Origin of the sequence: Nonomuraea sp. MTCD27 (assembly GCF_041950495.1) — a bacterium.
Lineage (GTDB): Bacteria > Actinomycetota > Actinomycetes > Streptosporangiales > Streptosporangiaceae > Nonomuraea.
The window spans coordinates 1-55279 of sequence record NZ_JBGNUW010000002.1 but is presented as its reverse complement, the minus strand read 5'-3'; the positions used below and the strand labels follow the sequence as shown (position 1 = coordinate 55279).

Annotated in this window: 59 protein-coding genes and 2 pseudogenes (1 of these 61 cut by a window edge); 43 read left to right on the top strand and 18 right to left on the bottom strand. The window is 68.1% G+C overall.

The window, feature by feature from the left end:
- Both ACBJ59_RS04650 and ACBJ59_RS04645 read left to right on the top strand, forming a co-directional pair.
- Nucleotides 1–792, top strand: partial view of a tyrosine-type recombinase/integrase gene (locus ACBJ59_RS04650; protein ID WP_375108923.1) — the 3' portion only. It extends 3 nt beyond the left edge of the window; 792 of the gene's 795 nt are visible here — the last part of the coding sequence; its start codon lies beyond the left edge, outside the window; the stop codon is at nucleotides 790–792.
- Nucleotides 793–954: 162 nt separating this feature from the next.
- On the top strand, nucleotides 955–1191 hold the full coding sequence (locus tag ACBJ59_RS04645; protein ID WP_375108922.1) for a hypothetical protein: 237 nt from the start codon (nucleotides 955–957) through the stop codon (nucleotides 1189–1191).
- On the opposite strand, the gene ACBJ59_RS04640 is transcribed toward ACBJ59_RS04645, so the two are convergent.
- Together ACBJ59_RS04640 and ACBJ59_RS04635 are read right to left on the bottom strand one after the other, a co-directional pair.
- Entirely contained in the window at nucleotides 1188–1625 is a 438-nt protein-coding gene (locus ACBJ59_RS04640) for an ATP-binding protein (RefSeq protein ID WP_375108921.1), read from the bottom strand. The two genes, ACBJ59_RS04645 and ACBJ59_RS04640, sit on opposite strands and share 4 nt — an antisense overlap.
- A gap of 1 nt (nucleotide 1626) precedes the next feature.
- A complete protein-coding gene (locus tag ACBJ59_RS04635; RefSeq protein ID WP_375108920.1) occupies nucleotides 1627–1824 on the bottom strand; it encodes a tyrosine-type recombinase/integrase in 198 nt (65 codons plus the stop codon).
- Between the two features lie 404 nt (nucleotides 1825–2228).
- Here ACBJ59_RS04635 and ACBJ59_RS04630 point away from each other — a divergent pair, with 404 nt between their 5' ends.
- The 6 genes from ACBJ59_RS04630 to ACBJ59_RS04605 all read left to right on the top strand — a co-directional run bounded on the left by ACBJ59_RS04630 (nucleotide 2229) and on the right by ACBJ59_RS04605 (nucleotide 5473).
- Entirely contained in the window at nucleotides 2229–2513 is a 285-nt protein-coding gene (locus ACBJ59_RS04630) for an ATP-binding protein (protein WP_375108919.1), read from the top strand.
- A gap of 350 nt (nucleotides 2514–2863) precedes the next feature.
- Nucleotides 2864–3325 carry an STAS domain-containing protein gene (locus tag ACBJ59_RS04625; protein ID WP_375108918.1) on the top strand — a complete coding sequence of 154 codons (462 nt, stop codon included), beginning with the start codon at nucleotides 2864–2866 and terminating at the stop codon, nucleotides 3323–3325.
- Nucleotides 3326–3400: 75 nt separating this feature from the next.
- On the top strand, nucleotides 3401–3949 hold the full coding sequence (locus ACBJ59_RS04620) for a hypothetical protein (RefSeq protein WP_375108917.1): 549 nt from the start codon (nucleotides 3401–3403) through the stop codon (nucleotides 3947–3949).
- A gap of 170 nt (nucleotides 3950–4119) precedes the next feature.
- Nucleotides 4120–4503, top strand: coding sequence for an STAS domain-containing protein (locus ACBJ59_RS04615; protein ID WP_375108916.1), 384 nt, complete (start codon nucleotides 4120–4122; stop codon nucleotides 4501–4503).
- A gap of 104 nt (nucleotides 4504–4607) precedes the next feature.
- Nucleotides 4608–4898, top strand: coding sequence for a hypothetical protein (locus ACBJ59_RS04610; RefSeq protein ID WP_375108915.1), 291 nt, complete (start codon nucleotides 4608–4610; stop codon nucleotides 4896–4898).
- Nucleotides 4826–5473, top strand: a complete 648-nt coding sequence (locus ACBJ59_RS04605; protein WP_375109515.1) for a hypothetical protein — start codon at nucleotides 4826–4828, stop codon at nucleotides 5471–5473. Before ACBJ59_RS04610 ends, ACBJ59_RS04605 begins: the two co-directional genes overlap by 73 nt.
- Here ACBJ59_RS04605 and ACBJ59_RS04600 read toward each other — a convergent pair whose 3' ends face one another.
- The 3 genes from ACBJ59_RS04600 to ACBJ59_RS04590 all read right to left on the bottom strand — a co-directional run bounded on the left by ACBJ59_RS04600 (nucleotide 5474) and on the right by ACBJ59_RS04590 (nucleotide 9041).
- Complete coding sequence (locus ACBJ59_RS04600; RefSeq protein ID WP_375108914.1) at nucleotides 5474–6940, bottom strand: IS66 family transposase; 1467 nt, start codon at nucleotides 6938–6940, stop codon at nucleotides 5474–5476.
- A gap of 542 nt (nucleotides 6941–7482) precedes the next feature.
- Complete coding sequence (locus ACBJ59_RS04595; protein ID WP_375108913.1) at nucleotides 7483–8268, bottom strand: GAF and ANTAR domain-containing protein; 786 nt, start codon at nucleotides 8266–8268, stop codon at nucleotides 7483–7485.
- Between the two features lie 62 nt (nucleotides 8269–8330).
- Nucleotides 8331–9041 (bottom strand): GAF and ANTAR domain-containing protein, encoded by a 711-nt coding sequence (locus ACBJ59_RS04590; protein ID WP_375108912.1) that lies wholly within the window; start codon nucleotides 9039–9041, stop codon nucleotides 8331–8333.
- Nucleotides 9042–9738: 697 nt separating this feature from the next.
- Between ACBJ59_RS04590 and ACBJ59_RS04585 the strand changes: the two genes are divergently transcribed.
- Together ACBJ59_RS04585 and ACBJ59_RS04580 are read left to right on the top strand one after the other, a co-directional pair.
- Nucleotides 9739–10488, top strand: a complete 750-nt coding sequence (locus tag ACBJ59_RS04585) for an NAD(P)-dependent oxidoreductase (protein WP_375108911.1) — start codon at nucleotides 9739–9741, stop codon at nucleotides 10486–10488.
- Between the two features lie 111 nt (nucleotides 10489–10599).
- A complete protein-coding gene (locus ACBJ59_RS04580; protein ID WP_375108910.1) occupies nucleotides 10600–11076 on the top strand; it encodes an STAS domain-containing protein in 477 nt (158 codons plus the stop codon).
- A 716-nt stretch (nucleotides 11077–11792) separates the two neighbouring features.
- Here ACBJ59_RS04580 and ACBJ59_RS04575 read toward each other — a convergent pair.
- Nucleotides 11793–12878, bottom strand: coding sequence for an AI-2E family transporter (locus tag ACBJ59_RS04575; protein ID WP_375108909.1), 1086 nt, complete (start codon nucleotides 12876–12878; stop codon nucleotides 11793–11795).
- 486 nt (nucleotides 12879–13364) lie between these two features.
- Here ACBJ59_RS04575 and ACBJ59_RS04570 point away from each other — a divergent pair, with 486 nt between their 5' ends.
- The 8 genes and pseudogenes from ACBJ59_RS04570 to ACBJ59_RS04535 all read left to right on the top strand — a co-directional run bounded on the left by ACBJ59_RS04570 (nucleotide 13365) and on the right by ACBJ59_RS04535 (nucleotide 17643).
- Nucleotides 13365–13676, top strand: coding sequence for a hypothetical protein (locus tag ACBJ59_RS04570; RefSeq protein ID WP_375108908.1), 312 nt, complete (start codon nucleotides 13365–13367; stop codon nucleotides 13674–13676).
- Complete coding sequence (locus tag ACBJ59_RS04565; protein ID WP_375108907.1) at nucleotides 13646–14623, top strand: LysR family transcriptional regulator; 978 nt, start codon at nucleotides 13646–13648, stop codon at nucleotides 14621–14623. Before ACBJ59_RS04570 ends, ACBJ59_RS04565 begins: the two co-directional genes overlap by 31 nt.
- Before the next feature lie 237 nt (nucleotides 14624–14860).
- Entirely contained in the window at nucleotides 14861–15157 is a 297-nt protein-coding gene (locus ACBJ59_RS04560; protein ID WP_375108906.1) for a GlsB/YeaQ/YmgE family stress response membrane protein, read from the top strand.
- A gap of 67 nt (nucleotides 15158–15224) precedes the next feature.
- A complete protein-coding gene (locus ACBJ59_RS04555; RefSeq protein ID WP_375108905.1) occupies nucleotides 15225–15533 on the top strand; it encodes a DUF6458 family protein in 309 nt (102 codons plus the stop codon).
- A gap of 373 nt (nucleotides 15534–15906) precedes the next feature.
- Nucleotides 15907–16326 carry an IS5 family transposase gene (locus tag ACBJ59_RS04550; protein WP_375108904.1) on the top strand — a complete coding sequence of 140 codons (420 nt, stop codon included), beginning with the start codon at nucleotides 15907–15909 and terminating at the stop codon, nucleotides 16324–16326.
- 108 nt (nucleotides 16327–16434) lie between these two features.
- A pseudogene (locus ACBJ59_RS04545) lies at nucleotides 16435–16803 on the top strand (transposase); the annotation flags it as partial.
- 103 nt (nucleotides 16804–16906) lie between these two features.
- The gene (locus tag ACBJ59_RS04540) at nucleotides 16907–17206 is read left to right on the top strand and encodes a DUF4386 family protein (RefSeq protein ID WP_375108903.1); all 300 of its coding nucleotides are present in this window, start codon (nucleotides 16907–16909) and stop codon (nucleotides 17204–17206) included.
- Nucleotides 17203–17643, top strand: a complete 441-nt coding sequence (locus tag ACBJ59_RS04535; protein WP_375108902.1) for a DUF4386 family protein — start codon at nucleotides 17203–17205, stop codon at nucleotides 17641–17643. The genes ACBJ59_RS04540 and ACBJ59_RS04535 overlap by 4 nt, the downstream gene beginning before the upstream one ends.
- Here the strand turns inward: ACBJ59_RS04535 and ACBJ59_RS04530 are convergent.
- From ACBJ59_RS04530 to ACBJ59_RS04485, 10 genes are all read right to left on the bottom strand, one after another.
- On the bottom strand, nucleotides 17606–18412 hold the full coding sequence (locus tag ACBJ59_RS04530; protein WP_375108901.1) for an SDR family NAD(P)-dependent oxidoreductase: 807 nt from the start codon (nucleotides 18410–18412) through the stop codon (nucleotides 17606–17608). The two genes, ACBJ59_RS04535 and ACBJ59_RS04530, sit on opposite strands and share 38 nt — an antisense overlap.
- A gap of 236 nt (nucleotides 18413–18648) precedes the next feature.
- Nucleotides 18649–20454 (bottom strand): alpha/beta hydrolase family esterase, encoded by a 1806-nt coding sequence (locus tag ACBJ59_RS04525; RefSeq protein ID WP_375108900.1) that lies wholly within the window; start codon nucleotides 20452–20454, stop codon nucleotides 18649–18651.
- Between the two features lie 149 nt (nucleotides 20455–20603).
- Nucleotides 20604–21809 carry an exo-alpha-sialidase gene (locus tag ACBJ59_RS04520; RefSeq protein ID WP_375108899.1) on the bottom strand — a complete coding sequence of 402 codons (1206 nt, stop codon included), beginning with the start codon at nucleotides 21807–21809 and terminating at the stop codon, nucleotides 20604–20606.
- Nucleotides 21810–21832: 23 nt separating this feature from the next.
- Complete coding sequence (locus ACBJ59_RS04515) at nucleotides 21833–22609, bottom strand: HpcH/HpaI aldolase/citrate lyase family protein (RefSeq protein WP_375108898.1); 777 nt, start codon at nucleotides 22607–22609, stop codon at nucleotides 21833–21835.
- A 14-nt stretch (nucleotides 22610–22623) separates the two neighbouring features.
- Complete coding sequence (locus ACBJ59_RS04510; protein WP_375108897.1) at nucleotides 22624–23604, bottom strand: aldo/keto reductase; 981 nt, start codon at nucleotides 23602–23604, stop codon at nucleotides 22624–22626.
- On the bottom strand, nucleotides 23601–24485 hold the full coding sequence (locus ACBJ59_RS04505; protein ID WP_375108896.1) for an ATP-binding cassette domain-containing protein: 885 nt from the start codon (nucleotides 24483–24485) through the stop codon (nucleotides 23601–23603). Before ACBJ59_RS04505 ends, ACBJ59_RS04510 begins: the two co-directional genes overlap by 4 nt.
- A complete protein-coding gene (locus ACBJ59_RS04500) occupies nucleotides 24482–25402 on the bottom strand; it encodes an ABC transporter ATP-binding protein (RefSeq protein WP_375108895.1) in 921 nt (306 codons plus the stop codon). The genes ACBJ59_RS04505 and ACBJ59_RS04500 overlap by 4 nt, the downstream gene beginning before the upstream one ends.
- Nucleotides 25403–25447: 45 nt before the next feature.
- Nucleotides 25448–26371 carry an ABC transporter permease gene (locus ACBJ59_RS04495; RefSeq protein ID WP_375108894.1) on the bottom strand — a complete coding sequence of 308 codons (924 nt, stop codon included), beginning with the start codon at nucleotides 26369–26371 and terminating at the stop codon, nucleotides 25448–25450.
- Entirely contained in the window at nucleotides 26368–27303 is a 936-nt protein-coding gene (locus tag ACBJ59_RS04490; protein ID WP_375108893.1) for an ABC transporter permease, read from the bottom strand. The genes ACBJ59_RS04495 and ACBJ59_RS04490 overlap by 4 nt, the downstream gene beginning before the upstream one ends.
- Nucleotides 27304–27306: 3 nt before the next feature.
- Nucleotides 27307–28899, bottom strand: coding sequence for an ABC transporter substrate-binding protein (locus ACBJ59_RS04485; RefSeq protein WP_375108892.1), 1593 nt, complete (start codon nucleotides 28897–28899; stop codon nucleotides 27307–27309).
- Between the two features lie 245 nt (nucleotides 28900–29144).
- On the opposite strand from ACBJ59_RS04485, the gene ACBJ59_RS04480 reads away from it, so the two are divergent.
- From ACBJ59_RS04480 to ACBJ59_RS04385, 20 genes are all read left to right on the top strand, one after another.
- The gene (locus ACBJ59_RS04480; protein WP_375108891.1) at nucleotides 29145–30440 is read left to right on the top strand and encodes a four-carbon acid sugar kinase family protein; all 1296 of its coding nucleotides are present in this window, start codon (nucleotides 29145–29147) and stop codon (nucleotides 30438–30440) included.
- The gene (gene pdxA, locus ACBJ59_RS04475) at nucleotides 30437–31489 is read left to right on the top strand and encodes a 4-hydroxythreonine-4-phosphate dehydrogenase PdxA (protein WP_375108890.1); all 1053 of its coding nucleotides are present in this window, start codon (nucleotides 30437–30439) and stop codon (nucleotides 31487–31489) included. Before ACBJ59_RS04480 ends, pdxA begins: the two co-directional genes overlap by 4 nt.
- Before the next feature lie 30 nt (nucleotides 31490–31519).
- A complete protein-coding gene (locus tag ACBJ59_RS04470; protein ID WP_375108889.1) occupies nucleotides 31520–32317 on the top strand; it encodes a DeoR/GlpR family DNA-binding transcription regulator in 798 nt (265 codons plus the stop codon).
- 736 nt (nucleotides 32318–33053) lie between these two features.
- Nucleotides 33054–33242, top strand: a complete 189-nt coding sequence (locus ACBJ59_RS04465) for a hypothetical protein (protein WP_375108888.1) — start codon at nucleotides 33054–33056, stop codon at nucleotides 33240–33242.
- Between the two features lie 90 nt (nucleotides 33243–33332).
- Nucleotides 33333–34484 carry an ABC transporter substrate-binding protein gene (locus ACBJ59_RS04460; protein WP_375108887.1) on the top strand — a complete coding sequence of 384 codons (1152 nt, stop codon included), beginning with the start codon at nucleotides 33333–33335 and terminating at the stop codon, nucleotides 34482–34484.
- Between the two features lies 1 nt (nucleotide 34485).
- The gene (locus ACBJ59_RS04455) at nucleotides 34486–35343 is read left to right on the top strand and encodes a branched-chain amino acid ABC transporter permease (RefSeq protein ID WP_375108886.1); all 858 of its coding nucleotides are present in this window, start codon (nucleotides 34486–34488) and stop codon (nucleotides 35341–35343) included.
- Nucleotides 35330–37096, top strand: a complete 1767-nt coding sequence (locus ACBJ59_RS04450; RefSeq protein ID WP_375108885.1) for an ATP-binding cassette domain-containing protein — start codon at nucleotides 35330–35332, stop codon at nucleotides 37094–37096. Before ACBJ59_RS04455 ends, ACBJ59_RS04450 begins: the two co-directional genes overlap by 14 nt.
- Nucleotides 37093–37836, top strand: a complete 744-nt coding sequence (locus ACBJ59_RS04445; RefSeq protein ID WP_375108884.1) for an ABC transporter ATP-binding protein — start codon at nucleotides 37093–37095, stop codon at nucleotides 37834–37836. The genes ACBJ59_RS04450 and ACBJ59_RS04445 overlap by 4 nt, the downstream gene beginning before the upstream one ends.
- Complete coding sequence (locus ACBJ59_RS04440) at nucleotides 37833–38645, top strand: SDR family NAD(P)-dependent oxidoreductase (RefSeq protein ID WP_305923756.1); 813 nt, start codon at nucleotides 37833–37835, stop codon at nucleotides 38643–38645. Before ACBJ59_RS04445 ends, ACBJ59_RS04440 begins: the two co-directional genes overlap by 4 nt.
- 28 nt (nucleotides 38646–38673) lie before the next feature.
- Nucleotides 38674–40413 carry a PEP-utilizing enzyme gene (locus ACBJ59_RS04435; protein ID WP_375108883.1) on the top strand — a complete coding sequence of 580 codons (1740 nt, stop codon included), beginning with the start codon at nucleotides 38674–38676 and terminating at the stop codon, nucleotides 40411–40413.
- The gene (locus ACBJ59_RS04430; protein ID WP_375108882.1) at nucleotides 40410–41459 is read left to right on the top strand and encodes a PEP/pyruvate-binding domain-containing protein; all 1050 of its coding nucleotides are present in this window, start codon (nucleotides 40410–40412) and stop codon (nucleotides 41457–41459) included. The genes ACBJ59_RS04435 and ACBJ59_RS04430 overlap by 4 nt, the downstream gene beginning before the upstream one ends.
- Nucleotides 41456–42895 (top strand): aldehyde dehydrogenase family protein, encoded by a 1440-nt coding sequence (locus ACBJ59_RS04425; RefSeq protein ID WP_375108881.1) that lies wholly within the window; start codon nucleotides 41456–41458, stop codon nucleotides 42893–42895. The genes ACBJ59_RS04430 and ACBJ59_RS04425 overlap by 4 nt, the downstream gene beginning before the upstream one ends.
- Nucleotides 42896–43690 carry an HAD-IIA family hydrolase gene (locus ACBJ59_RS04420; RefSeq protein WP_375108880.1) on the top strand — a complete coding sequence of 265 codons (795 nt, stop codon included), beginning with the start codon at nucleotides 42896–42898 and terminating at the stop codon, nucleotides 43688–43690. It begins immediately after the preceding gene.
- Nucleotides 43687–44340, top strand: a complete 654-nt coding sequence (locus ACBJ59_RS04415) for a helix-turn-helix domain-containing protein (RefSeq protein ID WP_375108879.1) — start codon at nucleotides 43687–43689, stop codon at nucleotides 44338–44340. Before ACBJ59_RS04420 ends, ACBJ59_RS04415 begins: the two co-directional genes overlap by 4 nt.
- Nucleotides 44341–44422: 82 nt before the next feature.
- Nucleotides 44423–45898 (top strand): alpha/beta hydrolase domain-containing protein, encoded by a 1476-nt coding sequence (locus tag ACBJ59_RS04410; protein WP_375108878.1) that lies wholly within the window; start codon nucleotides 44423–44425, stop codon nucleotides 45896–45898.
- A gap of 39 nt (nucleotides 45899–45937) precedes the next feature.
- A complete protein-coding gene (locus tag ACBJ59_RS04405) occupies nucleotides 45938–46243 on the top strand; it encodes a helix-turn-helix transcriptional regulator (protein WP_375109514.1) in 306 nt (101 codons plus the stop codon).
- Nucleotides 46244–46407: 164 nt separating this feature from the next.
- Nucleotides 46408–47016 (top strand): helix-turn-helix domain-containing protein, encoded by a 609-nt coding sequence (locus tag ACBJ59_RS04400; protein ID WP_375108877.1) that lies wholly within the window; start codon nucleotides 46408–46410, stop codon nucleotides 47014–47016.
- Between the two features lie 154 nt (nucleotides 47017–47170).
- Complete coding sequence (locus ACBJ59_RS04395; RefSeq protein ID WP_305923767.1) at nucleotides 47171–47704, top strand: 2,4'-dihydroxyacetophenone dioxygenase family protein; 534 nt, start codon at nucleotides 47171–47173, stop codon at nucleotides 47702–47704.
- A gap of 13 nt (nucleotides 47705–47717) precedes the next feature.
- Complete coding sequence (locus tag ACBJ59_RS04390) at nucleotides 47718–48800, top strand: 2,3-butanediol dehydrogenase (RefSeq protein WP_375108876.1); 1083 nt, start codon at nucleotides 47718–47720, stop codon at nucleotides 48798–48800.
- Entirely contained in the window at nucleotides 48784–49530 is a 747-nt protein-coding gene (locus ACBJ59_RS04385) for an SDR family NAD(P)-dependent oxidoreductase (protein ID WP_375108875.1), read from the top strand. The genes ACBJ59_RS04390 and ACBJ59_RS04385 overlap by 17 nt, the downstream gene beginning before the upstream one ends.
- A gap of 20 nt (nucleotides 49531–49550) precedes the next feature.
- On the opposite strand, the gene ACBJ59_RS04380 is transcribed toward ACBJ59_RS04385, so the two are convergent.
- A complete protein-coding gene (locus ACBJ59_RS04380) occupies nucleotides 49551–50087 on the bottom strand; it encodes a MarR family winged helix-turn-helix transcriptional regulator (protein ID WP_375108874.1) in 537 nt (178 codons plus the stop codon).
- 104 nt (nucleotides 50088–50191) lie between these two features.
- Between ACBJ59_RS04380 and ACBJ59_RS04375 the strand changes: the two genes are divergently transcribed.
- The 5 genes and pseudogenes from ACBJ59_RS04375 (at nucleotide 50192) to ACBJ59_RS04355 (ending at nucleotide 54007) form a co-directional block, all read left to right on the top strand.
- Nucleotides 50192–51154 (top strand): MBL fold metallo-hydrolase, encoded by a 963-nt coding sequence (locus ACBJ59_RS04375; RefSeq protein ID WP_375108873.1) that lies wholly within the window; start codon nucleotides 50192–50194, stop codon nucleotides 51152–51154.
- Nucleotides 51154–52806: an FAD-dependent monooxygenase gene (locus tag ACBJ59_RS04370; RefSeq protein WP_375108872.1), complete on the top strand. Its 1653-nt coding sequence runs from the start codon at nucleotides 51154–51156 to the stop codon at nucleotides 52804–52806. The genes ACBJ59_RS04375 and ACBJ59_RS04370 overlap by 1 nt, the downstream gene beginning before the upstream one ends.
- Nucleotides 52781–52957 (top strand): annotated as a pseudogene (locus ACBJ59_RS04365) (homogentisate 1,2-dioxygenase); the annotation flags it as partial. The gene ACBJ59_RS04370 and the pseudogene ACBJ59_RS04365, both read left to right, overlap by 26 nt.
- Before the next feature lie 238 nt (nucleotides 52958–53195).
- Entirely contained in the window at nucleotides 53196–53528 is a 333-nt protein-coding gene (locus tag ACBJ59_RS04360) for a hypothetical protein (RefSeq protein ID WP_375108871.1), read from the top strand.
- Complete coding sequence (locus tag ACBJ59_RS04355; protein ID WP_375108870.1) at nucleotides 53525–54007, top strand: DUF5060 domain-containing protein; 483 nt, start codon at nucleotides 53525–53527, stop codon at nucleotides 54005–54007. The genes ACBJ59_RS04360 and ACBJ59_RS04355 overlap by 4 nt, the downstream gene beginning before the upstream one ends.
- Here the strand turns inward: ACBJ59_RS04355 and ACBJ59_RS04350 are convergent.
- A partial coding sequence (locus tag ACBJ59_RS04350; RefSeq protein ID WP_375108869.1) for a tyrosine-type recombinase/integrase occupies nucleotides 53985–55279 on the bottom strand: 1295 nt, incomplete at its 5' end. The genes ACBJ59_RS04355 and ACBJ59_RS04350 overlap by 23 nt on opposite strands.

Here is a 55279-nt window from a genome sequence, read left to right as displayed (position 1 = left end):
CCCGGCCCATATGCGGCGATCCTCACCGACTACGCCAGCGCATTGGAGCGCTCGCCGCTGGCCGACTCCAGCAAGACCAAGTACCACTCCAGGCTGCGCGGCTACCTGGCCTGGCTCGCCAACCAGGCCGACGCCGGCGCGCTGGACGGCGACCCGCTCGCCGACCCCATCGCCGCCACCGGCGCGGTACACGACTTCCGCCGCCACCTGAAAAACGGCCGCCGCGCCCCCAACACCATCGACACCTACCTGTCGGCCATCGACGACTTCTACGCCCGCCGCGGCCTCGGCAAACCCCAGGCCCGGCGTGAACGCGACGCCCGCCGCACCGCACCCCGCGCCCTCGACGAGCGGCGGACCCGCCGCTACATCCGCCACGTCCAGCTCACCGCCGGCCCCCGCGACAAGGCTCTGGCCCTGCTGCCCTACTACGCCGGCCTGTGCATCTCCGAAGTCGTCGGCCTCGACCTGGCCGACGTCCGCCTCTCAGCCCGCAAGGGCGAACTGCGCATCCACGGCAAAGGCCGCTACGGCGGCAAGATCCGCCTGCTACCCATCCACGCAGACCTGCGCCAAGCCCTCACCGACTGGCTGCAGGCCCGCGCCGACTGGAAGGGCGCCGACAGCACCGCGGTGTTCCTCAACCACCGCGGCGGCCGCCTCAGCGACCGCGCCGCCCGCGACATCATCACCGGCCTCGGCGACGCCATCGGCCTCAATGACGACCCCACCGAACCCTTCAGCCCACACGTCCTGCGCCACACCTTCGCCACCCAGCTCAGTCGCCGGTGACCGGCACGTAAACCCGAGCCAGGCCAAAGATCACGACAGGCGCGGCAAAGTCCCGCCCCTCCCCGGAGCGGGCTACAGATCAAGGGTGAGGTGCCAATCTAGACTCCGACCAGTGAACCCATCGAAAACACCCCTGGCCGGCCGGCGCTCGGAGCTGCTCGGATGATCACGGTCATCGTCTTCGGCATCGCGATCGTCGCGGCTCTGGAAGTCACCCTAACCCTGGTGCTGTTCGGCATGGCCGCCACCGAGCTGGGCTCCTTCTTGCGTCATCACCCGCACGGCGTCGGCGGCGGCCTGCGGCAGCTGGCCGCGAGCGCGCGAGAGATCTGCCTGGCCGCCAAGAACGCCACCTACGGCGCAGTCACGGATGCCGCGGATCGCTGGGCGGCGCGTTAGCCAGAGCCGTTCGGACTGGTGGGTTCGTCCGGCCGGACCGGCCCCGGCCGGGAGCGCATGTGCAGCCGCAACCGCGAGCGCCCGCCAGGATGGTCGAGCAGGACCTGGTCGCACAACCGCCTGACCAGCCACAGGCCGTACCCGCGGCGCCCGAGCGGGTTGGGCCGCCTGTGCAGGTGCTCAGCGGTCAGTGTCCCGGCGGTGTCGACCACCTCCACCCACACGCCCTCGGCATCACGGCGGGCCAGTACGCCGCCCGCGCCGCCGCCGTGCTCGAGCACGTTGGCGGCCGCCTCGTTGACCGCCACGATGAGGTCGTCCAGCCGGGTACCGGACAGCCCGGCGTCGGCGGCGTAGTCGCGCACCCGCGTGCGCAGCGCGCCCAGGTCGCGAGTGATCTCGCAGTGCAACGGTAAGAGCTCGCCGGTGCTCATGTCACAGGTCCTCGATGTAGCCGGCCGCGATGTCGTCCGGCGGGTTGGTGTACAGGCGCAGGTAGCGGTCGTTGGCGTGGCCCAGGCGGCGCTCGAGCTCGGCGCGGTTGTGGCCGGAGGCCTGCGGCAGCTCGAAGGCGAAGGTGTGCCGGGCGTCGTGCGGGCGCAGCGTGCCGAGCCCTGCCGGCCGCCGACGCAAGGTGCGCCGGCTGGTCCCCTTCAGTAGACCCGCCCAGCCTGCCAGCGGAAACGAGCAATCGCAGCAAGCCCCAACACTAGCCGCGATCGCCACTTTGAGCACGCCTCGACGGCCGAGATGGCACGGACAGCAGGGAAGGGTGACGATGATGCCGGACCCCGCGAGTCCGGCCATGCCCTGGATCTGATGCCGGCTGGTCAAGGCAATCACCGATATGGATGGGCCTGACCTGGGCATCAGGGGTAGGCGGTTCGGCCACCCCCCGCCGAGAGGGAGCGATTCATCATGATCTCCGGCGTCCGGTTACAGTGGCCGATCATCCGCGACTTGGCGGCACTGCGCGAGTCAGTGCACGCCTTCGGTAGCGGAGCCGATCCGGGCAGCGCCTGGAGGCCCCGGTGTGCGTGGCCGACGCAGCCGCTACCAATGTGCTGCAGCACGGCGGCGCGGGCGGCGCCCTCATCGCGTGGAGCGACAACACAGGGGTGAGCCTGGAGGTCGTCGACGCTGCCGGCGCCTTGACCGAGGCCCATCTGAGCATCGAACCCGGCCACAGCGTCAGCAACGATGTCAGCGACGGCGTCGGCCTGTGGCTGATCCAGCGCTTGTGCGACGAGGTCAGCCTCGAAGACGCTGCGGGCAGCGCCCGGCTGCGCCTGCGCCGCCCGACACAGGCCACGGCCTCCTGACCCCGGCCTGACCTCTCCCGGGGCGAATCGCCCATCGGTGGCGGATCAGCGGCTTGCCCGGTCCGATCCCGCGGTTCACCGTGAGGCGTGGCGGCCCGGGCTCAGGAGATCGGCATTGCTCGGAGCGAGATCTCGCCACCCGCCCCCCCGCCAGCAACCGTCGTCGCCTGGCCGGTGATCGTCGGTGGTGATAAGCCCGGCTCAAATCGGTGATTTCCGCTCCGGCGAGTCTCCTAGATGATCAGAGCACTGCACGCACGACACCGCTCACGCTGGCACCCTCGCAACGTGTTCATGCCGCCTCAAGCCCGCGGCCCTCTTGTCTCCCGTACTCCCCCGAGGAGCCCGGCATGAACACCACGGACAGCACCCCGGCCCCCACACCCGTGATCGCGCCAGTGATCGCAGCCGTCGTCGAACCACCAGTGATCGCACCCACCCCGATCACATCCGCCGACCGGCTCCTGCGCATCACCCCGCTCACCGACCGTGCTGGCCTGCGGATCGAGGGCGAGCTCGACCGCTCCACCCTGCCCGCCCTGGCTCGGGCGCTGGCCTCGATGACGAACGGCGGCGCCGACTTCTGCGTCGATCTAAGCGGCCTGACATTCATCGACACCGGCTGCCTGCGCGCCCTGGTCGCCGCCGCCACACTTCACGACGGCGGCGATCACCAGGTCCTGATCCTGCGGTCGGTTCCCCCACACGTGCGACGCCTGCTCGAGCTCACCGGCTGGCACCGAACGCCCGGTCTCCTCCTCCAGGCATCGGCGCGGCCCGGCTGGCCCACGCCTGGCCCAGCTCACTCATGAGTCCACCGGGCCCCCGGGGGTGGATGCCCCAGCGCCCTACGGACACCCTTCGGATGGCACTGAAAGGGACAGACGATGGCCACCACCAAGGACCAGCAGCCCACTCCCGTCATGAACGCCGCGCCCGCTGGGTCGGCGCACCGGCCCGCCGACTACGTGTGGGCCGCCGCGAGGATCAGCATCGGCTGGACCTTCCTGTGGGCCTTCCTCGACAAGACCTTCGGCTGGGGACTGGCCACACCGGCCGGTAAGGCCTGGATCTTCGGCGGCAGCCCGACCACCGGCTTCCTCAACGGGACCGGCGAGAACGCGCTCGGCGCCTTCTTCTCCAGCCTGGCCGGACAGCCCTGGGTCGACTGGCTGTTCATGCTCGGCCTGCTCGGCATCGGCGCGGCTCTGATCCTCGGCGCGGGCATGCGGATCGCCGCGATCACCGGTGCCGCGCTGCTGGTCTTCATGTGGGCCGCCGAACTGCCGCTGGCCAACAACCCGTTCATGGATGAGCACCTCATCTACGCCATCGTCCTGGCCGGCCTGGCCCTGGCAGGTGCGGGCGACACCTTCGGCATCGGCAGGATGTGGGGTCGTACCGCACTGGTGCGCTCCTATCCGGTGCTGAAGTAGCCGCCGCCGGCGACGTTCACCTTCGCAGGTGCGACGCCTGCTCAAGCTCACCGGCCGGCACGAGACGGCCGGCCTTGGTCTGCAGGGAGCATCGATGCGCTGCCTGACTGACCCGTGGCTCAGCTCATCAGATCAAACAGATCAAGACGAGTGCCTGATCGGAGCACTTCATGACGACCCTCTACTCCCGCGCCGGGGCAGGTCTGTGGCTCATCCCCGCCGCCGCCACCGTCGTGCGCCTGCGCGGCGAACTCGACCTCGCCACCCGCGAGACGGTGCGCGAACGCCTGCTGCGCGCCTTGCGGCACAGCACCGGCCTGCTCATCCTCGACCTGTCCGGGGTGTCGTTCTGCGATGCCGCCGGGCTGGGCGTCGTGGTCGGCGTCCAGCATCAGGCCCGGTCCCTGGGTATCACCCTCGCCCTGGCCGCTCCCCGCCTCCATGTGGCCAAGGTGCTGCACCTCACCGGCCTGAATCGCAGCTTCCCGATGTACGGCATCATCCCCGGTACGGGTACGGACAGCGTCGGGTCCGGCCCCGTGGCAAGGCACTGAGACGTCGTGCGCCCATGTCTGTTCTCCCAGCCGGCAGAGCAACGACCGCGATGGCTCTGCGTCGATCATGGTGCTCAACGACCGCTGGCGTTTCTACTCCCCTTTTGAACGCTGGCGCCAGCGCCGTGGCCAGCCTGTACAAGGGCGACGAGCTCGCCGACCCCGCCACCATGGTTGTGGCCAAGGTGTTCCACCAGGCCACCAATGACCCTCAGCGGTTTCGTACCTTCCTGCGCGAAGTACGTGGCATGCGCCTGCGTCACCCGCACATCGGGCAGATCATCGACTCCGGTCAGATCGCAGATCGGCGGCGGTCTACCTCATCTCGCCTCTGTATCAGCCGGGCAGCCTCCACCTCCATCTCCAGCAGCGGGCAGGCGCCGGCGTCTCGCTGACGTGGAGCCTGCAGGTCCTGGATCACGTTTTGGCGGGGCTGCAGGCCGCCGCCGCGAGCGGCATCATCCACCTGGACATCAAGCCGCAGAACATCGTGCTGACGGCCCCGTCACCATCAGGATCACCGACTGGGGAATGTCCCAGCTGCACCAGGCGGGCAAGAGCGTTTGCCAGCCCCGAGCAGCTCGGCGCCATCGACGCCGCCCCCGGCGGTCTGTCCGACCTGTACGGCGTCGGCGCCCTGGCCTACTGGCTGCTGGCCGGCCAGGCGCCGCTGCGGCGCGAGTTCGAAACCGCCGCCGTCGGCGCCGACGCCGACCTGTTGCAGGTCCGCCACCTGATGCAAGTCGGCACCCGCCCCGAACGCGCCGATCGCCTCACCCCGGACGTGTCCGAACAGCTGGGCCGGCTTATCGACCAGTGGCTCAGCTCCCCCTGCCGACCGCATCCCGCCGAGAATGGATCCCACCACCGCGCTCGGCTGGGCGCGCACCCTCTTGGGCTCCTTGAGCGTGCAGAGACCTCAGGGTTAGGAGGCGGAGCGGCGCAGGTATCCATTCACGCCTGTGAGTGATCAGGCGTTTTGTGGTGGCATCCAGGGGTTTCCGGCCAGAGCATCGCGGAGGGCATCGAGTGGGTGGATGCCGTGGTTGCGGGCCGTGCCGAGGTAGGAGCGGATCAGGCAGTCGCGGGCGGCGGTGCGCACACTGCGCCAGCATCCGCCGATCTTCATCTGCAGTTTGACCATGCGCTGAGGCTGTTCGGCGGGGTTGTTGGTGAAGGGCACGGCGAAGTCGACGGTGAAACGCCAGACCTGCGCGGCCCGGGTCTGCAACCGTCGTGCCAGGGTGTAGCCAGGATGTCGCCCGGTGGGCCAGTCGCGATGGGCGTTGGTGGCGATGCCCCAGGCCACCGCCTCGTCATAGCGGGTGCGCAGCCTGTCCAGAGCCTCCGCCTCCACGGCAGTGGCCCCCTCGGCGCGGGCCTTGGCGACTGCGGCCTTGGCGTCGGTCAGTGCGCTCATGACCGGCTCGGTCCAGCAGCGCTGTACCCGGCTGCCTTCGGCATCCAACTCGCCGATGCCGCGCAGGGACCGGAGCAGATGCGCGCAGCAAAGTTGTACTCCGGCCAGGTCTTTGTCGTACTTGGCGTAGCCGGCATAGTCATCGCGGACCAGGGTGCCCCGGTAGCCGGGCAGAATGCCGAATCCGTCCAGGGCGTCATGGCCGCGGCCCGCGGCGGCGCCGAACCAGACCAGCCGGCCGGCGCGGGCGGTATAGACATACAGCAGCCGATCTGCGTCGTCGGCAGCGACGCGGGCGGGGGTCTCGTCGTGGTGCAGCACCGGCGCAGCCCGCAACGCCTTCTTCAACGCGGTCTCGAAGTCGGTCAGATGGCCGGCGACGCGCTTGACCAGCCCTCCGGTGAACCCGGTGGAGACCGGGGCGTCCAGCAGCACGCCCATCAGATCGGTTGCCCGCTCGATGCTCATATGCCCTGCGCACGCCAGTAACGCGGTCGCGGCGCGCACGTTCGGGCCGTAACAGCAGGGCCCGGCCAGATGCGCCGGGGTGGCCGCCCGGGTCGTCGCCCGGCAGGCCGGGCAGGTCACCTTGACCATCCGGTACTCGGTGACCTGGAGCTTCACCGGCGGGGTGTCGAACATCTGCACCCGAGCGACGACCTTCCCCGCCAGATCGGCCAGCGTGGAGCCGCACCCGGCGCATGCGTCGGGGACGATGATGGTGATCTGATCCGGATCGCTCCGCCAGGCCAGCGCATGCCCCTCGTGCCCGGCTTGCCCACCGCGCGGCCGGGGCGAGCGCTTCTTCGGTTTCTTGGCGCGTTTGGCCCGAGACGCCGGACCGTCCGAACCCGGCGGCATCGAGGAGTTGGACGAATCCATCCCCGCACGCCGCTTCAGCTGCTCGACCTCAGCCAGCAACGCGGCGATCACGGCATCCCGCTCCGCGACCGCGGCCCGCAGCTCGTCCACAGCAGCCAACAACTCCTCACGGCTGAGCTCCTGGGGGCCGGACACGAGCTCAAACTACGACGACCCATCCCAAGATCCCTGCATTCAGCAGAAACTGGAGCGTCTACCCCAAACCAGACCCCAGCTCAACGGCAGGCGTGAATGGATACCGGCGCAGGTCTTGGCCTCAGTGTAGTCCGGAGGAAATTCCCGGTCGGATTTTCCTGACCTGCGACGATGTACGGTTCTGTGACTACGGCGCCGATTCGCTTACGGTGCTCGTGGGCGACGACAAGCCGGAATTCGGGTACGGCGCGGGTGGGCGGCCGTTGTGGGCGGTGCGAGGTCGGGACGCTGAAGTCGTCCGGACGGTACTGCGCAAGGCGGGACGGCGGGAGTTCGGCGAAGGTTCCCGGTGACCAGAATGCCGACCTGTCTCATGATCAACGGGACTGCTCGACCTGATCGGAATCCCAACCTTTGTGAGGCACCCAGGTCAGAGGCGCGTCATGCCTCGATTGAACGAGACGGGCCAGCTGCCCCGCACCCGAACACACCCAGGCTTCGCGCCCTTTGGCGTAGACCGGGCCCAAAGGTCCGCGCGGGCATCAGGATTCGGGCGGATGCTCCTCGGGTGGGGCCGGCGGCCCTTGGCCGGAGCCCGGTGGCGGCAGGTCGGTGGTGCGCGTCACCACTGATTGGGCCAGGTCGGTGAGGTTCTGATGGCTGCTGCGGGCGTAGCTGCGCAGCACCGTGAACGCCTCATCCATGGGCAGGGCGTGTCGTTCGCTGAGCATGCCCTTGGCCTGTTCGATGACCACCCGGCTGTTCAGGGCGTGCTGCAGTTGCTCTGACAGCACCTGGCTCTCGCGGATGGCCCGTTCTTGCAGCAGGCCTATGGTGGCGATGTCGGCCAGGGCCTGGGCCAGCGCGGCGGTGTCCGCGTCCAGCCCGCCAGGCTGTATCCGGAACAGGTTCATCGCGCCGATGATCTGCTCGCGCAGGCGCATCGGCAGCGCGCTGACCGCGCCGAAGCCCGCCAGGTGGGCCTGCTCGGCGAACCGTGGCCAGGCGCCGGCCTGGGGGCCGGTCAGGTCGGCGCAGTGCACCGGCCTGCCGGAGCGGAAGCAGACCAGGCACGGGCCTTGGTCGTTTTGCAGCTGGAACAGCTCCAGCAGCCGGGTCTGCTCGCTGGAGGCGCCCATCAGCTGCAGCCGGCCGCGCTGGTCGGTGACCAGCAGGCCGACGGCGTCCACGCCGAGCAGGTCCATACATCGCTCGGCCAGCCCGTGCATGAAGTCGATGATGTCGAACCCGGTCACCAGCGTGTCCGCCAGCGCGATGAACGCCTCCGCCACCCGCCGTTCCGGGCCGCGGGGCGGGGAAGTCTCCATTTTCGGCAGACTACGCCCGCCCACCCCGGCCGGGACAGAGGAGAACTGGCTGACCCGGGAGATCAGGTCTCATGGCCGGACAAGTGCAGCGTGTGCTCCACCACCCGCCGGGCCACCTGCGACAGTGGTTCGTCGGCGGCCAGCGCGTACGCGCGCAGCCGCAGCAACGCCTCCTCCACCGAACAGTCGGCCTGTACCGCCACGATCCCGCTGGCCTGGTGGATCTGCGGCCCCAGCGCAAGCGCCCCGACCGGTATCGCCTCGCCGTCGCCATCGACCATGTTCAGCAGCAGCAACACGGCCGCGTCGGCGAAATGCCGCGCTTGTGCCTCCTCTGCCCCGCTCAACACCCGCCGATGATCATGGCACAGTGCCAGCACTCCGACGCTGACAGGACCGGCCAGCAGCGGGAAGGCGAACACCGCCCGCACCCGGGCCGCCTGCGACAGCGCGGTGAACAACGGCCAGCGCGCCTGCGACGCACGTCCGCGCAGATCCCCGACCAGCACCGGCTCGTGACCGTTGACCGTGTCCACGCACGGCCCGTCCCCGCTGGTCAGCTCCGCCTCCAGCAGATCACGACCCAACGCGCCGACCACGTGCAACGGCATCAGCCGCATCCCGGGAACGCCGCTGATCACCGACAACCCGGCCCCGCTCAGCCGCAGCGCGTCCACGCACGCCGTGCACGCGTCCTGAGCCCCGACCGGACCGCGCCGGACCGCCGCGGCCGCGCCGATCAGCTCCCAGACACGCAGCGATTCATCGTCCACCCGCCATGACCGCCCGCCCCGCATCCGAAGGACACGTAACCTTCACCGTACGCTCACCGACTGGCGAAGGAGCCAGACGACCGAGCTCCGCTCCACGGCGAAACCGAGGGTGTGCCGTCGCTGGGGGACGGGACGATTGCCGGTGGCCTCGTTGGCCCGATCAGGCTGACGATCCCTGATCATTATCAGTGCCAGTGGCTGTTCCTGGACCAGTACCCCGCACTAGCCGCCATCGACCGTTCGGCCGTTATCGGTTTTGCAGATGGATCGTTCGCATATCGCCCGTTTCCTCCCGGTGCGGGTGGGCGTTGGGTCAAAAGGCAGGCGGTCCACCATCGCCGGCTGACGATTCAGCGTGGCCGAGGCTCTGCCCGCGCCAAACGGCGGTCGTTGGGACGCCTGCAGAGTGAGTGAAATCGCCTGCCTGTCGTCACCACCTCTGGACAGGCACTGATCCCGCCTCAAGGACGCGCCCCGATTCGATGAGACCGTCTGGCTGACGGGCCGGCCAAGAAGAAGGGGCATCGACATGGCGATCAACATGCGAACCCAGGCGGTGAAACGAGGGACATCAAGATCACTAACAGGCGCGGAGGGAGAGCGGCTGCCTTGATGAGGCGCTCGCCGAAGCTCTCGACGCCTAACGTAATGCCACCGCCCCGGCTGCTGCTGGCTGCGGCGATTCAAGAGAGAAGATGTGAAGGAAGACATGGAAACTGGACGCGACCAAGGCGGCAGCGGCCCTGCCCGGCAGAAGGTCTGCATCGTCGGGGCCTCTGGGAAGCTCGGGCAGTACATGGTGCAGCATGCGCTGGATCGGGGTTATGAGGTGGTCGGTGTGTGCCGGCAGGCGAGCGTGTCCAAACTCGACGCGTTCAAGGGACGCATCACCCTCTTTCCAGGGGCGACCAACGATCGCGGCGTCATCAAAGAGGCAGTCGACGGCTGCGATGGTGTGCTGACCGTGCTGGTCCCGCGCGGAGTCCACGGGTACGCGTCGGGGACGGCCCAGGCGGTGCTCGACCACGCACGGCCTGGAGCACGCCTGGTGTTCTCCTGCGGCTGGCACATCACGCTCGACGGCCGGGATGTGTACTCATGGAAGATCAAGGCACTGGTCAGAGTCGCCGGCCCCCTCGCGCGGCTGGTTCGCTTCGCCGACCTCGACGACCAGGTGGAAGCCTGCCGACGGGTGTTCGCCAGCGACACGCGATGGACCGTCGTTCGCGGCAGCGACCTGGAGGAAGGCGACAGCCAGGGCCTGCCCGTCTGGAGCCGGCACGTCGGCGACCCCATCCTCACGAGCAACCGCACCCGCCGCATCGACTTCGCCTTGTTCATGGTCGAGGCCATCAACAACGACGAACTCGTTCATCGGGCACCGGCGATAGTCGGCTGCCAGACGCCCTCAGCACTCGCCTACGCCTCCGCAACCCCGGCACCGTGATCCCCTCACCCTCACACCGCCGCACAGTACAGACGTCAGGCAACGCCGCGCCAGTGCGCACCCGGGCTCTTGCCACCGCCCGCCCGGGGTCTCGCCCCGCCCCTTGAAAGGATGGAGAAGGCGCGTGACCGACGCAAACGGCGCGGAAGCGGTTCCAGCGAGTGCTTCGCCGTCTCGATCGCCGTGCAGGAGGACGCCATCGTGGCGCGCGCGTCCGGCGACCTCGACTACCAGTTCGCCCACCTGCTGCACCAGCAGATCAAGGACACCTGGCAGGCGACACCCTCGGCAGCACTGGTGGTCGACCTGAGCCAGGTGACCTTCTGCGACTCCATGGGCGTCGGTGTGCTGGTCCTGCTGCTCAACCAGAGCCGCGAACAACAGGCCGCCCTGGCGCTGTCCGGCATCCCGGCCCGGCTGGAACGCATCCTGATCATCACCGGACTGCGCACCACGTTCCAGGTGACGCCCTCCGTCGAGGAGGCCAACCAGACGGTGACTCCAGCGCCACCGGCTCCAGCGCCGCCTCCAGTGTCGGCCGCCGTCGTCCAGCTCGTGCCGCCACCGGTACCCGCATCGTCCGAGTAGGCCGACTCTGCCTGAACCTTCCGGTCAGCGCCGCCCGGCACGTTCTCCGCGCGGCAACCGCGAATGTCCAGCGCGAGTGCAGAGACGCCGGGGAACAACGCGCGCGCCGGCCCCGGCGTCTTCCTGCCGCACGAGGCTGACTCCTCCTCCAGCAGCCAGCCCGTACCGCACTCAGTGCAGTGGCGCGTTACTGAAAGTTGTCATTCAGGTTTGGTCACTGGTTTCGACAGTGTGCGGTGGGACCGATTGTCGGTCTGTTTGGGGACCCCTACGCGATTACACGAGCATGATCAATGTGAGGCTTGGGACCACATCGAAGCAGGTGGCGGCGCCGTCCTGCTTACTGAGCGTGATCATGAGCGCCACGGAGGGGTAGGGCGAACCGGCCGGGGCATGCGGGTCTCTGCCGCTCAGCACGTGCGGTTGTCGAGTGGTCGCATGCCCCGGCTAAATTCGCAGGAGGGATGGCAGGGCCGTCTCATCCATGATATGTGCTGTCCCACGCCGAGGGGCGGACGGTTCAGTCGGTGGAGGTTGCCGCCAGATGCGATTACTGCACTGCACCCGCACTCCGATCGTCTTGGAGCTGTCGACGGCCAGGTCGAAGTAGCGGCGGTAGAGATCTATCTCGTAGGCGCGCACGCCCGTTGGCGTCGCGGGTCGTACGGTCTTGATCTCGTCGAGTTCGAGCGCGCCTGCGCTCGCCGCCGAGCCCATCAGTCCTTCTGCCCGGGTTCTCTCGCAGGAGGTATGGCCTGCGCCGGTGGTTCTGGGGCCGGTCCCGCCGGGAGGGGGATCGGATCGTCCTTGAAGAGCTCGGGCACGGCCCGGTAGAGGACGGCGGTGATCGGCACGGCCACGACCGCGCCCGCGATCCCTGCCAGGATGCCACCGACGGCCAGCACCATGATGATCGCCAGCGGGTGGAAGTGCAGCACCCGGCCGACGATCAGCGGCTGGAGCACGTGGTTCTCTAGTTGCTGCTCGACGATCAGAATGCCGATGAAGATCAGCGCGTAGATTGGGCCCTTCGCGCCGAGCGTGACCAGCGTCGCCACCGCGCCGGCGAACAGGATGCCGACGATGGGGATGAAGCTGGCCAGGAAGATCAGTACGGCGAGTGCCGCCCAGAGCGGCACGCCCATGATGGCCAGCACCAGGCCCATGAGCACGCCGTGCACCGCGGCCACGGCCACCGTGCCCTGCACGTAGTGCGACAGCGTGGCCCAGGCGGTTCGCCCGGCCCGGTCGACCCGGGGCGCCCTCCGGCCGAACCCCTTGAGAGCCCAGGACCAGATCCGGTCACCGTCCTTGAGCAGGAAGAACGTCACGAATAGCAGGAGCACGATCGAGGCCAGGACCTCCACCACCACCACGGTGCCCGCGAGAACCGTTGAGGTGATCTGCTGTTGCCGCTCGGTGACGAACTGGGCGATCTCGTCCACCCAGTTGCTGAGCTGGATGGGCTCCAGGTGCAGAGGGCCGGTGTAGAGCCAGCTCTCCACCGTCTTGGCCGTCTGCCTGACCTGTGCCACCAGGCCGGGGAACTCCGCGTTGGCCCGCACGCCGATGATCAAGCCCGTCCCGCTCAGCACGGCGAGGGCGACGAGCATGGTGACCCAGGTGGCGTAGATGGCCCGCAGGCCGAACGCGCGCAGGCGTCGGGTGAGCGGGAACAGCAGCGCGGTCAGCAGCAGGGCGACCGCGACCGGCAGGGCGACGATGCGCATCGTGGCCACGAAGCCGAGCACGTAGTTGGCCACGATGCCGATGACGATCAGACACGCGCACCACGCGGCCATCCTCGCCAAGGTCGCAGGCACTAACCGCAACAGGCGTTCTTGAGGTGGATCCATGCACGGGAACCTTCCCCACCGATCGGAGATAGGCACGCTCTCAGGCTTCACGTCACAGGAAATGTTTCGAGAAATAGAGTGTGTGTCCCGGTTTGGGAATTTCGCCCTTACCGGCTTTTCATGACGGCGCGGTGAGCCATCTTCTGTGAAGCGACCGCGGCGCGCGATCACGGCCGCTTTCCGCCGACCTTCCGGGACCGGCCATGAGGGCCGCCCGGCGCTGGGTCGGCCGGATGGCGGAAGGCTGGACGAACGCGAGGAGCCGGCACGGCTGGCTGGATCACACGGTGCGGGCCCTGATCCGCTACGACAAGGCTGACGCCGGCCGGCTGGCGGCCGCCGACAGCCCTCACCTACTACGCCTTCTTCGCCACTTTCGCCCTGGCCCTGCTGGGGTTCGCCGTCCTCAGCCGCGTCCTGGACCATCCGGCGGTGCTGGCCGAGATGCAGCGCTATCTGAGCGACACCTTCCCGCGCCTGGACGTCAAGGCGCTTCGCGACGCCGGAGGAACGGCCGGGCTGGTGGCGTGGGAAATCAGCAACAAGGTCCAGATCCTCAAGAGCTGGGCCAGGCAGCGCTTCGGCCGCGTCACCCGCAACCGACGCCAGCAGATCGCGGGCAAGAGCGATCGGGTCGCCGGCAACACTATGGACCTAGAGTGGGAGACGACAGCCCGCATCGGCGCCGCCCGGGCAGGAAAGGGGTGGCGGGCATGGAATTACGTCAGCTGCGCTACTTCGTGACGCTGGCCGAAGAGCTCAATTTCGGCCGCGCGGCCGCCCGCGAGCACATCGTGCAGTCGGCGCTGAGCCAGCAGATCCAGCGGCTGGAACGCGAGCTGGACGTGCGGCTGCTGGACCGCAGCACCCACCACGTCGACCTGACCCCCGCCGGCGCCGCCTTCCTCATCGAAGCGCGCCAGATCCTCGACCACGTCAGCAGGGCCGTGCAGGCCGCCCGTAACGCTGCCGCGTCGGTGCCCACGCTGCGCGTCGGCATCATCGACGCGGGCTACGACACCATGCCGCAGATCCTGCGCGAACTCCAGGACAACCATCCCGGCATCACCATCCACCAGGTCGAAGCGGGCACCCCCGAGCAGTACCGGCAACTGGCCGACGGCCGCCTGGACATCGCCATCGGACACGCCTCCCAGACCCCGGCCGAGGTGACCTCCAAGCTGATCAGGCTCGATCCGCTCGGCGTGCTGGTGCCCGACGACCACCGCTTCGCCGAGCTCGACGGCGTGCCCGTCGCCGCCCTCGCCGACGAACTGCTCTTGCTGGGCGAGGAATCGCAGACGCCGGAACTCAACGAGTTCATTCTCGCGCTGTGCCGTTCAGCCGGGTTCACGCCCGCCCTCTACGAGGGCACCGTCGAGAGCTCCCGGGCCGCCGCCGACCTCGTCCTCCAGCATCGCTGCGTGTACTGTGTCCCGTCCTCCTTCCGCTCCTCCAACCGGCCGGGCACCACCTGGCGGCCCCTGGCCGACCCCACGACGCACTACCCCTGGTCACTGCTGTGGCACGACGCCAACCCCTCTCCGCACATCGCCACCGTCATCGACAGTGCCCGGCGGCTGGCCGAGCGGCTCGATTGGCTGCAACCCGTCGTGCCGGCCACCAAGCCGGCCACCGAGCCGGCGCCCGCCGAAGGCGCGCCGAGTGCCATCGGCCCCGGTGGTGTGTGACGCGCCGGGCGCACTGCTGGTCGCGCCACACCACCCTTTCTCTCTCTGGTGATCGGTCCTGGAGATGACCCCTTCACAGATCGCCGGTTTCGGCCCCTTACGCGAGGGTGTTGGCTCGAAGTAAACAAGTTCGACTGTCGGCGCCGCCCCATCATGCGGTAGCCGGCCTCCTGCTTCGACCGGTCCGGAAGACCGATCCCGCGCAGGCATCGATGCACCGCCACAGGGAGTTCGGTCATGGGCATCATCGCTTGGATCATCCTCGGACTGGTCGCCGGACTGCTGGCCAGAATGCTGGTCCCCGGCAAAGACCAGCAAGGCTTGATCATCACCCTCGTACTCGGCGTCGCCGGCGCGCTGTTCGGCGGCTTCGTGGCCACCGAGGTGCTCCACGTCTCAGGCATCCAGGGCTTCTTCAACCTGTCCACCTGGGTCTGCGCCATCGCCGGCGCGGCAGTCCTGCTGCTCGCCTACAACCTGATCACCGGCCGGCGCACCGGCCGCCGTTCAGGCCGCTGGGCCAGCCGGCGATGACCGCGCCCAGCACGCCCCGTAACCCACCCCGCGGCTCTCGCGCCTGCCGCGGCGGGGGTGCGGCCTGATGCCCATCGCCGCGGCCATCGCGGTCATCGTCGTCGGCGCCATTCTCGCCTTCGCCCTGGCCGACGGCTCGGTGGGCGGCCTCGATCTGCGCATCGTGGGCGTCATCCTGATGCTCGGCGGCACCGCCGGGCTGCTGCTGCCCCTGCTGCTGCGCACGACGTCACGTCGGAGACGGCCGACCGTCCGCAACCGCCAGGACGTCATCGACGACCACATCAATGATCGGCCGCCCCCCACCCTGATCGATCCACCCGGCGGCGACAGCAGGCAGGGGAGTATCCGCCGGGCCCTGGACGATCGTCTCTGAAATAGGCAGCGCCGAGGCCGCCCGGAGATCGCGTCCCGGGTCCGAAACCGGGCGGTACGCCGCGCCCGTCGTGGCCGGTGGCCGGGCCGCCCGTGGCCGCCCTGGCTGGGCGGCCAGGATCGGTCGCCGGTATCGGCGTGCAGCGGCCGGCCGTCAACGGTCTCTACCCGCAGGTCTCCGTGCTGTCGGGTATGTCGGCCGTTCCGATATTCCTGTGGGAGGGATCGCTCGGCCTCTGGCTGGTCATCAAAGGCTTCACCCCCTCCCCCCTCACCGCTGCCACGGTCGCGCCCGGCACGCGATGATCCGCAAACCGCAGCAGCCCTAGGGAGTGTCTGACAAATGATCAACGTGCACGCTTGAATGGTCGATCGTGGTGCGACGTGGTGAGTTGACCGACAAGGCGTGGGCGCGGATCGAGCCGCTGCTGCCGATGGCCGATGGCCGGGGCCGTCCCTGGCGTGATCACCGGCAGGTGATCGACGGCATCCTGTGGCGGCTGCGAGCCGGGACGCCGTGGCGGGACATCCCCGAGCGGTACGGGCCCTGGCAGACCGGCTACGAGCGGTTCAAACGCTGGGACGATGACGGCACCTGGGCCCGGCTGCTGGAGGAGATGCAGATCAAGGACGGCTCCCTCGGCCAGGTCGAGTTCACCGTGAGCATCGACTCCACCATCGCCCGCGCCCACCAGCACGCCGCCGGGGCCCGTAAAAGGGGGACGACGGCGGGACGATCGATACGAAGCAATCGCAAAACCGGCAGGCGCTCGGACGGTCCCGCGGCGGGCTGAGCACCAAACTGCACCTGCTGGTGGAGGCCCGGGGTCTACCGCTGGTCCTGCACCTGACCGGCGCCAACATCGTGGACTGCACCCAGTTCGAGGCCGTGCTGGCCAAGCTCCGGCTGCGCCGCCCGAACGGCGGCCGCCCACGCACCCGCCCCGGACAAGCTGATCGGCGACAAGGGCTACTCCACCCGCAAGATCCGCCTCGACCTGCGCCGGCGCGGCATCAAGGCGGTCATCCCCGAACGCCGCGACCAGATCGCCAACCGCAAACGCAAGGGCAGTCGCGGTGGCCGCCCGCACGCCTTCAACGCCCGCACCTACAAGCAGCGCAACCTGGTCGAGCGCTGCATCGGCAAACTCAAGCAATGGCGTGCCACCGCCACCCGCTTCGACAAGCTGGCCAGCCGCTACCTGACAGGCGCCACCATCGCCTCACTCATGCTCTGGCTCCGCAACGCCGAATTGTCAGACACTCCCTAGCGCCCCCGAGGCGGGCAGTGGGAATGACCGCTCGGATCGCCGAGATATTCGACCTCCTGGCCCGAGGTCGTGCTCCAGATCCTGATGACCAGGGAGAGACCAGTTGAAGACCATCTTTCATGCCAGACCCGGGGCCGATGTGAGCCACGCCGGCTGGTCCATGCATGCGGCCAGTCTGATCGCGGGCATCGCCCTGCTGCTGATGACCGTACTGGCCGTCTTCGCCAACTTCGCCGCCATCGAGGCCCTCATCACGCCAGGGGACGCGGCCAGGACGGCCCGGGACATCACCGGCTCCGAAACGCTGTTCCGTCAGGGCGTCGCCGTCTTCGTCCTGGTGGCCGTCCTCGACATCGTCGTGGCCGGCGCGCTGCGTCCCCGAGAAAGGGCGGCCCAATCATGACACCCCGGACAATCGCGGTCACGGTAGGAGCCCTGTTCATCTTCCAGATGATCTCCGCCATCATCGGCACCACCCTCACCCAGGCCTTCACCGACGGCAACCCCGACAAAACAGCGCTGACGACCGGCGTCGCGCTCATGATCTGCTCGGGCCTGGCCGTGGTAGGCATCGGCCTGCTCATGTACCGAATCCTGAAGGGCTTCAACCAGAAACTGGCCCTGTGGTACCCCGTCATGAGGGTCATCGAGCTCGCGGTCTCCGCCACCTGCAGCATACCGGCGGATACGCTGTGTCACCTGCAATGCCAGCACCGCACCGCTCACCTGCCGCAGGGCACATTGGAGCGTCTACTTCGACCAGCGAACAACAGCGAGCACGGGAACCGCTCGGACACGGTCCCTAGGGCAGGGCCAGCGAGGCCCCGCCACACATCATGAGGTGTTGGCCTGTGATCGCACCGGCGTCGGGACCGAGGAGGAACGAGACTAGGCCGGCCACCTCGTCCGGGCGGATGAGCCGGCCCAGTGGAGGCGTCTTGGGCGGTATATCGGACCGGGCCGGGTCTTTCAGCATGGGGGTATCGGTCGGGCCTGGCGCGACGACGTTCACGGTGATCGCGCGGGGTAGCAATTCGATGGCCCACGACCGGCAGAGCCCAAGCAGGGCGGCCTTTGTGGCGGCGTAGTGGCTCTTGCCGGCGGCTCCCTGCATTGTCCGGCTGCCGAGCAGAACGATTCGGCCGCCAGCCACGAGTTGTCCGCTTAACGTGTCGACGACGTAGCTAGCCGCGGCGACGTTCACCTGCCACATCGCTGCGCCGTCTGCCATGTTCAGCGCACCAAGCTTCCCGGTGCGCTGAAGTCCTGCGGAGTGGATGATGGCGTCGATGTCGCCAGTGACCGTCGCGAGGGCCTGACCGACGGCTTCCACATCACTGAGGTCCACGCACAGCCAGGACAGTCTGGAGCTGGCGGATCCGCCGGTTTGGGCGGGCGGGTGGATGGTGCTCGGTGACGGGCCTCGAGATACTCCCGTCACATGCCAGCCCTCGTTGAGCAACCGATGTGCCACAGCGAGGCCAATACCTGAGCTCGCTCCCGTTATGACGGCGTGCTTGGCGGCGACGGTCGTGGATCTGGCGTTCGGCGTGGCAGCAGGGCCCTCGGCCGGGTCCGGAGTGCTGGAGTCGGTAACGGCGTTCGGCATCCTGTCGCTCCGTGGTCGCATGTGGATCGCTCGCGCGTGAGGCCTGTGCGCGTCCTCAGCGGATCGCGGTTGGCAGGCTGGCTCGTTGTGAGGTTCAGATGGTGGGAGCCCGGCCACGGCCGGGTCGTCGAGGGACCCGCCGCCGATGCGCGCTACGGGCCGGCCGGCGACCCCGGGGCACGACCGCGCTTCGGGGTCGCCGGCACGTTGGCACCTGGACGGCGCCGGGCCGGCTCCTACCGCCCTACGTAGGCGCTACTCCCGTCCGGAGCCTTCTTCCAAAGCTCATACCAGTTCCAGAGCAGTCGCATCTCCTCTGGGATGATGCTGTGGCCGCGGCCCTTCGTCACGCCGTAGCGCACCACGTTCACGCCGTCGGCGTTGTTCCACTTGTAGATGAGGTAGCGGCCGTTCGTCTCTTCCGACGCGGGGGTCGTCGCCGTCCCGAGCGCATCGTTTCGGTTGATCCAGTAGGTCATGCTGTTACCGACCGTCGGGGTGGAGAGCTGGTAGGGCCAGAAGTCGAACTCGCCGAACAGGAGGAAGAACGGAAGTACCTCTCCGGAGTAGTCGGTCGAGGTGCCGCCGCCTGATGTGGAACCGAGAGCGGCGAAGTTCTTGGACAGGGCGAGGTTCCTGCCGATCGCCTGGGTCATCATGCTGCCGTTGGACTGCCCGCCGAGGTAGATCCGACTCGCGTCGACGTTGTACTCCGCTTTCACCTCATCCAGTAGCAGCTGGATGTAGCTCATGTCGATGCTGGTGTCACTGGTGTTCCATCCGGTCCGGTTGGTCGTGTTGAGTCCGGTGGGGACCACGAGGATGAACCCTTCGTCGTCCGCCACCTCCCACCAGCGCGAGTAGTCGAACATCGCGTACATCGTCATACCGGAACCGTGTAGCGAGAACACGGCCGGGACGTCCTCACCCCGCCTTGCGGCTTCCTTTGCCTTCCGCGGCACGTAGACCATGTATTCACGCAGGCGGCCGTCGAGCACCAGAGTCTTGAACTGGACGCCGAGCTTCTGGTAGTCGGGGCGGCTGCCGACGGTGTTGCCGCCGACATTGCCACCGTATCGGGTGTAAAGCGAGAGGAAGTCTTCGTAGATTTTCTCGCTCGAGACAGTGTCATTGCGGAGGTTCTTCTTCTCGCGGACCGCTACTGCGGTGCGTGAACTGTCCGCGACGTAGCCGTGCAGGGTGCCATGCTTCTGGTAGTAGATCTTTCCGCCCTGGAACCCGGTAGATCGGTTGCCGGTCTGATTGGCCTCCTTCCAATAGTCGATGACGTGGGATGTGTTTTGCGACAAATCCTTGGAAATAATCCACACGGGAAGGGGGACGTTGCTGCTCGCGACGAGGTTGCCGTTCCGGTCGGGCGTGGGGTAGTAGTTGCTGTCCAGGCTGGCGAGAAAGTCGCCGCCGATGTCGCTGGCGTTGACGAAAGCCGCCGCGGCGACCAGTGTGGGGTCTTTCATGACCATCTTTTGCAGTACCGACCCGGCGGTGTCGTAGCCGACCACGTAGTAGCTTTCCGGCGGCAGGTACCACGTACCTCGGCCCTCAGAGCTGTTGAGGCTGATGTTGCCGTACGCGGTTTCGATGTATACCTGCTCCTGCTCGGCGGTACCCCACGAACCGGACAAGCCCGGTTCGAATACGTACAGCAGGAACTTCTCCCTGTCGGCGAGCTTGATCCAGCCGCTGTCGGCGAGCCACCTGACGGTCTCTTCGCCGTCCGGCACGTTCGTCACGACCATGTATGCGCCCAGGTGCGCGCCTTGGGGAACATACAGCTTTGCGGTGCGGTCCGTTCCGGCGATGGTCCGCTCGAACAGCCCGCTGATTCCCATGCTGATTCCTGCCATGGGGTCGTAGACCGGAACGGTCGTGCTGAGCGGCTGGACCACAGGCAGCTTGGACGGCCAGGTGAATCCCGCAGTGGACATTAGCAGTACGGCGGCTAACAGCAGCGACCCGATTCTCGTTTTCACTTTCTTCCTCCGGTACTGATTCGTTGGAGCGAAGCGGAAGACGTCCACGCCGACACGTCCATTGATGGGCCACATCAATCTGCATATGAGCCGCATTTGTGGCAGCCTTATCCTGTTTCCGGGCAGGCTAAGTTATGCGGGACGGCGCCCCGATGGAGGCGTCGTTGGCGTGGACCGCGGAGGCAGGTAGGTCAAAACTATGCGGGCCGGAGCCGGATGTACTTGATGGCCTGCCGGAAATAGGTGAAAGCGATGTGTAGCGTGCCATCCGCGGTCTGGATGATGCTCGGATAGGACAGTTCGCGGTTAAGACCGTCGCGGGAGTTGTTCGTCAAGCAGTAGCCGTCGCCGATTTCCAGGTCTCGGCGAACTGGCCAGGTGGTCCCGCCGTCGCTGGACAGCGCGAGGGACAACGGCGCACGGGGGGCTCCCCAAAAGGCACTACGGTCTTCCTGCGCCGGTCGCGGATCGGCGGCAGGAGGGTGCGCGTCCTGGTGGACGAGGCCGTCGTCGTCGATCTCGTCGTAGAGGGAGATTCGCCGGTCGGTGGCATCGGCGGCGTTGCTGTGGTTGTAGACCAGAACCAGCCGGCCATCGACGGTGGGGGTGTACTGGATCGATGAGTTGTTGTTCGGCAGCTCCGTGGGGACTGGTTTGGCCCAGGTGTCACCGTCGTCGTAGGACCGGCTCTGGTACACGAAGTCCGCCCAACGGCTACGAAACAGGGCCAGCAGGGAACCGTCGCCCACCCGATGGATGTTCATGTGGACGCATCCGGTGCTGTCGGGTACTGGGACTTCCCGCCAGGTGCGTCCCTGGTCGTCGGAGATCATCACCGCGCTGGTGTCATGGTCACCGACCCACCTGCGGCCGGGGGTATGGACACAGTGGAAAACCGGCAGCAGCCATCGTCCGGAGTCCAGGATCTCGACCGGTTGGCGAACGAAGACGCCCCCTGCGGCGGTGACCGGGAGCAGCGTTTGGGTTGGTGACCACGACTCGCCGTCATCAAGGGAGACTCGGTAGCGGACCTCGGAGGTGTCTTGGTTGCCCGCGTGCTGTGCGGTGTGCAGCAGCCAGAGCTCACCGGCCGGTGTGGGGAACAGGACGGGGTTCTGCTCGGAGCGGGTCGGGTCTTCAGAGAGGCGGATCGGCGTGGACCAGGTGTCGGAGCCGGCTCGCAGCCGGGACATCCAGATCGAGATGTCGGCCACGCCTTCCTGGGTGCCGCCGAACCAGACACAACCGATGTCCCCGCTGGCCAGTTGCATGAGGTTGGCTGAGTGGTTTTGCGCGGCTGGGGCGGGCAGGTAGGCGTCCGCCCGGCCGGCCTGGTCGGTCCGGTCTCGGATCACACCATCGGTGGGCAGGCGCCCGTTGGTGGCGGCAACCGGTACGTTCACGACGTCCTCCTGAGCTGGCGTGGTCACTGTTGCTGGCTGCGGGAGCGGACGGCGCCGAGATGGCCGCGCGCGACCTGTTCCAGGTGGACCAGATCGGAGGCGATGCTGGCGAAGGCGTACCCTTCGGCGAGCCGCTTGGCAGCGGTCTCCCCGTCCGGGGTGTGGATGCCTGCTGCAACACCCGCTGCGGCGGCGGCCTGCCGGATGCGCCGCAGTGCGTCCTCGAAGACGTCGGCCACGCCAGGATCGTTGGGGTAGGCGCCCCCCAACGCGAGGCAGAGGTCGGACGGGCCGACGTAGACGCCGTCCAGGCCAGGGGTACGGCAGATCCTCTCGACGTTCTCCAGGCCGTCAGCTGTTTCGATCATCGCGAAGACAAGGGTGGTGGCGTCGGCATCGGCCGGCTTCGGCCCGATCCTCAGGCTCGAGCGCATCGGGCCGTAGGATCGCCGTCCGGCGGGTGGATAGCGCGTGGCGGCCACCGCTTCAGCCGCCTGTGCGGCGGTGTCGATGAGTGGAACGATCACCCCGGTGGCGCCGGCGTCGAGCGCCCGGCCGATCTGGGCCGGGTCGTTTGCCTGGACCCTGACCAAGCCGACGGAGACGCCCCCGGCGTCGATCGCGGTCAGTCCGGCGAGCAGTCCGGCGTAGTCGAGGAGCCCGTGCTGGCCATCCAGGCACACGTAGTCGTAGCCGAGGCGGGCGAGCCGCTCGGTGGCGGCAGGCGAGTCGAGGGTCACCCAGTAGCCGACGGTCTTTTCCCGTGCCCGGATGCGGGCGGCGAATTCGTGGGGGGTCATGAGAGGCTCCATGTTCACCGGTTGTAGGGGGGCATCGGGCCGCGCAGGCGCGCACCGACGGCGTCGCAGGCGTCGAGCACGTCGCTGGGGAGCGAGCCGGCCTGGGCGGCTGCGAGGTTGGCGCGTAGGTGCTCTTCTCGGGAGGCGCCGAGTAGCAGCGCGTCCACTTCTTCGCGTCCGAGCAGCCAGCGCAGGGACAACTGCACCAGGTCGATGCCGGATGCGTCGGCGAGTTCGGCGAGTTCGGCGGTCGCCTCGAAGAGCTCGGGGGCCCAGTACCGCTGCCGGTACATGCCAGCGAGCTTGGAGTCACCGAACCGCCCGGTGCTCGGGGTTTCGCTGAGCCGATGCCGGCCGGTGAGCAGGCCACCGGCGAGCGGGTTGTAAACCATCGTTACCAGCCCGCTGGTACGGGCAAACTCGCAGTACTCTTCTTCCAGCCGGCGAGCGAGGAGGTTGTACAGCTGCTGGGCGATGACGGGTCGCGGCGCCCCTACCTCCTCAGCCACGTGGTTGATCTCCACGATCTGCCAGGCGGCGAAGTTGGACACGCCAAAGGCTCGGATCTTTCCTTCGGTGGTCAGGTCCGCCACGGTGGCCAGGGTTTCGCGCAGCGGTGTGCGCCGGTCCGGCTGGTGCAGGTAGAACAGGTCGACGTGCTCCACCTTCAGCCGCCTGAGGCTGCCCTCGAGACCGGCCCGCAGACCCGCCGCGGAAAGCGGGGCGTGGTCGCCATGGTCGGGATGTGGCATACCCGCCTTCGTCGCCAGAACGATCCGGTCGCGCCGGCCGGCGAGCAGGCCACCGACGATCTCCTCAGTGACGCCATCGGCGTACGCGTTTGCGGTGTCCACGCCGGTCACCCCGGCCTCCAGGGCCAGATCGAGTAGGTGGGCCGCACCCGATGCGTCCACGGTGTCGCCGAAGGTCATCGTGCCCAGGACGAGCCGGGACAACGGAACATCGATGCCCGCCAGGCAGAGAGAATTCATCATGTCGCTCCCGTGACGGTCTGCGGATCGACACCGTCGACACCGCCGGCGGCGATCGCCGGCGATGGGCTGGTGTCGGCCCGATCCATGGTGCGGGGTTTCCGGCCGCGCATCCTCGTCGGATCGAGCGCGGCCCGCCGCAACGCGCGGGTAACCGATGTACGCGGCGAGGCAAGGACGTCGCTGGTCGGACCACTCTCGACGATCTTTCCTTCGCTCATCACCACAATCGTCTGGCTGAGCTGCCGGACCACTCCGAGGTTGTGCGAGATGATCAGGTAGGTCAGTCGCGTCTCGGCCTGGATCTGGCGGAGCAGCTCCAACACCTGCGCCTGCACCGAGACGTCCAGGGCGCTGGTCGCCTCGTCGCACACCAGTACTTCAGGCCGGCTGGCAAGGGCGCGGGCGATGCCGATCCGCTGCCGCTGCCCGCCGGAGAATTCGGCCGGGCGGCGGGACAGGGCGCTTCGCGGCAGGCCGACCAAATCGATCAGCCGGGCGGCCTCCGTCTCCCGTTCCTTCCGTGAGCTCACGCCGCGCAGCCGAAGCGGCTCGGCGACGATGTCCTGTGCGGACAGATGCGGGTCAAGCGAGCCGTACGGATCCTGGAAGACCATCTGCACCTTCGAGCGAAGCGGCCGCAGCCGCCGCTCCTTCAACCGGGCGATGTCCGTACCGTCGAGCAGGATCCGCCCGGCGGTGGGTGTGAGCAGCCGCACGATGGAACGGGCGACAGTGGACTTGCCGCAACCGGACTCACCGACGATTCCGAGCGTTTCCCCGCGTGCGACGGCGAAGCTGACGTTGTCGACGGCGCGGAACGTGCCATGAGGGACGGGATAGTCGACCGTGAGTCCGTCGACCTCGAGGAAGGGCGCGTTCATCGAGGTTCTCCCGTCTGCATCCCTGTCGGGGTCGCATGGGGATCCGGCGGCGGGTCGGGCGCGGTGCCCGGATCTTCGTCCCAAGCCCCCAGAACGGGCACCGCTGCCAGCAGGGCACGCGTGTAGTCGTCTCGGGGATGCTCGACGACCTGCTCAACCTCGCCCGACTCGACGAACCGGCCGTCCCGCATGACGTACACCCGATCAGAGACGAGCCGGGCCACCCCCAGGTCGTGGGTGATCATCAGGATGCCCACGCCGGTGGTCTGCTGCAGATCGAGCAACAGGTCCAGGATTCCGCCCTGGACGGTGACGTCCAGGGCGGAGGTAGGTTCGTCCGCCACCAGGAGTACAGGCTCGCCGGCGAGCGCCATGGCGATGATCACTCGTTGTAGCATGCCACCGGACAATTGGTGCGGGTAACGAGACAGCTGCCGCGCAGGGTCGGGTATCCGGACCTGTTCCAGCAGATAGACGGCACGGTCCGCCGCTGCGGCCCGAGACAGCTCGGGACGCCGGAGCCGGACCGCCTCCGCGATCTGGCGGCCGATCTTGTGTACGGGGCTGAGCGCGGTCATCGGATCCTGCGGAATGAGCGAGACGCGACGGCCACGGATCTTCTCGATGGCCTCGGGCTGGGCGACCACGTCGACGCCCTCGAACCGGACACTGCCGGAGAGTACGGCCAGGCCGGCCGGGAGCAGCCGCAGGATGCCCATCGCCGTGGTTGACTTACCCGAGCCGGACTCGCCGATGATCGTCACCGTCTCGCCCTGGTGGATGGCGAAGCTGATGCCGTCGACGGTGCGGATCACACCCGCCTCGGTGATGAGTTCGATCTGTAGGTCCTCGACCAACAGCAATGGCGCACCGGGCTCGCCGGCGGCGCTGGGCTTCCCCATGTCTTCGATCGTCACACTCGTGTCCTTTGAGGTCACCGCGGAGTTGATGGCCACCACGCCTCACGCCCCCTTCCGGCGACGTACCCGGTCCCGAAGCCCGTCGCCGAAGAGGTTCACTCCGACGACAAGCAACGCGATCACCAGGCCGGGCATGGTCACCAGCCACCAGGAGGTGGTGATGTAGTCCTGGCCGTCGGCGATGATTCGGCCCCAGGTCGCGAACGGCCGCTGGGGACCGGCTCCCAGATAGCTCAACGCGCTCTCCAGCAGTACGGCCTGGGCCAGCAGGAGCAGGACGACCACCGTTGCCTGCTTGATGATGTTCGGCATGAGGTGCCGGACAAGAATGCCGACCCGGTGCAGCCCGAGTACCCGCGCCGCGGCGATGTAGGGCTTCTCCCGCTCCACCAGCACCAGCGATCGGGTCAGCCGGGCCACCTCGGGCCACTGGGCGACCGCGATGACGAAGGTGATCACCGGAACCGACGAGCCGAAGAGGGCGACCACGAGCAGCAGCATCATCAGCAGCGGGAGCGAAAGTTGGGCCTCAAGCACGCGGGAGACGGCCGAGTCGACCCAGCCGCCGAAATAGCCGGCTGCCGATCCGGCGATGATCCCGATAATCCCGGAGACGACGACGGCGAGCACGCCGACCGTCAGGGAGACCTGGCCGCCGTGCAGGATCCGGGAGAGCAGGTCCCTGCCAACTTGGTCAGTGCCGAGCAGATGCCCATCGGTGAACGGCGGCAGCAGCCGCGCGGTGAGCTGCTGGGCGTCCGGTCCGGGAAGCGGGAGGACGTTGGCCAGCGCCACCGGCAGGATGACCAGCAGAGCGCAGGTGGCACCGATCCACATCTTGGCGTGCGCGCTGCGGCGTTGGCGGATCGCGGTTGCCCTTTTGAGCTGCTTCGCGGTCACCATGCTTGGCCGCTCGGCGGCCAGCCGTGGTTCGGGCTCCGCAGCGGAGCTTACAGGGGTGCTCACGACGTGGCTCCCTTCCCCAGGCGGACCCGCGGATCGAGCAACGGGTAGGTCAGGTCGACGAGAAGTTGGACGAGGATGGCCAGGGCGGCGGTGACCATGACCGTCGCGGTGATCAGCGGATAGTCACGGGTCTCCAACGCCCGTACCACGAGTGAGCCGACCCCGGGCCAGGCGAAGACGACCTCCACGACGACGACCCCGTTGAGCATGGCGGCGAACCGGGTACCCAACGCGGTCAGAACCGGGATGGCTGAGTTGCGCATCGCGTACCGCCAGGTGAGTGCGGGTGTAGACAGCCCGCGTGCCAGTGCGACGACCAGATACGGGGCATTCAAGTTCGCTACCATCTCGCGGCGCACCATGCGAGAGATGAGCGCGATCTGCAGAATCGCCACCGTGACCGTGGGCAGGACCAGGCCATCCCAGCCGGCGAAACCGGCGGCCGGCAGCACGGGTATCAGGACGGCGAAGACCGTCAGAAGCATGATGCCGGTCCAGAAGTCCGGCATGGATTGCGCGGCGATGGTGGCGACGTTGGCGCCGAACTCGCGGGCGGTTCCCGCGTTGCGCGCCATCCAGACGCCGAGCGGGATGGCGATGATCGTGGTGAGCAGGATCGACGCGACCGCCAGGGTGATCGTATGCGGCAGGCGGCTCAGGACGACGTCCAGCGCCGGACTTTGGAACGAGTACGAGGTTCCTAGGTTCCCGTCGGCCAGCCCTTTGACGAAGATCCAGTACTGTGCGGGCAGCGACTGGTCCAAGCCGAAATGGGCGCGAACCTCGGCCAGTTCCGCCGACGTGGCCATCGGGCTGGACAGCGCGGCGGCCGGGTCGCCAGGCGCCAGGCGAATCAGGAAGAAGACCCCGGAGACCGTCACGAACACGGTCAGGGCGCTCTGCACGATCCGCCTGGCGAGATACCCGAGCACGGTTCAGGCCCCCAACCGAACGTTCGAGATGTCGTAGTTGTTGGCTGGTGTCAGGGTGATCCCCTCGACCCGCGTGCGGCGGGCGATGACCGCCTTCGGAACGAACGCCCACAGGCAGGGCCAGGTGTCCCAGATGGCCTTCTGCGTGTCGGCCAGCAGCTTCTCCCGAGCGGTCTTGTCGACCTCTGCCTGCGCTTTCACCAGACCATCGGTGATCTCCGGGATGACATAGCCGTGGTAGCTGTCCCGGGTGGCCTCTTTGGCGGCGGTGCCCGCGTACATGCCCTGCAGCATGGTGGACGCCAGGCCCGTTGTCCCGGGGTAGCCGTTGCCCAGGATGTCCCAGTCGCCGGCCCGCCCCTGCCGCCATTTCAGGATGTCGCCGCCGGGTTCGAACTGCTGAAGGGTGGCCTTGACGCCGACGTCACCGAGCATCTGAGCGACCGCTTCCATGACCGAGGCGTCGTTGGCGAACTCACCGCTCTCCCAGATGATCTTCACGGCGAGGTTCCTCACCCCGAGGCTGTCGAGCATCTGCCTGGCCTTGGCTGGGTCGTGTACGTACGCGCCGGTCTTCACGGCACCCGACAGGGTCAGCGGGACCGGACCTTCTGCGGCCGTGACCACCCCACCCAGGATGTTGTTGATCAGCGCTTGGCCATCGATGGCATAGGACAAGGCCTGTCGCACCTGCGGATTGGCGAGCGGGTGGGACTTCGGCTTACGGAAGTTGTAGAAAAGCTGGCTGAGCCGGGTGCCCTCGACGGTCTCCACCTTGATGTCGGGCAGGCCGCTGAGCTGCTTCACCGCGTCCGGGGAGATGGAGTCGATGACGTCGACCTGACCGCTGCGCAGCGCGGTGACCCGGCTGGCTTCCTCCGGCATGAACTTGACCTCGATGGTGTCCACGTGCCCGGCGGTACCCCAGTACTTCGGGTTCTTCTTCAGGGTGTACTCGCCGGTCCCCCGATTCGCGGTGGTGACGACGTAGGGGCCGGTGCCGACCCCGCCCTGCAGCTCCTCGGCCTTGTTCGCGGCGGACGGCGTGATAAGGATGTTCGCCATCAGATAGTCCAGCGCGACGATCGGTCGCGTTGTCTGCAAGGTGAAGGTGGTGTCGTCTACCGGCACCACCTTCGGCCACTCGGGGAAGAACGTGGCCAGGAAAGAGCCATTGACCTTCTGGTACATCTGCAGCGCGGTGGCCACGTCCTCGACCTTCACAGGCGTGGCGTCGGAGTAGGTGACGCCCGCGCGTAGCTTGACGGTCCACGTGGTGGGCGCCGTCATCTCGAACTTCTCAGCCAGCACAAGCTGCGGGTGGAGGTTCTCGTCGATGCGGGTCAGGGCCTGCCGCACAGCCCGCTGCACGGTCACGGCGGCGTCGAATTGGTTGAGTTTGTTGTCCAGACTCACCAAGGAGCGATTCAGGGCCAGGGTGAGGGTTCCGCCGCCAGGGGCGCCGGTACCACCGGTACCGGTCGGACTCGAGCAGGCCGTCAGCGTGCCACCGAAGGCAGTCAGGCCGCCCGCCAAGCCGAGCCCGCGGAGCAGGGCACGACGCGACAGCTCAGGCGAGGATGGTTGATCGTTCATCGTAAGCCCTCGATTTCTATGCGTGTCCGCATCACGGGGGGTGGGGGCTGGCTCAGATGTGTCAGTCGCATTAACGGGCTGTTAGACCGATCACTCTGGCACGCCTGCGCGTTACGCGCAATAGCGCTAGCGCGACTCGTGCAGGTGTGCGACCCTGGTGGCGGCAACCACGCCCGGCAGCCTTCTCTACGCCCGCCCCATCCGAGGCCGGGTTCTTGGCTCTGAACGTCGAACATGGAGGTGCTATGGAGGGGGCGGACAGCGATGGGCTGTTGGCTCTTGCAGATGATCTGACCGGCGCGGGCGAGGTGGCCGCCGCCCTCATGTTGCTCGAAACACGCATCATCCTTCGCCTGCTGCCAAGCACCGCGACGGTTACGCCGCCATTGCTGATTGATGACGACCGCGACTCGTCGCCCGGAGCATTGGTGGTCGACCTGGACTGCCGGCACCGAGCCGCCGAACAGGTGGCCGACCGCGTTCGCTCGGCGATCGTCCGGCACCGTCCCTCCCGCGTGCTGGCGAAGATCGACTCGCTGCTTCGCGGCAGTCCACAAGCGATCGTCCACGCGCTGCGCGCGGACCGCGCTCCCGTTGTTGTCGCCACCGCGCTCCCGGGCGCCGCTCGTGTCGTCGTCGACGGTGTCGTTCGGCTGGCCGGAATACCGCTGAGCCACACCGACGCCTGGCGGATGGAACCCGGCGATCCACCGGAGTCATTGACCGCGGCCCTAGCCCCGATGCCGACCCAACTGGTCAGCCTCGACACTGTCCGGGCGCCTGGGCTCCCGGCCGTACTGCACTCGATCGTCGCCGCGGACGTGGTGGCCGTCTGCGATGCCGAGACCGACAGCGACCTCGACCTCGTCGCCGCAGCGGCCCTGACCCTTCCGTCAGTTCGCGTCGTCGGCTCTGGTGGACTCGCCGCCGCGGTGGCCCGCTCACTCGCCCCGGTCACCCGCACCGGCCCACCCGCCAGAGAGGCTCCCAAGCACGGGCCGCGCCCAGTCCTGGTCGTCGTCGGAACGGCCGAGCCCGTGGCCGTCGAGCAATCACGCCGGCTGGTCGCCGCTGGACTACATCAGGTAGGACTCGTCGCCGAAACCCTCCAGCACAGAGGCCACCGGTCAGCCGCCGCGGACCGGGTCCGCACTGCGATCGACAACGGTCCTTGCGTGGTTACGCTCGACCCGCCCGGCGACCGCCGCGCCGCACCCGATGCCGTCGCGCGACACCTGGCGGACGTCGTCGCCGAAGCACTCCGCATCAGCCCGCAGACTGGCCCGCCGGTGGCCCTCGTCCTGACCGGCGGCGAGACCGCTCGCCGGGTCCTCGACGCAATCGGCGTCGACACGTTAACCCCGATCGGGCAAATTCAGCCGGGCGCCGTCCACTGCCTCACCCCGGACGGCCGCGCCGTCGTCACCAGGGCCGGCAGCTTTGGCAACGCCGACTCCCTGCTCGACATCGTGCACGCCCTGAACAGCACCCCCTGCCCTAAGCCGGATCTGATGCCGGCCCAACGAGAGGTTCTTCCATGAGCAGCGTCGCATCCGCGCACCAGCGTGCCCTGGCCAACAAGGCGGGCGCGCTGCCGGCACCAGTCATCGCCGTGACCATGGGCGACGGCGCGGGCATCGGCCCCGAAGTGGTCGTCGGCGCGCTAGTGTCACCGGAACTGGCGGGCGTGTGCCGTCCCGTTGTCATTGGCGACGCAGCGCGCCTACGGGTGGCCGCTGAGATCCTCGGCCTCCAAGTGGATGTCGAGCCAGTTGAAACCGTCGCCGCGGCGAGGTTCGAGCCTGGGCGTATCAACGTCATCGATCTCGAACTGCTACCGGCCGACCTGCCGTGGGGTCAGCTGTCGGCAGCCGCCGGCGAAGCGGCGTACCAGTACGTTCGGGTGGCAAGCGAGCTGGCGATGAGGGGCGAGGCGCAGGGCATCTGCACGGCCCCCCTGAACAAGGAGGCGCTGCACGCCGCAGGGCACATCTACCCCGGACATACAGAACTCCTGGCACACCTGACCGGCACCGAGGAAGTCTCGATGATGCTCACCACCCCCAAGGTCAGCGTCATCCACGTAACGACTCATATTGGCTTGATCGATGCCGTCAAGATGATCGAGCCCGGTCTGGTGGAACGCACGATCCGCCGCGGACACGAGGCAATGACCCGATCCGGCATCCCCAACCCCCGGATCGGGGTGTGCGGGATCAACCCGCATGCGGGCGAGAACGGGCTGTTCGGATATGGCGAGGAGGAAGAAAAGATCGCCCCGGCGATCGCCGTCCTGCGCGCGGACGGCATCGACGCCATCGGCCCGATCCCGGCCGACACCGCATTCTTCGTCGCGGGCCGGGGTGACTACGATCTGATCGTGGCCATGTACCACGACCAGGGACATGGGCCAGTCAAGATTCTGGGTATCGAAACGGGCGTGAATATCACCGTGGGGCTGCCTGTGATCCGGACCTCGGTTGATCATGGCACCGCGTTCGACATCGCCGGTACGGGGGTCGCCGAGGCGGGCAGCATGATCGAAGCCCTCCGGCAGGCAGCCCGGTTGGCGCCGACCCCCACGGCGTGACATGGTCCAGGCGGCGCGAGAGGAATCGGGATGGCAATGACATCGTTTAACTCGCGAACTCGACGTGAGGAGATCGTCCGGCGGGCCACCACGACAGGGCTCACCACCGTAGAGGAGTTGGCCGAAACGTTCCAGGTGACGGCCTCGACCATCCGTCGTGACCTCGCCATGTTGACATCCGAAGGCCGACTCACCCGTACATTCGGCGGTGCCATCGCACCCAACGCGCATCCGGAGGCGTCACTACGTCAACGGATCGGTGAGGCGTTCGAGGCAAAGCGAGGCATCGCCCGTTGGACCGCATCACAGATCCGCCCCGGCGAAACAGTCTTGCTAGACGCCGGGTCAACGGTGGGAGCGCTCGCCCACGAACTGCGGTCAGCGCGCTCGCTGACCGTTGCGACCACCGGACTGACCGCTCTCAACGAACTCGCCGACGTGGACGCCGTGCACGTGGAGTGCCTCGGCGGCAGCCTGCGGCACCTCAGCCAAGGACTGGTCGGACCACTGGCCGAAGCGGCGCTGGAAAAGATGACTTTCGACCGCGTCTTCCTCGGCGCCGACGGCGTCTCCCCCGACGGCGGGATCTGTGAGGCAGACCTACAGCAGACCCGCCTCAAAGAACTGATGGCACGTCGCACCGAACACGTCTACGTCCTGGCGCACGCCGCCAAGCTGATCCGCCAACCTTTCCACGCCTGGGCACGACTACCACGCAAATGGACCCTCGTCACCGATCACGAAGCCGACTCCTCCGTCATCACGGCATTCACTGCCAACGGCATCGAGGTAGTCGCCGTCAACCATGAGGGACAACGTGTCGGCTAAGGCCGCATCTTGGCTGGTGAGCTTGAGCTTCGTGGCCTGCGGCGGTGACGTTCAGGCTCGCGGCACGGCACAGCGCTGCTAGGCGGCGGGCACCTTCGCGCCGCGATGCGCGACGCGTCCTGGTTCAAGCAACCCGACACCACAAGGACAAGTACGCCCACGTCATCGTGGTCTCCCACGAAATGAAGACCAATCACCCCGGGACAACCAGCGGAGCCACAAACTTCACGCGAGTGGGAGCTATGGCTCGCGGCCACCAGGACAGCGATCAGCAAGAACGCGATCACTACCTCGATGGCACCCGGGACACCTGACGTTCCCACACCGCGCCATCTCATACACCGAAAGTGCCGCACTCAGCTCAACGCGGCTGGAGCGCGCCGCTTCTGAACACCTGCTGGTCGCCCGTCGCGACCACCTCATCTACGGGGAAAGCGACGCCGTCCTTCCATCAGCACGCCCGTGTCGTGCACCGGCAAACCCTTGTGCTCAGCGAGCGCACATTGCAGTGTGATCGTAAGTCAACGAGATCATGCACCGGCAACGACTGCGGCCCAGCCCCTGGCGACGGGTCTCGTGGTGCACGCGCCCAGGCGGGCACCAGCCTTCCGCTCGGCTGTACAGCCCACGCTGAGTTGTCCTACACCCTCAAGGGGAGCGCCATGAAGCAGTCCAGCGCGATCAGCTTCGAACGGCTGCCCCCAAGATCCGGAAGATCACCTTCGCGAATCCTCCCATGAATCTGATGCTGCCGGAGACCGCCGCCAGGTTACGTGACCTCGTGGTGGAGATGGGCGAGGACCCGGAGGTCCAGGTCGCCATCTTCACCAGCAGTACATCCGACTACTTCTTCAACCACTTCGACCTGGACCTCAACTGTTCGGCCATTATGAAGTATCATGAAAGTTTCTCTTGCATGTCGTGAAGGTTGCGCCCTACCTTGTGACTCAGGCCACAGCCGGCCTTGAAGGAAGGGAAACCCATGATCAGTAGTCCTAGGCCCGCGGCGGCAGCAGTGGTTTCCGGCGTCCTGCTGATCGCGATCCCCGGCTGCAGCGATAAGACGGAAAGCTCCAGCACCGCGCCGATCAAGGTCGGGGCCATCAGCTCCATCTCCGGTCCCGTCGTCTTCCCGGAGGCGTCGCAGGCGGTCAAAGCCGTCTTCGACAAGGTCAACGCGGAGGGCGGCATCGGCGGCCGCAGGCTGGAGTACCTGGTCGAGGACGACAAGGTCGACCCGCAGCAGGCCCAGCAGGCGGCCCGCAAGCTCGTCGACTCCGAGCAAGTTGTGGCGATGGTCGGCTCGTCCAGCGCACTGGAGTGCAGCGTCAACGGAGCGCTGTACAAGCAGAAGAAGATCCTCTCGGTGCAGGGCACCGGGGTGGACCCGGCCTGCTTCAGCTCCAGCAACATCTCACCGGTCAACACCGGTCCATTTCAGGGCATCACGGTGTCGCTGCAGTTCGCGTCCGAGACACTGAAGCGGGACAAAGTCTGCGCCGTACTGGTCGACTACGCCGGCTGGGGTGATGCCTACGCCGCCGCGATCGGGCAGTGGGAGAAGTCGACCGGCAAGAAGTTGGCGCTGCTTGATGCCACGTACAAGCCCGGGCCGGAGGATCCCACGCCGTTCGTGTTGAAGGTCCGCCAGGCTGGTTGCCAGGCCGTCGTGTTCGACGGGGTGGATGTCGCGGGCGTGGCCTGGATGCAGGCGGTCCAGGCGCAGAAGGTGACCGGCATCGATTGGGTCTTTCTCACCTCGAACTACACCGACAAGGTGGCAAAGACGCTCGGCCCCGTCGGCGAGGGACTGTACGCGAACTCGGAGTTCGAGCCCTACGGCGGATCCGCGCCCGCACTGGCCGACTGGAAGCAGACCATGACGGCGGCCAAGATACCGCTGAACTCGTTCGCTCAGGGCGGGTACCTCTCCGCGACCTACTTCGTCCAGGCACTGAAAAGCATTCAAGGTGAGATCAACCGCGAGTCGGTGACCGCGGCGCTGCAGGGGCTGACCTCGGTGTCCAACCCCTTGGTCGGCACGCCGTACTCGTTCGCCCCGGCCGAGAAACACAACTCGAACCGGGCCAGCAAGTTCGTCCAGCTCAAGGGCGGCACGTGGGTCACGGTCACGCCGGAGTGGATTACCCTGCCGGCCGGGTCCTGACATGTTGCAGGCATCGGTCGCGGGCCTGCTCGCCGGGGGCGCCTACGCGATGGTGGGCGTCTGCGTCGTCCTGCTGTTCCAGATGACCGGTGTGCTCAACGTGGCGCAGGCGGCCATCGGGTCCTTCGGCACCATGGTCATGCTCCAGTTGCTGGAGCGCGGGTGGGGGTTCGGCGTCGCGTTGCCGGCGGGCGTGCTCACTGCGGCAGCGCTTGCGGCCCTGGTCGGCTGGGCGATCGCGCGTTTCTACGCCGACAGCTCGGCGCAGGTGCGCACGATTGTCACCGTGGCGGTACTCGTGGGCCTGCTCGCCATCGGCTTCCGGCTGTTCGGCAACGATCCGCGCACCGTTCCCTCACTGGTGCCCGGTGCTGGGTTCCGGCTCGCCGACGTCGTGGTTTCGGGGAACGCGTTGATCGCCCTCGTGCTGGCGGCGGCCATCGCGGTGGGTGCTGGCCTGCTGCTCAACCGCTCGCGGCTCGGCGTGCGGTTGCGGGCGATCAGCGAACGACCGGTGACCGCCGAGATGCTCGGCGTGCCCGTCACTGCTCTGGCGGTCGGCGTGTGGGCGGTCATGGGGGCGGTGACCGCGGTGGCGGTCACCGCGGTCGCGCCCACGCGGCCGAGCAACTTCCTGAGCCTCAGCCTGCTCGTGATGCCGGCGATGGCCGCCGCCTTGTTGGGTGGCCTGCGCAACCTGGCCGGCGCTGCCCTGGGTGGCGTGCTGATCGGCGTCATCGAGGGGGCCGGGACGTCGGTACGGCAGCTCTCGGAGTACCGGCAGGTGCTTCCGTTCCTGGTGGTGGTTGTGGCGCTGGTGTGGTTGCAGCGGCGGGAGGTATGGGATGCGACGCGTTGACCTGATGCGCAGGCCCGCATCGCTGCTGGGCATCGCGGCCGCCGTTCTGGTCCCACTGGTCGTCACGACGGGCATGTCGAGCTATTGGATCTACCTGACCACGAGCGCGACGGTGACCGCGATGCTCTGCCTGTCGGTCGGTGTGGTGTTCGGCCGGGCCGGCATGGCCGCACTGTGTCCCATGGCCTTCGCCGCCATCGGGGCGCTCACGACGGCCTTGGCGAACCATTGGGGAATCGCCCTGCCGTTCCCGGTGCTGCTTGTCGTCTCCGGGCTGGTCGCCCTGCCGGTCGGCATCGCCATCGGCCTGCCGGCGCTGCGCCTGCGCGGGCTGAACCTGGCGATCGTGACGCTCGGCTTCGCCGTCGCGGTCGACGTGGTGACCAACAGCGTCGGGTTCCCCGGAGCGCAGACGCTCGACGTTGTCCCGCGCCCGGACTGGGCCACCGAGGACGCCGACTACTTCCTGTTGTGCTGGGTCGTGTTCGTCGGCGCGTCGGCGGCATTGTCGTGGTACGGCACCCGGCGCGGCGGCGCGGCCTGGCTTGCCGTGCGGTCGAGCGAACGCGCCACCGCAGCGACCGGCCTCGCGGTCCCACGAGTGAAGCTGACCGCGTTCGCCGTGAGCGCCTTTCTCGCCGGTGTCGCCGGTTCGTTGCTGGCCGGTCAGCTGGGCCAACTCAACGCCACCGGATTCGGGTCCCTGCAGTCGTTGACGATCTTCACGCTAGCCGTCATGGTCGGCGCGCGCCATCCGGAGGGAGCGGCGCTGGGTGGCATGCTCGCCGCGTTTCTGCCCGAGGTCCTGCGCCAGGTCGGTCTCCCGCAGGATCTGGCCGCCGTCGTCTTTGCGGTCGGCGCAGTGATCGGGTTGCGCACCGGAGCCGGCGGGGCGGCCGCGGACCTGCGGGCGGCCGGCCGGCGGCTCCTCGGCCAGCGGGCCCGGCCGGCCGGAGCAACCGGGGCGAAGGCACCCGGCCCGGCCCTCGGGACGGTGACGCCTGGACCGAAGCCAGCCGGAAGCGACATACCCGCAGCGCTGGACGCGCGGAATCTCCGCGTGGGTTACGGCGCGGTCACCGCGCTGGACGACGTGTCCATCGAGGTTCGCCGCGGCGAACTGCACGCTTTGATCGGACCCAACGGGGCCGGCAAGTCCACCTTCGTCGACGTCGTCTCGGGATTCGTGCGGTCGGCCACCGGCACCGTGACGGTGGCCGGCCGCGTGTCCATCGACGGCCAGGACCACACCTCCGCGCCGGTGCACGTCCGGGCCCGAGCCGGGCTGCGCCGCACCTTCCAGCACGAGCGGACGATCGGCGACCTCACCGTCGCCGGCTACCTCCGACTCGTCGCGCCCACCGCGACACCCGCCGAGGCTGACACCCTGCTCGATCAGTTCGGCTGCCCGGCCGGTGACGTGCTGCTGTCCACGGTCGACGTCGGCCGACGACGGCTCGTCGAGGTGGCCGGCGCCGTGCTGTCGCGGCCGAGCATCCTGCTGCTCGACGAGCCGGCAGCGGGCCTGGACGCCGCGGAGTCGCAGCGACTGGGCCGGCTGCTCGCGGCGCTTCCCGCCGCGTACGGCTTCGGTGTGCTTCTCATCGAGCATGACGTGGAGATGGTCGCCACCATCAGCGACCGGGTGACCGTGCTCGACTTCGGCCGGGTGATCGCGTCCGGGCCGGCGGCGCAGGTGCTGCGCGACCCCGTCGTGCTCGCCGCGTACGTCGGCGAGGAGGTTCCGGCATGAGTGGTCTCGACGTGCGGGGTCTCGAGGTCCAAAGGGCGGGCTTCCCGATCGTCACGGGTGTCGACCTGACCGTCGCGCCGGGCCGGATAACGGTGCTCCTGGGACCCAACGGCGCCGGTAAGACGACGTTGCTGGAAGCACTGAGCGGACGGATCCCGGCGACCGCAGGGGCCGCGCTGCTCGACGGCGTGGATGTACTGCCGCTGTCCCGCCGGGCCCGCGCCAGAAGCGGCCTGGCCCATGTCGAGCAGGGTCGCACGGTCTTCGGTGACCTGACCGTCACGGAAAACCTCCTCGTCGCGGTAGGGAATGACGAGATCGGGCCGGCGTTCGAGATGTTTCCCGAGCTGCGGCGGCGCACCGATGTGCCGGCCCGCGCGCTCAGCGGCGGTGAACAGCAGATGCTCGTGCTCGCCCGCGCGATGCTCGCCCGGCCCCGCGTGCTGCTCATCGACGAGATGAGCCTCGGCCTGGCGCCGGTGATCGTCCGCCGGCTGTTCCCTGCGGTACGCGCGCTCGCCGAGGAAGGCATGGCGGTTCTGCTGGTCGAGCAGTACGCGGCCCTCGCGCTGTCCGTGGGTTCCGAGGCGATGGTGCTGTTCCGCGGCCGGATCGTCCTGCGTGACAGCGCCGCTGAACTCAGCCGGCACAGCGACCGGCTGCACCGTGCCTATCTCGGCGCGAACGAGCGGCAACCGTCCGCGGACGAGTTGCCCATCCACCTGAAGGAGCCGATGTGACAACACGACTACAGGGCCGCCGGGCTCTCCTGACCGGCGGCGCCTCCGGCATCGGCGCCGCGACCGCGGAACTGTTCGCCGCCGAGGGTGCCGCGGTGGTCATCGCCGACCTACCCTCGCATCGCGCCGCCGCCGACGCCGTAGTCGCGCGTATCGAGAAGGACGGCGGCCGTGCGGTCTTCGCGCCCACCGACGTCACTGACCCGGCCGCGGTGGACGCCGCGGTGGCGTTGTGCGTCGACCGGTTCGGCGGCATCGATGCAGTGGTCGCCTCGGCGGGCGTGAGCGCCCATCCGGACCGCACCGGATCGTTCAACTCGTTGCTCGACCTCGATCCGGCACATTTCCGTTTCGTGCTCGACGTCAACGTGACCGGTGTCTTCCTCACCGCCAGCGCCGCGGCGTCCGCGATGCCGGAGTCGGGCGGCTCGATCGTGGTGCTGGCCAGCATTGCCGCCAAGCGGCCGTCCGCGGGCGCGTACTCGGTGTCCAAGGCCGGCGCGTGGATGCTTACCCGCTGCCTCGCGCACGAATTGGCGCCACGCCATATCCGGGTCAACGCGATCGGGCCGGGTTACGTGGAGACAGGCCTGCTCGACGGCATGGCCCGGCGATCGGGCGGCGACGACCTCGATGCCCAGAGGATGTGGCGGGAAACGCGCGAGAAGCAGGTGCCGTTGCAGCGGCTCGGGCTGCCGGCGGAGATCGCCCGCACCGCACTTTTCCTCACCAGCGACGAGGGTTCGTACTTCACCGGTTCGCTGTTGCATCCCGACGGCGGTTTCGCGTCCGAGTACGCCGGCGGCTGACCCCCTCCAGACGAGAGAGAGATCCCCGATGAGCACCGTGGTTCCGGTTGACGAGTTCATCTCCGACGAGTGGTATCCGGGCTTCAGGCCCGGGCGCACTGACGCCGGGGTCTACACCGAGGCGCTGTCCACCTTCCGGAAGGAGGACGAGGGCCGCTTCTGGTTGCTGGACTTCCACTATCCGCGCGGCATGGTGCCGCTCGGGTACGTCTTTCCCGAGGATGGCATATGCTTCTGCACCCAGCAGGCGGCCGAGGGTCTGCCGCTGCCCACGAGCGGCGGGCTCGGTGTCCGGATGGCCGGACCGCACATCTACACCAGCGAGGTGCCGGTCACCTCGCGGTGGGCTGTCGGCGAGCGGGTCGAGCGCATCCAGCGCGCCCTCCCGGCGACCCTCGAGCGGTTCCAGGCGACCTGGGACGACCGAGTGACGGAGCTGAACCGCGGACTGGCCTACTTCGAAGGGCAGTCCTTCGACGGTCGAGACCTCGCCGACCTGGCCCGCCTCTACGAGGAGGCGGTCGTCTTCCACCGCCGCGCCTGGACGATCCACTTTGAGATCATGTACCCGCTGCTGGCCACCTATGTGGGCTTCCACGGCACGTGCTTGGAACTGGGCATCGACGCGGCCGAGATCTCGAAGTTCCTGCAAGGCTACGACTCCAAGATCATGGAGACGGATCGCGGCTTGTGGGAGCTCACCAGCAAGGCACGCGCGGCCGGGCTCGCCGACGTTTTCGCCGTCACCGACGCGACAGACCTCAATACGACGCTCCGGGCCGACCCGGCGGCGAAAGGCTGGGTCGCCGACTTCGACGCGTTCCTGCAGACGTACGGGCACCGCACCGAGGGCATCGCGGACGTCGTGCTGACGCCCTGGATCGACGACCCGGTCAGCCCACTGGGCACGGTCCGGACGTACCTGTCGAAGGGCTCCGATCACGACTTCGCCGGCGCACGGGCCGCCGCCGTGGCCGAACGGGAACAGGCGATCGACGCCGCCCGCGGCCGGCTCACGGTCGAGGAGCGGCACGTCTTCGACGCCGGGCTGGCCGCGTGCACGTCGGCCAACTTCGCGTGGTGGAACGAGGACCATAACTACTACATCGACCTGCGCGCACACATCCCGATGCGGCGGGCCGGCCTGGCGATCGCCCGTGCGCTGGGCGCCGAGCGGCCCGATGACGGACTGTTCGTGTTCCGTCCCGAGCTGCGCCGACTCGCCGAAGGGCACCGCGACTGGGGCAGCATGCGCAAGTTGGTCGACGAACGGCGGGCCTACTACGAGCATTGGCTCGCCCGCCGGCCGAGAATGCCGAAGGTGCTCGGCACCGTACCCGAGGACATGAGTGACCCGGTGATGCGGGAGATCTTCGGGACCAATGCCGGGTTCTTCGCGGCCATGAAACAGCTCGGCGGTGACACGTCGCAGGTCACCTCGTTGTCCGGCGTCGCGGCGTCGTCGGGTGTGGCCCGCGGCGTCGCGCGGGTGCTGCACGGTGCCGAGGAACTGCACCGGATCGAACCCGGCGAGATCCTGGTGTGCGAGGCGACCTCACCCAACTGGACGCCGGCCTTTGCGAAGATCGCCGCCTGCGTCTGCGACAGCGGTGGCACGCTGACGCACGCGTCGATCGTCAGCCGCGAGTACCGCATCCCCTGCGTGTGCGGGGTGGGCATCGCGACGTCGACGATCCGCACCGGCGACGAGATCGAGGTGGACGGCACCCGGGGTACCGTGCGCATCCTGAAGCGGGCCGAGCGATGACCTACATCCGCCACCTCCCGGACATCGCGACCGATGATCCGGCGGCCGGAGGCAAGATGACCCGGCTGGCTGATCTGGCCCGGGCCGGTCTCACCGTGCCGCACGCGTTCGTCGTCACCACCGACGCGTTTCAAGCGGTGGCGGCGGCGTGCGATCTGCCCTCCGCGCTCGATCGGGAACTGGCCGGTCTTGGTGCCGACGACTCGGCCGGACTGGCCCGCGCCGAGCAGCGACTACGGGAACGCCTGGCCGGCGCACCGCTGCCGCCGGATCTCACCGAAGCCGTTGCCGGCGCCTACGAGCAACTGTGCGCGGCGTCGCGGGATGCGCTACTGCCGGTTGCGGTGCGCAGTTCGGCGACGACCGAGGACGCCGTCGCGTCGAGCAGCGCCGGACAATACGACACCTACCTCGGTCTGACCGGCGCGCCAGCCGTGCTCGACGGCATACTGCGGTGCTGGGGCAGCCTGTTCGGAGCCCGAGCGCTCAGCTACCGGATCCGCAACGGTCTGTCCCATGTGGAATCGACGATGGCCGTCGGCATCGTGGAGTTGGTGCACGCCCGGGCGAGCGGTGTGGCGTTCTCCCTCAACCCGGTCACCGGACGGCGGGACCGCGTTGTGGTGGAGGCGACGTTCGGCTTCGGCGAGGCGTTGGCGCAAGGCGTGGTCACCCCGGATCACCTAGAGGTCGGCCGCGCCGACCGGCGGATACTCAGCTACGCGGTGGGCGACAAGCAGACCGTGTCCGCGATGGACCATCGCGCTGGCCAGGTCGTCGAGGTCGCCATGCCGGAGCCGATGCGAACCCTCCGCGTGCTCGCCGAAGACGAGATCGGCGCCCTCGTCGATGCCGTGCTCGCCGCCGAAGAGATGCTCGGCGCCCCGGCCGACGTGGAGTGGGTCATCCCCCGCGCCTACCGGCCAGGTGACCCGGTGACACTCGTACAGGTCCGGCCCGTCACCACCGCCGTGGCGCAGCCCGCGCCGACCTGGAACGCCGCCGCCATGGCGCTCAAATACGCGTTCAAGGGAATGCCGCAATGACCGCCACGACGTACGTCGACGGCCGCTGGTGGGACCGTCCCGAACGCCGGATCGTGCCCGACCCCGCCGACAACCGCGAAGTGGTCGCCGAGGTCTCGTTGTCCTTCGCGGCGGACGTCGACGCGGCCTACGCGGCCGCCGACCGGGCCGCGCGGGCCTGGGCGCGCACTGCCCCCCAACGCCGGCACGACGTACTCCTGGCCGCCGCCGCGGTCCTCGACCGGGACCGGGAGGCGATGGCGCACGACCTCGTCCGTGAGGAGGGAAAGATCTGGAAGGACGCCAGCGGCGAGGTGGCCCGCTCGGCGGACACGCTGCGATATTTCGCCATGGCGGCGCTGCAGCCGGCCGGCGACGTACTGCCGGCGCCCGCCGGATCCTTCATTCTGAGCCGCCGCGCGCCGCTGGGTGTGGTGACCGTCATTACCCCGTTCAACTACCCGATGCTGCTGCCGGCTTGGAAGATCGGGCCGGCGCTCGCGCACGGCAACACCGTGGTGTGGAAGTGCAGTGAACTGGTGCCGCTGTCCGCCGTCCACTTCACCCGGGCGCTCGCCGAGGCGGGTCTGCCGGACGGCGTGCTGAACCTGCTGTGCGGCACCGCCGCAACGCTGGCCGGTCCACTACTGGCGGATTGCCGCACCAGAGCGGTCACCTTCACCGGGTCCACCGCAGCGGGCCGGGCGGTGCAACGAGCTGTCACCGGGCGCGACGTCGCCGTGCAGTTGGAGATGGGCGGGAGCAACGTCGCCGTCGTCCTCGCCGATGCCGACCTCGACGCGGTCACCGCACACCTCGCCGCCGGGGCGTTCTCCGGCAGCGGGCAGAAGTGCACCGCGATCGGCCGGATCGTCGCCGAGGCGCCGGTGGCTGACGAACTTGCCGAGCGGTTGGCCGCCGCGGCGGCCGACTGGACGATGGGCAGCGGACTCGATCCGGGCACGAAGCTCGGCCCGCTCATGACACCGGCGGCCCGCGACGCGGTGATCCGCGCGACGCGGGAAGGGGTGTCAGCCGGCGGCACGGTGCTGTACGGCGGTGACCCGCCGGCCGAGGAACGACTCGCGTACGGCAACTTCCTTCCGGCCACGGTGCTCGCCGGAGTGCAACCAGGCACCGCCACGGCTCGGCACGAGGTCTTCGGACCGTTTGCCGCCGTCATATCGGTTCCGGACGCCGGGCGCGCGATGGAGGTCGCCAACGACACCCCGTACGGGCTGAACGCCGGCGTCTTCACCCGCGACCTGGCACTGGCGCTGCGCTTGGTGCAGAGCCTCGACGCCGGGATGGTTCATCTCAACGCGGTCACCGGCTTTCCGCCGTACGTCCCGTTCGGCGGGATGAAGGACTCCGGCTCCGGCCCTTTGGAGCAAGGGCCGCGCACCTATGAGTTCTTCACCCGCGGTCAGGTCGTCCACCTTCACCCGGAGGCGTGAGTGCATCCCGATCTGGCGTCCTACGACACGGTGGTGAGCGACCTCGATGGGACGCTGTGGATAGACGACACCCCCCTGCCCGGCGCCGTCGGCCTGCTGGACTCGTTTCGTCGCCGGGGGGCCAGGATCTGCCTGGCCACCAACGCCAGCGTCGCCACGTCGGCGCAACTCCGCGCCGGACTCACCCGGGCCGGCCTGGCAGCTCCGGGTGACGTGCTGGTCACGGCGGCGGACGCGCTCGGGGCGCAGGCCCGCGAACTAGGCATTCACGAGGTGGCGGCGATCGGTGAGGCAGGCCTGTTTGACGCGTTGGCCCGGCACGGAGTGCGCGCCGTGCCGGGCGACGAGGTCTGGCGGTCGTGGTCATCCACACCGTCGGGCCGCGCCGTCGCCATGGGTCTGGCCCCGGACACCGATATCAGGACGCTCGGACGCGTTGCCATGCTGCTGGAGCGTGGCCTGCCCTTGCTGGTCACCACCACCGAGGTGGCATATCCGACGCGGGAAGGGTTGTCCGGCGGCACCGGCATGGCGCTGGCCGCACTCGCCGCCCGGGTCGCCGTCGATCCGATCATCTGTGGTAAACCGTCGTTGCCGTTCTTGACCGCGCTCCGGCCGCACGTGGCGGGCAGGGTGCTGATGATCGGTGACACCGTCGCAGCCGACGTCGAGTTGGCCGCCGCCGCAGGCTGGGACAGTCTGCTCGTACTCACCGGAACCAGCGCCGACCAGCACACCCACTGGCCCCGGGCAACATTCGTGACGCCGGATCTCCTGACGATCGGCGCGCGATGACCACTGCACGGACGAGGCCCGGCGAAGGAATACAGGCGCTGCCCAGCGCTGCCCCGCCGGCCGGTGCCGAGCTCGACGACGCCGCCATCCTGGGCCGCCGGATCCGGCAACTGCGCAAGAACGCCGGGCTGACACTGGACCGCGTCGCCGACGCCGCGCAGATCTCGGCCAGCCTGCTCTCCCGGATCGAGCGGGGCGCCGCACAGCCGTCACTGCCGACGCTGCGCACCATCTCCCAGGCGCTCGGCATTCCCATCGCGGCGCTGTTCGAGGGCGAGGACAGATCAACCGCGAGCGAGCATGACGCGGCTGGGCGGCGGCTCGTCGTGCGGCACGCCGACCGGCGTCGGCTCAAGGTGCCGGATTCCCGTATCCAGTACGAACTCATGATCCCCGACCTGGACGGCGCGGTCGAGGTGATCTGGGGATCGATACCACCGGGCGGCGGGGCCACCCGTCCCTCCTCGCACCACGGCGAGGAGGTCATCGTCGCGCTCGCCGGGCACGTCGCGGTCGTGGTCGATGACCAGGAGTTCCTCCTGGCAGTAGGGGACACCATCCGCTTCGACCGCAGCCGTCCGCACCGCCTCTTCAACCCCCGCCCGACGGTCGCGGAGTTTGTCCTGGTCGTCACGCCACCGTCGCGCTGACAACAGCCCTCGCGTTCGCTTCCTCGCCTGGGCCGAGTTTCACGCCAGCCCAGGCGTCTCCCACAACCAGGAGGAAGATCAGATGTTTACATTGCGCAAGACGCGGTCCGGGCAGAAGGCTCGCCGGGCCGTCCTGCTGCTGCTCCCGGCGGCTCTCGCCGGGGCACTGGTCTCGGCATCTCCGCTGACCGCGAACGCGGCCGCTGTCGTCGCGGTGCCTACCGCGACACTGACGAAGGTCAAGGGTCCCGGCACATCACCGATGTCGGCCACCGCCGTCGATCTGAAGGCTGCCGGCTACACCGCCAAGGAGTTCTACGCGGAAGGCCTCGCCAACCGGTACACCGGAGCGAACGCCAACACTTTCACGACCGCCACCGTTCTCGACAGCGACAATCCGTATCGCACGCGGGTGATGGTGCGATACCCCAAGCCGCACAAGTTCAACGGGACGCTGGCCGTCGAGTGGACCAACGTCACAACCGGGGTCGACTTCGAGTTCGCCACGGCCGAGGCCTCGGAATACCTCCTGCGTGAGGGCTATGCGGTCGCCATCGTTTCGGCACAGCGTGTCGGTGTCGAGCGGCTCAAGACATGGAGCCCGCAGCGATACCCCGGGCTCTCGGTGGACGTGAACAAATGCCTTCCCGACGGCACGTCCCTCTGCACCGGGGACCCGATCTCCTACGACATCTTCGCGCAGATCACCCGGGCACTCATGAACAACGCCGGGGGCGCGACCGCGCCGATGCCAGGCCTGCACGTGCAGGACGCGATCGCCATCGGCCAGTCCCAGTCGGCCGCTCGGCTGGCCATCTACTACAACACGATCCAGCCGCTCCACAACGTCTTCGACGGCTTCGCGTTCTGGGACCGGTCGGGCCAGCTCCGAGATGACCTGACCGTTCCGGCGATCAGTGTCGACTCCGAAGGGCTGGGGGGCTCGTTCGGGGGCGCTGGATGGACGACATCGACGTACACCCGCAAGTGGGACGTCGCAGGCGCGACACACGCTTCACTGTACGGCGCCCAGTACATCGAGGCGATCGCGCAGCGCGATCAATCGATTTTGCTGCCCGACGGACAGCCGAAAACGTTCTTTGAGTGGATCGACTTCAACCACGTCTGTGTCAAGCTTCCGCCCTTTACCACGGTGGACGTCGGCCTGGTCTACAACAAGGCAATCGATTCTGTCCGCAACTGGTTCAAGAGAGGGACGCCCGCCGCCCCTTCGCGAAGCTTCGTGATATCCCCATCCCCGCCGGGTCTTCCTGTTCGTGATGCAGACGGCAAGGTGGAGGGCGGGATCCGTCTCCCGCAGTTCGTTGTGCCGACCGCGGAGCAGGGTGCGCTCAACGGGACCGCCTTCCCCTGCAACGTGTCAGGCTGGCACCGCTACTACACCAAGGACGAGCTCAAGGCGATGTACGGCACTCACGGCCGCTACGTCGCGAAGGTGCGAAGGGTCATGTATCCGCTGGTCGCAGAAGGCTATGTGTTGAGGACCGACGCGTTGGCTGCCGTTCGTGACGCCGCACTATCCGACGTCGCGAAGTAGTCGCCGAGGACAGGGCTCGCGCGCACCCGTGAGTGCCCGATAGTAAGCAGTCGGGATCGCAGTCCGGCGGTCCCGACTGCGCCGGCGGCTGTCGCCCGCGCCGTCTTCGTCTCGCCGCGCCACCTGCAAGCCCTCTTTCACGAGCAGCAGACATCCGTTGCCCGATACGTGATGAAGCGGCGTCTCGACCGCGCTCACCACGACCTCGCCGACCCTCGCCTGGCACACCTGTCGGTCGCTGACATCGCCACACAGCTCGGATTCCGGCGTCCATCTCATTTCGCCTACGTGTTCAGGACGCAGTTCGGCCTCAGCCCGCGCGAACACCGATACAGCGACCGGTAGAAACCCAGGCGCCTGACTCCGTTCGGCGACACCGCCGAACGAGACATCCCGACAACGTGACCATGGCAGGGCGTGGTAGCTCTTCGTCGCCGTATCGAGGCCCAAGTGGCAGGTAGGGTCCTAGTGTTCGGCGGCGACGCGCTGCCGGGAAAGGAGTGGGCTGGATGACCAGCGCCACGTCGGCAGATCCGGACGCCGCCGACGCCGCCGCCCTTGGCGGTCGGATCCGGGAATTGCGCAAGAGGGCGGGACTGACCCTGGACAGCGTCGCCGACGCCGCGCAGATCTCGGCCAGCCTGCTCTCCCGGGTTGAGCGCGGTGTCGCGCAGCCGTCGCTGCCCACGCTGCGCACCATCGCCCGTGCCCTCGGTGTGCCGATCGCGGCGCTGTTCGAGGGCGAGGACCGGTCAACCGCGAGCGAGCATGACGCGGCCGGGCGGCGGCTCGTCGTGCGGCACGCCGACCGGCGCCGGCTCAAGGTGCCCGACTCGCGTATCCAGTACGAACTCATGATTCCCGACCTGGACGGCGCGGTCGAGGTGATCTGGGGATCGATACCACCGGGCGGCGGGGCCACCCGTCCCTCCTCGCACCACGGCGAGGAGGTCGTCGTCGCGCTCGCCGGGCACGTCGCCGTCGTGGTCGACGACGAGGAGTTCCTGTTGGCGGCGGGCGACACGATCCGTTTCGACCGGAGTCGCCCGCATCGTCTGCACAACCCCCGGGCGACAGCCGCGGAGTTCATGCTCATTGTGGCGCCACCATCACGTTAGATTGCGTGGCGTCCGAGCAGGTACTGAAGCTTCATGCAAAGCTCCCTTGCATGTCATGCATGTCGGCCCTAGCCTGTGACCATGCGGCTTCCGGCCCTCATGTGTGGTCGAGGGCTCCGCGTCAACGTCGCGAGCTAGCAAAGGAGCTGGCAGCATGCCTGAAACGCCCAATTCGGAGTTTTGGAAAACCCTCAAGCCGATCGAGAATTCGCAGAAGCCGGATGCGCTGCCGGAGGTCTACCTCTCCAAGGTCGCCACCGATGACGACCGCTACTACGTGCCTTTCACCGAGACCGTCGGGTCACGGCCGCTATGGATCAACGTCAAGGACAACAGCTGGGCTGACATCCTGCGTGCGAAGGAGGCTGGGCTGGTCAACCGGCATTACCACCCGCATGAGGTGTTCGCCTACACCATCTCCGGCAAGTGGGGCTATCTGGAGCGGCCCTGGACGGCGAGCGCCGGCGACTTCGTCTACGAAGCCCCAGGCGAGGGTCACACGCTGGTTGCCTACGACAGCGGCGAGCCGATGAAAACCTTCTTCATCGTCAAGGGTCCGCTCGCCTGGCTGGACGAGAACGGCGACGTCACCGGGATCTTCGACGTCCACGACTACATCGCGATGTGCCGGGAGCACTACGACAAGGTGGGCATCGGCGCCGACTACGTCAACTCGCTCTTCCGCTGATGGGAAAGGCCGCGTGACGAGGGCCGCCGTCTGGTACGGAGCGCGCGATATCCGCGTCGTCGATGTGGAGTCCCGGGCCACCGGCCCCGGGGAGGTCGCGATCGCGGTGGCATACTGCGGCATCTGCGGCAGCGACCTGCATGAGTACGCTGACGGACCGCATGCCATCCCGGTGCACGAACCGCATCCCGAGTCGCGGACGACCGCGCCGATCATCGTCGGCCACGAATTTTGCGGCACGGTGGTCGAAGTCGGGTCCGGCGTGTCCGGGTTCGCGCCGGGCGACCGGGTCGCGGTGGAGCCACACTACCGCTGCGGCGCTTGTCCCCGATGCCGGAACGGTGAGTACAACATCTGCCGGCACTTCGGCTTCGCCGGTCTCATGGGCGACGGCGGGATGGCCGAACGGGCCGTCGTTCCCGCCTACATGCTGCACCGCCTACCCGACACGGTCTCACTGGAGCAGGCGGCAGTGTTCGAGCCGGCTGCCGTGGCCCTGCACGCCTGGCGGCGGGCGGGCTTCCGCCCAGGCGAGACACTCGCCGTGATCGGCCTCGGCCCGATCGGGCTTCTCATCGTGATGCTGGCCGTGCGGCACGGCGCGGGCCCCATCATCGCGGCAGACCTCTCCCCGGCCCGGCTCCAGGTCGCCCACGCCCTGGGTGCAACGGACCTCGTGCCCGCCGAAGATCGGACTGCCGTGGTTGACCTGATCAGGCAGGCCGCCGACGGTGAAGGCGTGGACGTGGCTTTCGAAGTCGTCGGCTCCGAGGAGACGCTGCGCACCTGCATGCACGCGACGCGGAGCGGCGGCCGGGTCATGCTGGTCGGCCTGGCCGGGACGGTCAGCATCGATGCCTTCGCGATGGTCAACAAGGAGCAGTCGATCATCACCAGCGTGGGTTATCGCGACGTCTACCCCGACCTGATCCGATTGGTGGAGAAGGGGATGGACCTCACCGCGATCGTCACCGCCACCATCGCCTTGGAGGACGTCGTGCACGACGGGTTCGAAGCCCTGCTGCGCGGCACCGACCAGATCAAGATCCTTGTTCGACCAAGTGGAGGAAGGCAAGCACATGACCACGGCGGATAGGGCGGGGTTCAACAGCGACCAGTTCGCCGGGCACCCGGTGTTCGTCACCGGCGGCACGTCGGGGATCGGCGCCGCCACGGCGATGCTGTTCGCCGAACTCGGCGCCGACGTCACGGCTCTCGGCCTCGCCCCCCGGGTCGCCGGCGAGCGACCGGTGCATCCGCAGGTACGGGTGATCGAGCACGACGTCCGCGACCACGACGGCCTGGCGCGGCTGATCTCGGCCGAACCGCAGATCGGTGTCCTGGTCAACTGCGCGGGCGTCAGCCACGACCGCAGGGAGTACGACCTGGACCCCTGGCGTATGGTGCTGGACGTCAACCTCACCGCCACCATGGTCGCCAGCGAAGCGGCGCGCCCGGGTCTCGCGAGGGCCGGCGGCTGCGTCGTCAACGTGTCCTCGATGTTCGCCTTCTTCGGCAGCAGGGATCGGCCGGCGTACAGCGCGAGCAAGGGGGGCGTCTCGCAACTGACCCGGTCGCTCGCCGCGGAGTACGCCCCGGAAGGCATCCGGGTGAATGCCGTTGCGCCGGGGTTCGTGGAGACGCAGCTGGCCCGCGGCTTGCTCGACGATCCGCAGGCCGCTGCGGAACTGCTGCTGCGCATCCCGCTGGGACGGTACGGAAAACCCCGGGATGTCGCTCAGGTGATCGCGTTTCTGTGCTCGCCTGCCGCTTCGTACATCTGCGGGACGGTCTTGCCCGTGGATGGGGGCTACCTCTGCGTTTGATTGCGACCATCAAGTTGCGGTCAGTGCCTGCGTTTCGTGGTCGCCGTGGTCGCTCCGGCCATGAGCTTTTCCAGCAGGCCCACCAACGTGACGTGTTCAGCCTCGGTGAGGGTGGCGGCCCAGGCCTGCTCCCGCTGGTTGTGTGCCCGGAAGGCATCGGTGATGGCGTCACGTCCGGCCGCGGTCAGGGTCAGCGTGATGGCGCGCCCGTCGTGATCGGCCCGTCGGCGGGATGCCAGACCGGCTCGTTCGAGGGTGTTGACCAGCGCCGAGACGGCAGCACGGCTCATGCCGGACAATTCGGCGACGCGCTTGGCCTCCATCGGCCCGGCGAGCCAGAGCACGAACAGCACCCGGAAGCCGGCCCAGCTGAACCCGCGCGGCCGGTGTACCGACGACTCCAGGTCGTAGACGAGGGCGCTGGTCACCCTGTGCAGAGTAAGCACGAGACGCATCGCATCCGGGTCGATCTCGGGCAGTTCCCGCCTGGTGTGGTCGATCGCGAAGTCGATGAACCCCAGGTAGTCCAATTCTTCCGGCAGGGCAGCGCCATTCATGCGGCCAAGACTATGGCCTGTCTTCTCCAGGGCTTCCCTGCCAACGCGGTTTGGCGTAGCGTCCAGGAAATAGTAAAACCTTTGACTAGACTAGGAGCTGTGTCATGGCGCAGAAGCCCTTCGCCTCATCCGCCGATCTCGCCGACAAACAGCAGACCCTCGAGGTATTGGCCGACGGGGTCTATGCGCTGACGGCGGAGGGCGATCCGAACGTCGGGGCGATCGAAGGCAAGGATTTTCTGGTCTGCTTCGAGGCGCTCGCCACTCCGGTGGCCGCCCGCGAATGGCTCGCCTTGCTCCGTCAGCACACTGACAAACCGGTCAAGTTTCTCGTGTTGTCGCACTACCATGCGGTGCGGGTGCTCGGTGCCAGCGCCTTCGACGCCGAGGTGATCGTGGCGCACGAGCGGACACGCGAGTTGATCGCCGAACGCGGCAAGCAGGACTGGGAGTCGGAATACGGCCGCATGCCCCGACTGTTCAAGGAGCCCGCCTCGATTCCGGGATTGACCTGGCCCACTGCCACGTTCGCGAATCGGTTCACCATCGATCTCGGCGGCGATCGGGGTGATCTGGTGCTGCAGTACTGCGGGCGCGGGCACACCGAGGGCGACATCGTGGCGTGGCTGCCCCGACAGCGGATCCTCTTCGCCGGTGACCTGGTGGAGGCGCACGCCGCGTTGTACACCGGCGACGCGTTCCACCGGGACTGGTCGACCGGGACGCTGGACGCGGTCGACGCCTTCGGCGCCGAGACACTCGTCGGCGGGCGCGGCGCGGTGGCGTCCGGGCGAGACGCGGTGGACGCGGCGATCGGGCAGACCCGGCACTTCCTGCAGGTGATGCTGCGTGAAGTCGGCGCCGTGCGGCAGCGAGGCGGCACGGTGAAGGAGGCGTTCGAGGCGACCCACGCCGCCCTCGTCGATCAGTACGGCGGCTGGCCCATCTTCGAACACTGCCTGCCGTTCGACGTATCCCGGCTCTGGGACGAGATGTCCGGCATCGAACGGCCGCGCATCTGGACCGGGGAACGCGACCGCGCCGTGTGGCAGGAATTGCAGGACTGATGAACGGCCACACGCCTGACGCCCGCAACGGACGCGGCCCGTCGCCGGTGGTGGTACTCGGCAACGGCCCGGTGGGCCAGACTGCCGCGCTGCTGCTGGCGCGGTGGGCTGTCCCGGTTATCCTGCTCGATCAGCGGCCGCACCGTGACCCGGTCGGTTCCAAGGCGATCGTGCAGCAGCGCGACGTCCTCGACGTGTGGGAGGCCGTTGGCGCCGGCCGCCGCATCGCCGACGAGGGGCTCACCTGGACCGTGGCGCGCACCTTCTACCGCGACCAGGAACTGTTCAACTACACCTTCGCCGACCCGGGCCGATCTGAGTTTCCGCCGTTTGTGAACATCTCACAGACGCGTACCGAGGAAGTCCTTGACCAGCGGATCGCGGCCGAACCGCTCATCGACGTGTGCTGGGACCACCACGTGACCGGCATCGCCCAAGACGAGCAGGGCGTCACGCTGCACTGTGGGAACCGTACGGTGCAGGCGTCTTACGTGGTCGCATGCGCCGGAGCCCGCGGCGACGACATACGGCGCATGCTCGGCGTCAGGTTCGACGGGCGCTCCTTCGACGACCGGTTCCTGATCTGCGACATCCGCACCGACCTGTCCGGCTGGGCCAACGAGCGCCGGTTCTATTTCGACCCGCCGTGGAACCCCGGACGGCAGGTCCTCATCCACCCCTGTCCGGACAGTACGTTCCGCATCGACTGGCAGGTCCCGGCCGGCGAGGACGGTGCCGTCGGCGTGGACCCAGGCGGCCGGGACGCGCGGATCCGAGCGATCATCGGTGATCGGCCCTACGATCTGGTGTGGAGCTCGGTGTACCGCTTCCACTCCAGGGTCGTGGACCGGATGCGGGTCGGGCGGGTGCTGCTCGCCGGCGATCTGGCCCACCTGGTCTCCCCGTTCGGCGCCCGCGGACTCAACTCCGGCGTACAGGACGCGGAGAACGCCGCCTGGAAGCTGGCGTTCGTCCGCAACGGCTGGGCCGACGAGTCGCTACTCGACAGCTACCACGCCGAACGGCACGCCGCCGCCCGCGAGAACCTGGACGTCACCGAAGCCACCATGCGCTTCCTCGTACCCGGCACCGAGGCCGAGCACCAGCACCGCCTGGCCGTCCTGGAGGCGGCCGGCACCGACGCGGGCGCCCGCGCTGCCGTCGACTCCGGCCGGCTCGCGGAACCCTTCTGGTACGTCGACTCGCCGCTGACCACGCCGAACCCGAACCATCCGTTCACCGGACGCCCACCGCGCGGCGCCGTGCCGCCCGCCGGCCCTGGCATCCTCGTGCCCGACGCGCCGATCGCGATCGGCGGGCGTCCCACCCGGATACGGCAGATCGCCCGCGACGGATTCCTGCTGCTGGCCGGCGAGCGCGTGGACGCCGACGCCGTCCACGCCGCCGCGCAGCGCGCAACCTCGGCACCGGTGCGGGTCGAGCGCATCACCGACATCGACCACGACAGTGCGCTCGCCACCGTCCTGGCAGCCCATCCCGACGAGCTGTGGATCATCCGGCCGGACGCACATGTCGCTGCGGTACTCACTGATCCGGGCCCGGCCGCTGTCGGCACGGCGCTGCGGCGTGCGACCGCCGCCCCCACCACGACCGAGGAGCGTGACCATGGCGTACTACCGGCTGATAGGTGACGTCCCACCGAAGCGCCACACCCAGCGTGGTCGCCCCGATGGTGGCCTCCGCTACGAGGAACTGATGGGCGAGGAGGGCTTCTCCAGCGACTCGTCGCTGCTCTACCACCGGCACCTGCCCTCGGCCATCGTCGACGCGATGCCGTGGGAGCGTAAAGGTGGAGCCGTCAATCCAGATTGAGGGCTCAGAGACGCTCGCACCGGCGTTCGGGATGTCACTCCAGCAGCTGGCGATCTACAGCGGCGGCCGGATCGCTCCCGAGACTGTCGATCGGCTCGTCGCGCAGGCGCACGCGCAGATGACGACGCCACATCGAGCCTAGGACATGGCTGATCACCGAGGCCCCAACTCCGAGCCGGCCCTGCCTCCACAAAACAAGGTGTGACCGATGAAATTCGACCGATCCGCACGTATCCACGAGGTGCTGGAAACACCTCAGGCGCGAGCAGTCGTCGACCGTTACCTGCCCTGTGTGCTCGACCAGCCACAGATCCACGCGCAACGGTCCGGACCGTTGCGGTTCGTCCTCGACCACCCGGTTCTGATCGACGACCCGCGCGTGAAGGAACAGATCTGGCAAGAGCTCACCCAGATCGACATCGCGGTGCCCGAACGCGACGACGAGCCGAAGGTGCAGCCCCTGCCGGCTACGAGAGCCAGGACACCGCGGAAGGATCGGCGTCGCTCACCGTGCCCTCCTCGGCGCGTCGCTGGGCGGTGACCGAGGTGGTCCTCAACGGCCCCTCGCACGACAATCCATTCGTCGACGTCGAGCTGACCGCGACGCTCACGCTCGGCGAGACCGAGTCGACGGTCGGCGGCTTCTATGACAGGGATGGCCGATGGGTGTTCCGCTACCTGCCCGACGCCACCGGCATCTGCCGTTTCACCACCTCCTCCACCACACGCAGCCTCAACGGCGTGAGCGGCGAGTTCCCGGTGGCAGACGCCCCAGACGGCGCACACGGGACCGGTCCGCGTCGACGGCCTCCCTTCGCCCACGCCGACGGAACCCATCACACGCCGCTGGGAACGACCATCGTGGTGCGAATCGAACGGCCGCGCGTCGGCGCGGCCGTCTCCTTCATGCTTCCTGCAAGATGCACCGTGCGGTTGTGCACACCGCGTCCTCTCCCATGGCCAGCGCTGTGCACCCGGTCGGCGTCTGTGCTGCCTCTCAGCTACGAGCGGGCAGTGTGATCAATTGAGGCTGCCGAGCAGTGGTGGCGGCACTGATCAGAGCCGCAGTGGATTCGGCAGCGGCGCGGGCGACCTCCGGGTAGACGCTGGTGTAGGTATCGCGGGTGAAGGTGGACGAGACGTGGCCGAGGGTTTCCTGCACGATCTTCAGATCCACTCCGGCGGCCAGCATGAGGGAGGCCGCGCCATGGCGCAGATCGTGCAGCCGCACCGGTGGCAGTCCCGCTTCATAGGCGAGCCGGTAGAACTGGTCGCTGAGATGTTGCGGATGGAGCGGTCGACCGAGCTCGTCGGTGAAGACGAAGCCGCTGTCGGTCCACGCCTTGCCCGCCGCGAGCCGCTCGATACTCTGGTTGCGGCGGTGGGTGCGCAGGACGGCGACCGTGTCGGCGTCCAGGGCGATGACGCGATCGCTGGCTTCGGTCTTCGGCTTGCCTTGAATTGCATCCCAGCCAAGCTGCGTGATCTGCCAGTGCACCCCGGCGCTGCCCGCTTCGAGATCAACGTCCCTCCAGCGCAGTCCGGCACCCTCGCCTCTGCGCAGGCCTCGCAGGGCGATCAACCGGTACAGCGCGAACAGCCGGTGTGAGGCCGCGTGAGCGAGAAAGGCCGAGGTCTGGGCCGGGGTCCAGACCATAACCGAGGACGGCCGTGGCGTGGCCACATAGAGATTGATCTTGGCAGCGCGACCGAGACCGCCGCCCCGGCGCTGCTGCGCCAGGGTCAGCCGATGCTGCAGATCCATGGTGAACTGCGCGACTCGTTCGTCGGTCCACACCAGGGCCTTCGGCTTGTTGGCATCCGGGAGTTCCACCACCGCCGCAGGGTTGAAGTCGATCAGCCGGTCCTGTTTGATCGCGATGTTCAGCGCGTGCCGGAGGGTGGCTCGGATGCGGTGCATGGTGCTCGGCCCGACCGGCCGCCGATACCGCACCTTCGCCCGCTGTTCGGGGTCGTCGCTGGCGCGGGCGGAGATGATGACGTCGTTGAACTCCTCGATCGCGTCGAACATGCCGGCCACGTCGGAGACCCGTAGCCGATCAAGCCGGATGTCACCCAGGTAGGGCGTGAAGTACAACCGAACGTGGGCCTCGTACGAGCGGCGCGTGGTGGCGTCGATCTTTCGCTTACGTCGCAGAAATTCGCCCGAGTTTCGCAGTTCGCGGGCACATAAGCCTTGATCGTTGAGCGAAAGTGCTGGTCGGCATGGTTGTGGATAACTTCCGGAGTCCCAAAGTGTGGGCACACGACCATTCGTGATTATGCTGCGGA

Excerpts from the sequence above, each read along its gene's own strand:
- ACBJ59_RS04445 (WP_375108884.1), top strand. The coding sequence starts at position 37,093 with ATGAGTGGTCTCGACGTGCGGGGTCTCGAGGTCCAAAGGGCGGGCTTC.
- ACBJ59_RS04375 (WP_375108873.1), top strand. The coding sequence starts at position 50,192 with ATGGCGCAGAAGCCCTTCGCCTCATCCGCCGATCTCGCCGACAAACAG.
- ACBJ59_RS04425 (WP_375108881.1), top strand. The coding sequence starts at position 41,456 with ATGACCGCCACGACGTACGTCGACGGCCGCTGGTGGGACCGTCCCGAA.
- ACBJ59_RS04435 (WP_375108883.1), top strand. The coding sequence starts at position 38,674 with ATGAGCACCGTGGTTCCGGTTGACGAGTTCATCTCCGACGAGTGGTAT.
- ACBJ59_RS04515 (WP_375108898.1), bottom strand. The coding sequence starts at position 22,609 with ATGACCCCCCACGAATTCGCCGCCCGCATCCGGGCACGGGAAAAGACC.
- ACBJ59_RS04410 (WP_375108878.1), top strand. The coding sequence starts at position 44,423 with ATGTTTACATTGCGCAAGACGCGGTCCGGGCAGAAGGCTCGCCGGGCC.
- ACBJ59_RS04480 (WP_375108891.1), top strand. The coding sequence starts at position 29,145 with ATGGAGGGGGCGGACAGCGATGGGCTGTTGGCTCTTGCAGATGATCTG.
- ACBJ59_RS04450 (WP_375108885.1), top strand. The coding sequence starts at position 35,330 with ATGCGACGCGTTGACCTGATGCGCAGGCCCGCATCGCTGCTGGGCATC.
- ACBJ59_RS04400 (WP_375108877.1), top strand. The coding sequence starts at position 46,408 with ATGACCAGCGCCACGTCGGCAGATCCGGACGCCGCCGACGCCGCCGCC.
- ACBJ59_RS04560 (WP_375108906.1), top strand. The coding sequence starts at position 14,861 with ATGGGCATCATCGCTTGGATCATCCTCGGACTGGTCGCCGGACTGCTG.
- ACBJ59_RS04535 (WP_375108902.1), top strand. The coding sequence starts at position 17,203 with ATGACACCCCGGACAATCGCGGTCACGGTAGGAGCCCTGTTCATCTTC.
- ACBJ59_RS04620 (WP_375108917.1), top strand. The coding sequence starts at position 3,401 with ATGGCCACCACCAAGGACCAGCAGCCCACTCCCGTCATGAACGCCGCG.
- ACBJ59_RS04530 (WP_375108901.1), bottom strand. The coding sequence starts at position 18,412 with ATGCCGAACGCCGTTACCGACTCCAGCACTCCGGACCCGGCCGAGGGC.
- ACBJ59_RS04485 (WP_375108892.1), bottom strand. The coding sequence starts at position 28,899 with ATGAACGATCAACCATCCTCGCCTGAGCTGTCGCGTCGTGCCCTGCTC.
- ACBJ59_RS04615 (WP_375108916.1), top strand. The coding sequence starts at position 4,120 with ATGACGACCCTCTACTCCCGCGCCGGGGCAGGTCTGTGGCTCATCCCC.
- ACBJ59_RS04510 (WP_375108897.1), bottom strand. The coding sequence starts at position 23,604 with ATGATGAATTCTCTCTGCCTGGCGGGCATCGATGTTCCGTTGTCCCGG.
- ACBJ59_RS04465 (WP_375108888.1), top strand. The coding sequence starts at position 33,054 with ATGAATCTGATGCTGCCGGAGACCGCCGCCAGGTTACGTGACCTCGTG.
- ACBJ59_RS04625 (WP_375108918.1), top strand. The coding sequence starts at position 2,864 with ATGAACACCACGGACAGCACCCCGGCCCCCACACCCGTGATCGCGCCA.
- ACBJ59_RS04640 (WP_375108921.1), bottom strand. The coding sequence starts at position 1,625 with ATGAGCACCGGCGAGCTCTTACCGTTGCACTGCGAGATCACTCGCGAC.
- ACBJ59_RS04645 (WP_375108922.1), top strand. The coding sequence starts at position 955 with ATGATCACGGTCATCGTCTTCGGCATCGCGATCGTCGCGGCTCTGGAA.
- ACBJ59_RS04575 (WP_375108909.1), bottom strand. The coding sequence starts at position 12,878 with ATGGCCGCGTGGTGCGCGTGTCTGATCGTCATCGGCATCGTGGCCAAC.
- ACBJ59_RS04385 (WP_375108875.1), top strand. The coding sequence starts at position 48,784 with ATGACCACGGCGGATAGGGCGGGGTTCAACAGCGACCAGTTCGCCGGG.
- ACBJ59_RS04580 (WP_375108910.1), top strand. The coding sequence starts at position 10,600 with ATGGAGAAGGCGCGTGACCGACGCAAACGGCGCGGAAGCGGTTCCAGC.
- ACBJ59_RS04370 (WP_375108872.1), top strand. The coding sequence starts at position 51,154 with ATGAACGGCCACACGCCTGACGCCCGCAACGGACGCGGCCCGTCGCCG.
- ACBJ59_RS04595 (WP_375108913.1), bottom strand. The coding sequence starts at position 8,268 with ATGGAGACTTCCCCGCCCCGCGGCCCGGAACGGCGGGTGGCGGAGGCG.
- pdxA (WP_375108890.1), top strand. The coding sequence starts at position 30,437 with ATGAGCAGCGTCGCATCCGCGCACCAGCGTGCCCTGGCCAACAAGGCG.
- ACBJ59_RS04555 (WP_375108905.1), top strand. The coding sequence starts at position 15,225 with ATGCCCATCGCCGCGGCCATCGCGGTCATCGTCGTCGGCGCCATTCTC.
- ACBJ59_RS04395 (WP_305923767.1), top strand. The coding sequence starts at position 47,171 with ATGCCTGAAACGCCCAATTCGGAGTTTTGGAAAACCCTCAAGCCGATC.
- ACBJ59_RS04360 (WP_375108871.1), top strand. The coding sequence starts at position 53,196 with ATGAAATTCGACCGATCCGCACGTATCCACGAGGTGCTGGAAACACCT.
- ACBJ59_RS04470 (WP_375108889.1), top strand. The coding sequence starts at position 31,520 with ATGGCAATGACATCGTTTAACTCGCGAACTCGACGTGAGGAGATCGTC.
- ACBJ59_RS04415 (WP_375108879.1), top strand. The coding sequence starts at position 43,687 with ATGACCACTGCACGGACGAGGCCCGGCGAAGGAATACAGGCGCTGCCC.
- ACBJ59_RS04430 (WP_375108882.1), top strand. The coding sequence starts at position 40,410 with ATGACCTACATCCGCCACCTCCCGGACATCGCGACCGATGATCCGGCG.
- ACBJ59_RS04380 (WP_375108874.1), bottom strand. The coding sequence starts at position 50,087 with ATGAATGGCGCTGCCCTGCCGGAAGAATTGGACTACCTGGGGTTCATC.
- ACBJ59_RS04455 (WP_375108886.1), top strand. The coding sequence starts at position 34,486 with ATGTTGCAGGCATCGGTCGCGGGCCTGCTCGCCGGGGGCGCCTACGCG.
- ACBJ59_RS04565 (WP_375108907.1), top strand. The coding sequence starts at position 13,646 with ATGGAATTACGTCAGCTGCGCTACTTCGTGACGCTGGCCGAAGAGCTC.
- ACBJ59_RS04505 (WP_375108896.1), bottom strand. The coding sequence starts at position 24,485 with ATGAACGCGCCCTTCCTCGAGGTCGACGGACTCACGGTCGACTATCCC.